Annotated in this window: 52 protein-coding genes and 1 pseudogene (2 of these 53 running past the window's edge); 16 read left to right on the forward strand and 37 right to left on the reverse strand. The window is 51.4% G+C overall.

Translation table 11 applies throughout. The annotated features are described in order from the left end of the window. Positions 1 to 763, reverse strand: the 5' portion of a protein-coding gene (locus AC0YN4_RS21740; RefSeq protein WP_475836772.1) for an AAA family ATPase. The gene continues 284 nt to the left of window position 1, outside the view; only the first 763 of its 1,047 coding nucleotides appear in the window; its start codon is at positions 761 to 763; its stop codon lies beyond the left edge, outside the window. Between the two features lie 180 nt (positions 764 to 943). Here AC0YN4_RS21740 and AC0YN4_RS21745 point away from each other — a divergent pair, with 180 nt between their 5' ends. Next, on the forward strand, positions 944 to 1,504 hold the full coding sequence (locus AC0YN4_RS21745; protein WP_475836773.1) for a GNAT family N-acetyltransferase: 561 nt from the start codon (positions 944 to 946) through the stop codon (positions 1,502 to 1,504). A gap of 265 nt (positions 1,505 to 1,769) precedes the next feature. Here the strand turns inward: AC0YN4_RS21745 and bcp are convergent, their stop codons facing one another. From bcp to AC0YN4_RS21765, 4 genes are read right to left on the reverse strand one after another with little or no spacing between them, the layout of a single operon-like run. Continuing rightward, the gene (bcp, locus tag AC0YN4_RS21750) at positions 1,770 to 2,252 is read right to left on the reverse strand and encodes a thioredoxin-dependent thiol peroxidase (protein ID WP_475836774.1); all 483 of its coding nucleotides are present in this window, start codon (positions 2,250 to 2,252) and stop codon (positions 1,770 to 1,772) included. Between the two features lie 20 nt (positions 2,253 to 2,272). Beyond that, a complete protein-coding gene (locus tag AC0YN4_RS21755) occupies positions 2,273 to 3,064 on the reverse strand; it encodes an ABC transporter permease (RefSeq protein ID WP_475782572.1) in 792 nt (263 codons plus the stop codon). A gap of 4 nt (positions 3,065 to 3,068) precedes the next feature. Continuing rightward, the gene (locus AC0YN4_RS21760) at positions 3,069 to 3,863 is read right to left on the reverse strand and encodes an ABC transporter permease (protein ID WP_091224106.1); all 795 of its coding nucleotides are present in this window, start codon (positions 3,861 to 3,863) and stop codon (positions 3,069 to 3,071) included. Continuing rightward, a complete protein-coding gene (locus tag AC0YN4_RS21765; RefSeq protein WP_475836775.1) occupies positions 3,860 to 4,978 on the reverse strand; it encodes an ABC transporter ATP-binding protein in 1,119 nt (372 codons plus the stop codon). Before AC0YN4_RS21765 ends, AC0YN4_RS21760 begins: the two co-directional genes overlap by 4 nt. 260 nt (positions 4,979 to 5,238) lie before the next feature. Here AC0YN4_RS21765 and AC0YN4_RS21770 point away from each other — a divergent pair, with 260 nt between their 5' ends. Both AC0YN4_RS21770 and AC0YN4_RS21775 read left to right on the forward strand, forming a co-directional pair. Then, positions 5,239 to 6,315 carry an LCP family protein gene (locus AC0YN4_RS21770; protein WP_475782574.1) on the forward strand — a complete coding sequence of 359 codons (1,077 nt, stop codon included), beginning with the start codon at positions 5,239 to 5,241 and terminating at the stop codon, positions 6,313 to 6,315. A 166-nt stretch (positions 6,316 to 6,481) separates the two neighbouring features. Then, complete coding sequence (locus AC0YN4_RS21775; RefSeq protein WP_475836776.1) at positions 6,482 to 7,798, forward strand: glutamate-1-semialdehyde 2,1-aminomutase; 1,317 nt, start codon at positions 6,482 to 6,484, stop codon at positions 7,796 to 7,798. 300 nt (positions 7,799 to 8,098) lie between these two features. On the opposite strand, the gene AC0YN4_RS21780 is transcribed toward AC0YN4_RS21775, so the two are convergent. From AC0YN4_RS21780 to AC0YN4_RS21790, 3 genes are all read right to left on the reverse strand, one after another. After that, positions 8,099 to 8,794, reverse strand: coding sequence for a DUF5808 domain-containing protein (locus AC0YN4_RS21780; protein ID WP_475836777.1), 696 nt, complete (start codon positions 8,792 to 8,794; stop codon positions 8,099 to 8,101). Next, entirely contained in the window at positions 8,791 to 9,201 is a 411-nt protein-coding gene (locus AC0YN4_RS21785; protein WP_475782577.1) for a GntR family transcriptional regulator, read from the reverse strand. The genes AC0YN4_RS21780 and AC0YN4_RS21785 overlap by 4 nt, the downstream gene beginning before the upstream one ends. Before the next feature lie 99 nt (positions 9,202 to 9,300). Further along, complete coding sequence (locus tag AC0YN4_RS21790) at positions 9,301 to 10,143, reverse strand: inositol monophosphatase family protein (RefSeq protein WP_475836778.1); 843 nt, start codon at positions 10,141 to 10,143, stop codon at positions 9,301 to 9,303. Positions 10,144 to 10,333: 190 nt separating this feature from the next. Here AC0YN4_RS21790 and AC0YN4_RS21795 point away from each other — a divergent pair. Continuing rightward, positions 10,334 to 10,468 (forward strand): annotated as a pseudogene (locus AC0YN4_RS21795) (anti-repressor SinI family protein); the annotation flags it as partial. A gap of 1,058 nt (positions 10,469 to 11,526) precedes the next feature. On the opposite strand, the gene fabI reads toward AC0YN4_RS21795, so the two are convergent. The 5 genes from fabI to AC0YN4_RS21820 form a co-directional block, all read right to left on the reverse strand. Continuing rightward, a complete protein-coding gene (gene fabI, locus AC0YN4_RS21800; RefSeq protein ID WP_090978824.1) occupies positions 11,527 to 12,297 on the reverse strand; it encodes an enoyl-ACP reductase FabI in 771 nt (256 codons plus the stop codon). 144 nt (positions 12,298 to 12,441) lie between these two features. Continuing rightward, positions 12,442 to 13,443 (reverse strand): UV DNA damage repair endonuclease UvsE, encoded by a 1,002-nt coding sequence (gene uvsE, locus AC0YN4_RS21805; protein WP_475836779.1) that lies wholly within the window; start codon positions 13,441 to 13,443, stop codon positions 12,442 to 12,444. Next, positions 13,440 to 13,757 (reverse strand): hypothetical protein, encoded by a 318-nt coding sequence (locus tag AC0YN4_RS21810; protein ID WP_475782587.1) that lies wholly within the window; start codon positions 13,755 to 13,757, stop codon positions 13,440 to 13,442. Before AC0YN4_RS21810 ends, uvsE begins: the two co-directional genes overlap by 4 nt. Positions 13,758 to 14,234: 477 nt before the next feature. Then, positions 14,235 to 15,431 carry a D-alanine--D-alanine ligase gene (locus AC0YN4_RS21815; protein ID WP_475782588.1) on the reverse strand — a complete coding sequence of 399 codons (1,197 nt, stop codon included), beginning with the start codon at positions 15,429 to 15,431 and terminating at the stop codon, positions 14,235 to 14,237. 70 nt (positions 15,432 to 15,501) lie between these two features. Next, positions 15,502 to 16,704, reverse strand: coding sequence for an amidase domain-containing protein (locus AC0YN4_RS21820; protein WP_475782589.1), 1,203 nt, complete (start codon positions 16,702 to 16,704; stop codon positions 15,502 to 15,504). A 304-nt stretch (positions 16,705 to 17,008) separates the two neighbouring features. Between AC0YN4_RS21820 and acnA the strand changes: the two genes are divergently transcribed. Continuing rightward, entirely contained in the window at positions 17,009 to 19,729 is a 2,721-nt protein-coding gene (gene acnA, locus AC0YN4_RS21825) for an aconitate hydratase AcnA (RefSeq protein WP_475782590.1), read from the forward strand. 67 nt (positions 19,730 to 19,796) lie between these two features. On the opposite strand, the gene AC0YN4_RS21830 is transcribed toward acnA, so the two are convergent. The 3 genes from AC0YN4_RS21830 to AC0YN4_RS21840 form a co-directional block, all read right to left on the reverse strand. Beyond that, entirely contained in the window at positions 19,797 to 20,888 is a 1,092-nt protein-coding gene (locus tag AC0YN4_RS21830) for a glycosyltransferase family 4 protein (protein ID WP_475836780.1), read from the reverse strand. Beyond that, on the reverse strand, positions 20,885 to 22,111 hold the full coding sequence (locus AC0YN4_RS21835) for a glycosyltransferase family 2 protein (RefSeq protein ID WP_475836781.1): 1,227 nt from the start codon (positions 22,109 to 22,111) through the stop codon (positions 20,885 to 20,887). Before AC0YN4_RS21835 ends, AC0YN4_RS21830 begins: the two co-directional genes overlap by 4 nt. A gap of 156 nt (positions 22,112 to 22,267) precedes the next feature. Further along, positions 22,268 to 22,636, reverse strand: a complete 369-nt coding sequence (locus tag AC0YN4_RS21840) for a hypothetical protein (protein ID WP_475782593.1) — start codon at positions 22,634 to 22,636, stop codon at positions 22,268 to 22,270. A 178-nt stretch (positions 22,637 to 22,814) separates the two neighbouring features. Between AC0YN4_RS21840 and AC0YN4_RS21845 the strand changes: the two genes are divergently transcribed. Continuing rightward, complete coding sequence (locus tag AC0YN4_RS21845; protein WP_475782594.1) at positions 22,815 to 24,059, forward strand: exo-alpha-sialidase; 1,245 nt, start codon at positions 22,815 to 22,817, stop codon at positions 24,057 to 24,059. 62 nt (positions 24,060 to 24,121) lie between these two features. On the opposite strand, the gene AC0YN4_RS21850 is transcribed toward AC0YN4_RS21845, so the two are convergent. Beyond that, positions 24,122 to 24,868, reverse strand: coding sequence for an IclR family transcriptional regulator (locus AC0YN4_RS21850; protein WP_475836782.1), 747 nt, complete (start codon positions 24,866 to 24,868; stop codon positions 24,122 to 24,124). A gap of 260 nt (positions 24,869 to 25,128) precedes the next feature. On the opposite strand from AC0YN4_RS21850, the gene AC0YN4_RS21855 reads away from it, so the two are divergent. Continuing rightward, complete coding sequence (locus AC0YN4_RS21855; protein ID WP_475836783.1) at positions 25,129 to 26,196, forward strand: alpha/beta hydrolase; 1,068 nt, start codon at positions 25,129 to 25,131, stop codon at positions 26,194 to 26,196. A 68-nt stretch (positions 26,197 to 26,264) separates the two neighbouring features. Here the strand turns inward: AC0YN4_RS21855 and folE are convergent, their stop codons facing one another. From folE to rfbC, 10 genes are all read right to left on the reverse strand, one after another. Then, positions 26,265 to 26,858, reverse strand: coding sequence for a GTP cyclohydrolase I FolE (gene folE / locus AC0YN4_RS21860; protein WP_475782597.1), 594 nt, complete (start codon positions 26,856 to 26,858; stop codon positions 26,265 to 26,267). Positions 26,859 to 26,901: 43 nt separating this feature from the next. Continuing rightward, a complete protein-coding gene (locus AC0YN4_RS21865; protein WP_475782923.1) occupies positions 26,902 to 27,141 on the reverse strand; it encodes a YneF family protein in 240 nt (79 codons plus the stop codon). Between the two features lie 200 nt (positions 27,142 to 27,341). After that, positions 27,342 to 28,376 carry an HD-GYP domain-containing protein gene (locus tag AC0YN4_RS21870; RefSeq protein ID WP_475782598.1) on the reverse strand — a complete coding sequence of 345 codons (1,035 nt, stop codon included), beginning with the start codon at positions 28,374 to 28,376 and terminating at the stop codon, positions 27,342 to 27,344. Positions 28,377 to 28,400: 24 nt separating this feature from the next. Further along, positions 28,401 to 29,549: a tRNA epoxyqueuosine(34) reductase QueG gene (queG, locus tag AC0YN4_RS21875; protein WP_475782924.1), complete on the reverse strand. Its 1,149-nt coding sequence runs from the start codon at positions 29,547 to 29,549 to the stop codon at positions 28,401 to 28,403. 34 nt (positions 29,550 to 29,583) lie between these two features. Then, positions 29,584 to 30,261, reverse strand: a complete 678-nt coding sequence (gene lepB, locus AC0YN4_RS21880; protein ID WP_475782599.1) for a signal peptidase I — start codon at positions 30,259 to 30,261, stop codon at positions 29,584 to 29,586. 5 nt (positions 30,262 to 30,266) lie between these two features. Next, positions 30,267 to 30,818: a DUF402 domain-containing protein gene (locus AC0YN4_RS21885; protein WP_475782600.1), complete on the reverse strand. Its 552-nt coding sequence runs from the start codon at positions 30,816 to 30,818 to the stop codon at positions 30,267 to 30,269. Between the two features lie 129 nt (positions 30,819 to 30,947). Continuing rightward, entirely contained in the window at positions 30,948 to 31,370 is a 423-nt protein-coding gene (locus AC0YN4_RS21890; protein ID WP_090978788.1) for a GNAT family N-acetyltransferase, read from the reverse strand. Positions 31,371 to 31,639: 269 nt separating this feature from the next. Further along, positions 31,640 to 32,512 (reverse strand): dTDP-4-dehydrorhamnose reductase, encoded by an 873-nt coding sequence (gene rfbD / locus AC0YN4_RS21895; protein ID WP_475836784.1) that lies wholly within the window; start codon positions 32,510 to 32,512, stop codon positions 31,640 to 31,642. After that, positions 32,509 to 33,501, reverse strand: a complete 993-nt coding sequence (gene rfbB / locus AC0YN4_RS21900; RefSeq protein WP_475782602.1) for a dTDP-glucose 4,6-dehydratase — start codon at positions 33,499 to 33,501, stop codon at positions 32,509 to 32,511. Before rfbB ends, rfbD begins: the two co-directional genes overlap by 4 nt. Positions 33,502 to 33,509: 8 nt before the next feature. After that, positions 33,510 to 34,067: a dTDP-4-dehydrorhamnose 3,5-epimerase gene (gene rfbC / locus AC0YN4_RS21905; RefSeq protein ID WP_475782603.1), complete on the reverse strand. Its 558-nt coding sequence runs from the start codon at positions 34,065 to 34,067 to the stop codon at positions 33,510 to 33,512. Between the two features lie 293 nt (positions 34,068 to 34,360). Here rfbC and AC0YN4_RS21910 point away from each other — a divergent pair, with 293 nt between their 5' ends. Both AC0YN4_RS21910 and AC0YN4_RS21915 read left to right on the forward strand, forming a co-directional pair. Further along, complete coding sequence (locus AC0YN4_RS21910) at positions 34,361 to 34,972, forward strand: superoxide dismutase (RefSeq protein WP_475782604.1); 612 nt, start codon at positions 34,361 to 34,363, stop codon at positions 34,970 to 34,972. A 191-nt stretch (positions 34,973 to 35,163) separates the two neighbouring features. Continuing rightward, positions 35,164 to 37,386, forward strand: a complete 2,223-nt coding sequence (locus AC0YN4_RS21915) for a methyl-accepting chemotaxis protein (protein ID WP_475836785.1) — start codon at positions 35,164 to 35,166, stop codon at positions 37,384 to 37,386. Between the two features lie 186 nt (positions 37,387 to 37,572). On the opposite strand, the gene AC0YN4_RS21920 is transcribed toward AC0YN4_RS21915, so the two are convergent. Beyond that, entirely contained in the window at positions 37,573 to 38,409 is an 837-nt protein-coding gene (locus AC0YN4_RS21920; RefSeq protein ID WP_475836786.1) for an alpha/beta fold hydrolase, read from the reverse strand. 157 nt (positions 38,410 to 38,566) lie between these two features. Between AC0YN4_RS21920 and AC0YN4_RS21925 the strand changes: the two genes are divergently transcribed. Beyond that, positions 38,567 to 39,508 (forward strand): hypothetical protein, encoded by a 942-nt coding sequence (locus AC0YN4_RS21925; RefSeq protein ID WP_475836787.1) that lies wholly within the window; start codon positions 38,567 to 38,569, stop codon positions 39,506 to 39,508. Positions 39,509 to 39,931: 423 nt separating this feature from the next. On the opposite strand, the gene AC0YN4_RS21930 is transcribed toward AC0YN4_RS21925, so the two are convergent. The 3 genes from AC0YN4_RS21930 to AC0YN4_RS21940 all read right to left on the reverse strand — a co-directional run bounded on the left by AC0YN4_RS21930 (position 39,932) and on the right by AC0YN4_RS21940 (position 43,591). Then, entirely contained in the window at positions 39,932 to 41,611 is a 1,680-nt protein-coding gene (locus tag AC0YN4_RS21930; RefSeq protein ID WP_475836788.1) for a ribulokinase, read from the reverse strand. An 82-nt stretch (positions 41,612 to 41,693) separates the two neighbouring features. After that, positions 41,694 to 42,389, reverse strand: a complete 696-nt coding sequence (gene araD / locus AC0YN4_RS21935) for an L-ribulose-5-phosphate 4-epimerase (protein WP_475782609.1) — start codon at positions 42,387 to 42,389, stop codon at positions 41,694 to 41,696. A 71-nt stretch (positions 42,390 to 42,460) separates the two neighbouring features. Further along, the gene (locus AC0YN4_RS21940) at positions 42,461 to 43,591 is read right to left on the reverse strand and encodes a substrate-binding domain-containing protein (RefSeq protein WP_475782610.1); all 1,131 of its coding nucleotides are present in this window, start codon (positions 43,589 to 43,591) and stop codon (positions 42,461 to 42,463) included. Positions 43,592 to 43,795: 204 nt separating this feature from the next. Here AC0YN4_RS21940 and AC0YN4_RS21945 point away from each other — a divergent pair, with 204 nt between their 5' ends. Next, entirely contained in the window at positions 43,796 to 44,179 is a 384-nt protein-coding gene (locus AC0YN4_RS21945; protein WP_475782611.1) for a DUF6220 domain-containing protein, read from the forward strand. A 50-nt stretch (positions 44,180 to 44,229) separates the two neighbouring features. Here the strand turns inward: AC0YN4_RS21945 and AC0YN4_RS21950 are convergent, their stop codons facing one another. Together AC0YN4_RS21950 and AC0YN4_RS21955 are read right to left on the reverse strand one after the other, a co-directional pair. Beyond that, positions 44,230 to 45,411 (reverse strand): ATP-binding protein, encoded by a 1,182-nt coding sequence (locus AC0YN4_RS21950; RefSeq protein WP_475836789.1) that lies wholly within the window; start codon positions 45,409 to 45,411, stop codon positions 44,230 to 44,232. A gap of 217 nt (positions 45,412 to 45,628) precedes the next feature. Next, complete coding sequence (locus tag AC0YN4_RS21955; protein ID WP_475782613.1) at positions 45,629 to 45,820, reverse strand: hypothetical protein; 192 nt, start codon at positions 45,818 to 45,820, stop codon at positions 45,629 to 45,631. A gap of 92 nt (positions 45,821 to 45,912) precedes the next feature. On the opposite strand from AC0YN4_RS21955, the gene AC0YN4_RS21960 reads away from it, so the two are divergent. The 3 genes from AC0YN4_RS21960 to AC0YN4_RS21970 are packed head-to-tail and all read left to right on the forward strand — an operon-like array spanning position 45,913 to position 49,793. Then, complete coding sequence (locus AC0YN4_RS21960; RefSeq protein WP_475836790.1) at positions 45,913 to 48,228, forward strand: sensor histidine kinase; 2,316 nt, start codon at positions 45,913 to 45,915, stop codon at positions 48,226 to 48,228. Beyond that, positions 48,225 to 48,857, forward strand: coding sequence for a response regulator transcription factor (locus AC0YN4_RS21965; protein WP_475782615.1), 633 nt, complete (start codon positions 48,225 to 48,227; stop codon positions 48,855 to 48,857). The genes AC0YN4_RS21960 and AC0YN4_RS21965 overlap by 4 nt, the downstream gene beginning before the upstream one ends. Positions 48,858 to 48,875: 18 nt before the next feature. Continuing rightward, positions 48,876 to 49,793 carry a polyprenyl synthetase family protein gene (locus AC0YN4_RS21970; protein WP_475782616.1) on the forward strand — a complete coding sequence of 306 codons (918 nt, stop codon included), beginning with the start codon at positions 48,876 to 48,878 and terminating at the stop codon, positions 49,791 to 49,793. 3 nt (positions 49,794 to 49,796) lie between these two features. On the opposite strand, the gene AC0YN4_RS21975 is transcribed toward AC0YN4_RS21970, so the two are convergent. The 3 genes from AC0YN4_RS21975 to AC0YN4_RS21985 form a co-directional block, all read right to left on the reverse strand. Next, positions 49,797 to 52,640: a response regulator gene (locus AC0YN4_RS21975; RefSeq protein ID WP_475836791.1), complete on the reverse strand. Its 2,844-nt coding sequence runs from the start codon at positions 52,638 to 52,640 to the stop codon at positions 49,797 to 49,799. Positions 52,641 to 52,853: 213 nt separating this feature from the next. Next, the gene (locus tag AC0YN4_RS21980) at positions 52,854 to 53,675 is read right to left on the reverse strand and encodes a hypothetical protein (protein WP_475836792.1); all 822 of its coding nucleotides are present in this window, start codon (positions 53,673 to 53,675) and stop codon (positions 52,854 to 52,856) included. Positions 53,676 to 53,758: 83 nt separating this feature from the next. Then, the gene (locus AC0YN4_RS21985; RefSeq protein ID WP_475782619.1) at positions 53,759 to 54,388 is read right to left on the reverse strand and encodes an NAD(P)-dependent oxidoreductase; all 630 of its coding nucleotides are present in this window, start codon (positions 54,386 to 54,388) and stop codon (positions 53,759 to 53,761) included. 137 nt (positions 54,389 to 54,525) lie between these two features. On the opposite strand from AC0YN4_RS21985, the gene trxB reads away from it, so the two are divergent. After that, positions 54,526 to 55,488, forward strand: a complete 963-nt coding sequence (gene trxB / locus AC0YN4_RS21990; RefSeq protein ID WP_475836793.1) for a thioredoxin-disulfide reductase — start codon at positions 54,526 to 54,528, stop codon at positions 55,486 to 55,488. 33 nt (positions 55,489 to 55,521) lie between these two features. After that, positions 55,522 to 55,980 carry a Dps family protein gene (locus AC0YN4_RS21995; RefSeq protein ID WP_475782621.1) on the forward strand — a complete coding sequence of 153 codons (459 nt, stop codon included), beginning with the start codon at positions 55,522 to 55,524 and terminating at the stop codon, positions 55,978 to 55,980. 424 nt (positions 55,981 to 56,404) lie between these two features. Here the strand turns inward: AC0YN4_RS21995 and AC0YN4_RS22000 are convergent, their stop codons facing one another. Beyond that, positions 56,405 to 57,671, reverse strand: the 3' portion of a protein-coding gene (locus tag AC0YN4_RS22000; RefSeq protein ID WP_475836794.1) for an ABC-F family ATP-binding cassette domain-containing protein. Its footprint extends 680 nt past the window's final position; 1,267 of the gene's 1,947 nt are visible here — the last part of the coding sequence; its start codon lies off the right edge, out of view; it ends in the stop codon at positions 56,405 to 56,407.

Raw genomic sequence — 57,671 nt, forward strand, 5'->3', positions numbered from 1 at the left:
GAACCGCATAAGCCATCAGCGCCGGATGCACATGGACGGACAGTGCATCCCGCTGCATCCGCAGCCATTCCTCCGGTATGATGACCGGACGCAGTGATTCCGGATGCAGGCGCTGCGCTGTTTTTCCCTCCAGCATTGCAATCTCATCCTCCGCTGCCGGGTAGCCGATCGACAGCCGCATCATAAACCGGTCAAGCTGCGCTTCAGGCAGTGGATACGTGCCGTCGTCACGCAGCGGATTTTGCGTCGCGAGCAGCATAAAAGGCTGCGGCAGCAGTCTCGTCTCCCCATCTGCCGACACGCTCCGCTCTTCCATCGCTTCAAGCAGCGCGGACTGCGTACGCGGGGGCGTCCGGTTAATTTCGTCCGCAAGCACGACATTGGCCATCAGCGGCCCCTGCCGGAATACGAGCTCGCCTCGTTTGCCATCCCAAATCATCCCGCCTACCACATCGGCAGGCTGCATATCTGAAGTAAACTGAATGCGGCGGAACTCGCCTCCCATTACGCGGGCTATGGCCCGTACGAGCAGTGTTTTGCCGACTCCCGGTACATCCTCAAGCAGCACATGCCCACCTGCAAGCAATGCGCTGAACACCTGCGTGACAACTTCTTTCTTGCCAAGCAGCACGCTATTCACTCTAGCCATCATGAGCTGCAGCGATTGCTGCGCTGCCTCCGACCATGCATCCTGCTGGATTTTACCCTCATGCTCCGCCACTCTGCTGCCATAAGGCTGCTCCGACATTTGTTTGGGTATCATTTGAGCTTCATCTCCTACTCTTTCAACCTATGAATTCCTCTAGTTGATAGTTTCGCCAGACTGCGCTCTCTTTACACCTTCCTCTCAGACACGTTTCTATTTACATGAATCAGGGCAGGCTGTAGGATAATTTTTACAGACGTGACGCTTCCCGTAAGATGATGTAATGGAGGGTTTGCCATGGATCCCATAATGATTGATTTCCCCAATGAATTTACTACGGTGCGCTTGTTCATTCGCATGCCTTTGCCCGGAGACGGCAAGGCCGTTCTGGAAGCTGTGAATGCCTCGATTAACGAGCTAAAGCCATGGATGAAATGGGCACAAGAGGAGCATTCGGAGTATGACGCTGAACGAGGAATTCGCGAGGCTCATGTGAAGTTTTTGCAGCGGGAAAATCTTCGCCTGCATGTGTTCCTACGAGATTGTGGAACGTTCATCGCATCGGCTAGCTTGCATGGCTTGGACTGGGATGTGCGCAAGTTCGAAATCGGTTATTGGATCGATAGTCGCTACAGCGGGCAGGGTTATATGATCGAAGCTGTTGAGGGGATCTGCAGCTTTGCCTTCGAGCAGCTGCAAGCCCGTCGATTGGAGATACGCTGTGATACGCTCAACACCAGGAGCATGCTGATTCCGCAGCGCCTCGGCTTTGAGCTGGAAGGGATTATGCGCAACGAGGACCTCTCCGCCGATGGCAGCGAGTGGCGGGACACGTGTATATTTGCAAAGATCAGATAAACCAGTAAAAGCTCAACCAGGCGATGCATTTACAACGATATTACGTGCCGAACCGTAGCAGCCTTAGTCAGATTCATCCCTACCGATATGCTAACGAACCGTACGGGCCTTATTGGGCCGGATTTCTCCCCTTCGAAAAGCTAACGAACCATTCGGTTCGTCAGCTCCGACTAGTGGCTATGTGCCAACATCCCGACATACAACAAGGGGTTGTCCAGCAAGCCAATCGGCTTCCGGACAACCCCCTCCTGCAACCCTACCTCACCTACAGCGCCTGCGCGGCTTCGAGCACCTCTTGCACATGCCCCTTCACGCGCAAATTGCGCCATTCCCGCACAAGCTTGCCTTTCTCATTGACGAGGAAGGTCGAGCGAACGAGTCCCATATACTCTCTGCCGTACAGCTTCTTCATCTGCCACACGCCATACAGCTCGCACACGCGATGCTCCGGGTCAGCCAGCAGCTCGTATGGCAGCTCGTATTTCTCCGCAAACCGTTCATGTGTCGCCACATCGTCGATGCTGATTCCAAGCACAACCGTATTACTATCGCCGAAGGCTGCATACGAATCCCGATAATCGCATGACTCCTGCGTACAAGCCGGCGTCATATCCTTCGGATAGAAGAACAAGACAACCTTCTTGCCCGCAAATTGACTTAAGCTGACCTCACGGCCCCCCAAGGCAGGCAGCGTAAAGTCGGGTGCTTTTTTCCCTACAAATGCTTTTGCTTTAATCGCTCTGGCCATCGAACCTTCTCCCCCACTACTTAAGATCCCGCACCCCGGTAGCGCTTCACGCCATGATTCCAGATCGTCAGGCCAATCGCGAATGCGACAATTCCCACAACCGGCGTAAGGAGCGCAAGCGACGATAATCCTTCATGATCCTTCTCTAGGAAATAAGAAGCCGGGATGACGCCGACGAATGCAAAAGGCAGCAGCCACGTCAGCAGGAATCGAATGATTTTGTTATAAATGTTAACCGGATAACGGCCATAGTTCGAAATGTTGTACATCAGCGGCAGTATACCCGTTGGCGCATCCGAATAGAATGAGATGGCCGTCAGCGATGTGAATATTCCTGCGTAGATCATCACCGACCCGATCGTAAACACAGCAAGCATGAGAATATCGGTAAACGAAAACGCGAGCCCCAAATCTCCCCAGCCAAGCACCATAATTATAAGGCCGACAAGCGAACCGAACAAGGACGCCGGATCGAGATTCTCGAGCAGCACCTGATATAGATTATAGGCTGGCCGCGTCAGTATACGGTCCATTTCCCCTTTGACAATATACCGTTCGCTGAAGTTCCAGATGTTGAAGACGGCACCGAAGATGCCGGCAGGCACCATGAAATAACCATAGACGAAAATCACTTCCGCCTCCGACCAGCCTCCAAGCGAAGGCGTATGTTGAAACACAATCAGGATAAAGATCAAATTGACACCTTGGAACAACAGGTCAGATAAGAGCTCGATCCAGAAGTCCATCCGGTAGGTTAGCTTTGTTTTGGCATAGTTCTTGATATATTCCACTGCGAGCGACCAATAAAACATGTCCTCAACCTCCCTGCACGAACAATCGGGACCGCGCCTGACGCCACACCCATGCGATGGGAATGATCAATACAACGAACCAGATCAATTGAATTCCGAATACTCGCAGCACATCATCGCCTGCCGTACGGCCGGTGAAGACGGAGCTTGGCAGGTAGGTGATCGCTTGGAAAGGCAGCCATTTCATCGTGACTGCAAGCCACCCCGGGAAGAAGGAAATCGGCACGATAACGCCGGAGAACAAGTCAACGACTACGCGCTTCATCCGCAGCATCCCCTCGTTATTCTCAACGAAGAAGGCAAACAAACCCACGAGCATATTGATTTGGGTATTGATTAAGAAACTGAACAGCAGCATGACCACATAGATGCCCCATACACCGGGATCCGTCGGCAGCTTCACGGGGAAGATGAGACAAACAATCGCAAGTCCCGGCCCCATGAACAGCAATAAGCGGAACAGCCCTTCACCAAAGCCCTGCATCAGCTTCACGAACAAATAGTTATAGGGTCGGATGAATTGAACCGCCACGCTGCCGTCACGGATTTCGTTTGCGATTTCACGATCAAGGTTATTGAAGTAGAAAGCCCTTGCCATCCAGGAAACCGCTACGTAGGTTGTCATTTGGGCCAGCGTGAAGCCGGCTAGCACCTTCTGTTCGCCGAAGATCGCTTCCCACAAGAAATAGTAAGCGCCAATATTGATGGTGTAGATGACGATACCGCTGTAGTAATTGACGCGATAGGCCAGCATCATGAGAAACCGAATTCGGATGAGATCTAGGTAGGCGCTGTTCATGATTGCGGCTCCTTCTCCCTATCCGAGGCAGCAGCAACCGGCACTTTGCCAGCCTCGTTGACGGCTTCAGCCGTTACCGAGCTTTGGCTCAGCTTCTCCGTCGCTTCCGTGGAAGCGGAGCCGGATTGATAAATCTCACGAACGATATCGTCCGTGTTCGTTTCCGTGATCTTAATATCGCGGATATCCGCCCTACTGCCAACTACGCGGGAAAGGGCATCCGACACATTGACTTCATGCGGCAGCCACATGGTTGCTGTCAGCTCGTTGTCGATCGTCCAGTGTACGCCTTCCAAACCTTCCGTCAGCTGCTTCAGCACATCATGCGGCGGCAGCTCGCCGAATTGGAATTGCAGCTCGCGCCCTTTGCTCCATCTCGACTTCAGCTCATCCAAGCTGCCGTCATAAATAATCCGGCCATCGTCAAGCATAATAACGCGTGAGCACAAGGCTTCAATATCTTGCAGGTCGTGAGTGGTAAGCAGAATGGTCGTGCCGTGCTCGCGGTTGATTTTTTTGAGAAACTCCCGAATTTCCGTTTTCACGACAATATCAAGTCCGATCGTAGGCTCATCGAGGAACACAATGGATGGGTTGTGCAGCAGCGAAGCAACAAGCTCACAGCGCATTCGTTGACCGAGGCTCAGCTTCCGTACAGGTCGGTTCAGCAGTTCGCCAAGGTGCAGCCGCTCCACGAGTTCATCAAGCCGCGCGCGGAATTCCGCTTCCGGTACACGGTACACTTTGCGAAGCAGCTGGAACGACTCGATGACGCCGATATCCCACCAGAGCTGACTGCGCTGACCGAAAACAACGCCGATTTCTCGCACAAACTTCTCCCGTTCCTTGTATGGAACGTAGCCGTTTACTTGCAGATGGCCGGATGTCGGCACAAGAATGCCTGTCAGCATCTTGATCGTCGTTGATTTGCCCGCCCCGTTCTCACCTATGTAACCGCAAATCTCCCCTTGGGGAATTTGAAAGGTGATGTCTTTGACAGCCGTTATATCGTTGAACTCCCGTTTAAACAGATCCTTCAGCGCACCGCCGAGCCCTTCACGGTTCTTCTGAACCTGGAACTGTTTTCGCAAATCCCTTACATCTATTGCCAGCATAGGATGCTAAGCTCCTCTCTTCTTCACCTTCGACATTTCCTGGGAAATATCTGGCTTTTTCGATTCTATCAGATAAAACTTGCTTCTCTACGACAAACCATTTTATAATTTTATGATATGTAATGCTATAGTGAATTTATCGGCACCGGACAATCAACCCTAAATTATAGCTATTCACTAGGACTCATTACCCCTGCTCCGCGTCGGCCTCGGATTCTCCATCCGTACACGGACCTATTACAAGGAGGAACAGATCTTTAATGTCACGCTCCCAGAAAAATAAGAAGAAGAAGCCCTGGAAATGGGCACTGTTTGGCGGACTGGTCGCAGTAGCTTTGGTGGTCGGATATTTCGTTTATCAAGGTGTCGGCGTCTACAACGGACTCGATGGCTTCAGCAAGCCTAAGGAAGAGTCCCGCTTCGGTCAATTTGAAGAGGTTGCCGAGGAGAAGCCTCCCGAATGGGAAGGCACTGAACGCGTCAACATTCTCATTATGGGCGGCGACAACCGCGGCTTGAAAAAAAGCGAAACTGCACGTTCCGACTCCATGATGGTCGTTTCGGTCGATCCGGTGACGAAGAAAGCGCATCTGTTCTCCGTGCTGCGTGATACGTATGTGGACATTGAAGGTCATGAAGATGGCCGGATTAATACGGCACTGGCGCTTGGCGGTCCTAACTTAGCCATGAAGACCATCGGCGGCTTGCTAGGTCTGGATATTCAATATTATGTGTATACGGACTTCGAAGGATTCAAATCTCTGATCGATGCGATCGGCGGCATTCAGAACTTCGAGGTTGAGAAGAATATGAACTACGTCGATAATGCCGACGGCAACCGGTATGACATTCATCTGAAGAAAGGCATTCAGGATCTGGATGGTACGACAGCGTTGCAATATGTTCGTTTCCGACACGATGCCATGAGTGATTTCACTCGTACAGAACGTCAACGCAAGCTGCTGAACGCGGTTGCGGATAAGATGAAGAACGGTTGGAACCTGCTCAAGATGAAGAAGATCGTGGACAGCATTCAGCCTTATGTAGAATCCAACATTGAAGTTTCCGACATGATCAAGCTCGCACAGCTTGGCGTTCAAACTCACATTGCGGGTCAAGCCCAAGTGCCTCCTATGGAGCTCATCGGCGACAAGAAAGTCGGCGGCGCGTCCGTGCTGTCCGTACGTGATGATAGCGAGCTGCTTCAGTTCGTACAAGACGAGCTGACGAAGGATACAGCGGCAACTCCGCCGGCAGTTGCGGGCAGCGGTAACGCGACCGAAAGCAATGGAACAAACGGCAGCTCGAACGGAAATACGGCAAACGGAAGCAAATAATGCTTTATGCAGGGAGGGTGAATGGACCGGTGGCGGTCTGTTCACCTTCTCTTTGGTTGTACTGCTGCAGATTCTGGGGTTACAATAAGATATTGTGTAGGTGGTACAAGCAGTATCCGTATCAGCTATCGTTCACGTACTCGTAAACCATTTAGGAGGTTTCACCATGTCCATTCAACGACCGCGCTCGGAACAGCTTTATGCCGAAGCGCTTGAGCATATTGTCGGCGGCGTCAACAGTCCATCCCGCTCGTTTAAAGCGGTAGGCGGCGGTGCGCCTGTCTTCATGAAACGCGCGCAAGGCGCGCATTTCTGGGATGTCGACGACAATCGTTATATCGATTATTTGTGTGCCTACGGTCCGATTATTACCGGTCATGCACATCCGCATATCACGGAGGCAATCACTACTGCGGCCACTAACGGCACGCTCTACGGAACGCCGACAGAGCTGGAGATCCGACTGGCTCGCATGCTGAAGGATGCCATCCCTTCCATGGATAAAGTGAGATTCGTCAACTCCGGTACAGAGGCCGTTATGACGACCATCCGCGTCGCACGTGCTTACACCAAACGGAGCAAAATCATCAAATTCGCCGGCTGCTATCATGGCCATTCTGACCTGGTGCTCGTAGCAGCGGGCTCCGGTCCTTCGACGCTCGGTATTCCAGACAGCGCCGGTGTACCGACAAGCATTGCCAGCGAAGTCATCACGGTGCCGTTCAATGATCTTGACGGACTACGCGTCGCGCTGGATACTTTCGGTAATGAGGTCGCAGCCGTTATGGTCGAGCCGATTGTCGGCAACTTCGGCATGGTGATGCCGAAGCCGGGTTTCCTTGAGGGGTTGTGCCAGATGACCCGTGATGCCGGTGCGCTTGTCATCTATGACGAAGTCATCAGCGCCTTCCGCTTCCACTACGGCAGTGCGCAAACCTACAGCGCATTCCCGGATCATGCAGCTATTGAGCCTGACCTAACGGCGCTTGGCAAAATCATCGGCGGGGGACTGCCGATCGGCGCCTACGGCGGCCGCAAGCATGTGATGGAGCAGGTCGCTCCGCTAGGACCTGCTTATCAGGCGGGTACGATGGCCGGCAATCCCGCGTCCATCTCCGCCGGGATCGCCTGCTTGGAAGTGCTGCAGCAGCCGGGCGCCTATGAGCGCATGGATGCGCAGGCAGCTGAGCTTGCCGCTGCGCTGCAAGTGTCGGCCGAGAAGCATGGCATCGCGCTTACGATAAACCGTATTCGCGGCTCGTTCTCCGCTCATTTTTGCGATCATCCCGTTACGAATTACGATGAAGCGCAGGATACGGACGGCGAGAAGTTCGCTGAATTCTTCCGCCTCATGCTCGATCAAGGCATCTGCCTCGCACCGTCCAAGTATGAAGCGTGGTTCCTGACTACCGCCCATACGAGCGAAGATATTGCAGCGACGATCGCTGCGGCTGAGCAAGCTTTTGCCGCGATGGCGAAGTAAATGAATAAGGCTGAATAGGAGTGGGACTCCTGTTCAGCCTTATTTTTGTAGTAGTGGTGATTTAGTTACCCGCAAATTCTAACGAACCGTACGGGCCTTATTTGGTCAATGAGCAGTGTTTTGAAATTCTAACGAACCCCACAGGCGCTATTCGGCCAACACTCGAGTATTTCAGCGAATATTGACTCAATAAGGCCCCTGTGGTTCGTGGAACCTTTTTCTCTCAAATAAGGCCTCCACGGTTCGTTAGAATAGCGAAGGTTGGCTTTCAGTTGCTGGCGCGGGGCAGCCATGACCCCACTACTCCATCAGCGCAATCACGCCGGCTATGAGAAACGGAATCGCGAACAACGTCGCGATAACCAGCCACCCCATCGGCCTCCCGAAATTCAATGTCCAACCAACGCCATATTTCTTAGGCACAAATATGGACGGATCCTGAGGATTATAATAAATACCGCCTGCCATCCAGCGCCCCTCTTCACCCAGATCACCTTCCACGTGCTGCGTTAGTCGCAACCTCCGGATATACATGATCAGAAAAGCCAAGCCGCCAATAATGAGCACAAACAAAGCTATGGTGCCAATGAGAAGAAGCGGCCTCGACCAGCCGTACAATGTAGTTGCTTGTACATAACTGAAATACAAGACGAGCAAGAGCGATAACCCATATAGAAAAACGCTGTTCGCATACCGAAAGTGAAAGCTTTTCTCATTCGTCATCTCTGTCCCTGCTTGCTGCGTGGCATGCTTAACAACGTAGTCAGCCCCCATCATGATGGCGAGTAGAAACAGCTGCACGACGTTAAACATGAACACCGGACCGAAACCCTTCGCAGCGTAGCGATCGGGTTGAAAAGTAATATTGTAGTGCACAGCTAGCTTATTGGGAATCTGATCCCACAGCAACACTGCGGATATGGCCGATACCGCAATTAGTGCCAGTTGCAGCAAATACCAGCCGGGCGCAACCGACTGTTTGTGATTCGTCTTCATTCCAGTGAATCTCCCATCCTCGTCAAATCACTTCGATAAATGTTCAGGCAAGCTTTGCTGAATTCAGCTTCTGTCATCCCTCTGGCCCGACCTTCCGCCGCCAATGCGCGCAGCTGCTTCGAAAGCCGATCCTTGTAGCCGTCCGTTACGCGCGGCATTTCGCCAAGTGCAGGTATGAGTACGCCTAATTTGCCATCATAACGCTCTTGCAGAAACCCTTCCGATAACAGCGTATGATAGGCTTTATGAACAATCGTTGATTTTATCCTCAGATCCGAAGCAAGCCGCCTTGCCGAAGGCAAGGTTTTGCCAGGCTTCAGTGCTCCGGAGGCAATGCCCGCTATAATTTGATGCGCAATTTGCTCCTGAAGCGGCACGTCTCCGTGCACATCGAGCTCGATAAACATCCTGCCCGCCTCCCCTCATGAAAGCTTCTTACGCTATCATATGCAAAAGAACGCCTCTTCTCCCGTCATACTTGACGGTTGCAGAGACGTTCTCTTCACTTAGCTGCCTGATTCCGCTTGCTGGAGCGCTTGCACAAACTCGTCATGAATATGTCCGTTCGAAGCGGCCACATGGCGTACGCCTAAATCATATGGACTGCCTTTTACATCGGTTACCCGTCCGCCGGATTCTGTAATCAGCAGCGTGCCTGCCGCTAGATCCCATGAATTCAGACCGTATTCCCAGAAGCCGCTAAGCCGTCCGGATGCAACATAAGCCATATGCAGCGCAGCCGATCCGCCGGAACGAATATTACGAACTTGCGGTACCAGCGCTTGAAGCCCCTTCATATTGAGTGGAAGCGCATACTCTTGATCCGCCGGGAAGCCTGTCGCGATTAAGCTCTCACGCAGTGTGTCCTCCGCAGAAACACCCATACGGCGACCGCGCACATAAGCGCCTTTGCCCTTCTCGGCTACGAACAATTCGTCTCGTATCGGATCATACACCACGCCGACGATAATTTCTCCCTTATGCGCAAGCGCAATCGATACCGAGAAGAACGGGAAGCTATGTACGAAGTTCGTCGTCCCGTCCAGTGGATCTACGATCCATAGATACTCAGCATCTCTAACACTTTGCAGTGCCTTGGTCGATGCTTCCGGTCCCGGCTGTACGCCTTCCTCACCCAGAAAAGAATGCTGAGGGAAATGCGTCATAATTAGATTGCGAATCATTGCCTCCGCGCCTTTGTCCACTTCCGTGACTAAGTCTTGCGCGGAATATTTAAGCGAAAGGCTTGTATGGTTACCAAGCTTCGTCTTTATCCATTCTCCGGCTTTCGCTGCACAATTAATCGCAACAGCGGTAAAGCTCTTCCCTCCGATAACCTGTTCACTCATGGTTAAACCACGCTACTTTCCTATGAGTTCATAAATGTTTATGTACAATACGTTTTACGCTGGGCAAAGTTTCGGCTAAACCCACGACAATCCTTTCAAAAGCTTACCATTTTCCAGTAGCCTGCACAAATGCAAAAAAACTGACTGTCACGTCAGCTTTCGACGTAGCCAGCCAGTTTTTCTGTGTCCGGAGCAGCAATTAGACCCAGATTGGCAACTACTCCTTAAAGAAGCCATGGCTTCAGGGATCAGCAAGAGCCAATTCAAAGAGTTTCTAGAGTTTCAGAAATTCCATTTCTTTGGCTTCCTCTTTTGCAGGATATAACATAACCAATTGAACCCTCCAGCATGTCATTTGTTTTAACGACGACAAGAAACCTTAGGTCTAATTACCTAACTCCAGAACTTTCTTCTAACAACATGATACAAGTTGTATACAAAAAAAGGCTGTCGAATGGTGCTTTTTGCGATAAAAATTTATCTTCTCCTATAAATCCGCATTTTCGCTACTTATTCACCGAGTACACAAAACTTAGCATGTCGAAAAAACTCGACTAACAGGGATTAAATGTTAATTATTCCCTCTTATTCCACACTAAGTTTAAAATTCGTTGAAAACTCTTAGTATCGAAACCCACAAAAAAAAGACGACCCCGGCTTAGAAGCCACAAACTCGACTTCTCACCGATAATCGCCCCTCTATTCATCCTGCTGACTTAACCCCGACAAACAGATAGCTTTCATGTATTCGGTTCTGCCAAAAACATGTTCAATCCTCTATAGAAACAAAAACACCTCGTAATGCCACCAAAGGGCAACACGAGGCATTGACGTTTTATTCAAATCAGCCATTTGCCTGTGTCTTAGAATCGATCCTACTATTGCATTTCTCCATACACTGCTTCACTTTCTCAATGGTCTCACCTTGAACTTGGGCTTGAAGCAATATGACGATCCAATCCATTTCTCTAGCTTCATCTTTTGCAGCGTATAACATAACCGTTCGACCCTCCAGCATGTCATTTATATTCACTACGGCAAGGAAGGTAGGTCTAATTGCCCAATATCCAAACCTTCTTCCTATCACAATAATACAAATTTCACACAAAAAAGGCTGTCGAACTATGTTTTGCGCAAAAATATTTTATAATGCCCTATAAAACCTCATATTTACCGCATTTCCATGGGAAAAACGTGACTTTCTATGTCGGTAAAGCGCGAAAATCAGGAATAATATGTTAATAATTACCTCCTGTCCCACACTTAGTTATCACTCCCTGAAATACATTTTGTATCGCAATCCACACAAAAAAGACGACCCTGGAGTAGAAGCCTACTTGCTCGGCTTCACTCAAGAATCGCCTATATCCTCACGAGCCTACGTTATACTCCGACAATATTGTATCCATTATCCACATAAATGATCTCGCCTGTAATCCCGCGCGACAGATGACTGAGCAGGAACATCGCCGTATCGCCGACTTCCGCAGCTTCGGTCGTTTTGCGAAGCGGGGATTTCTCTTCCACTTGGCGCAGGATCGAGTTGAAATCCTTGATGCCTTTGGCAGCCAGTGTCCGGATCGGACCCGCCGACACAGCATTAACGCGAATATTATGCGGTCCCAGATCTGCAGCGAGATAGCGAACCGAAGCTTCCAAAGCCGCCTTCGCCACGCCCATGACATTGTAATTGCGAAGCGCACGCTCGGCACCGAGGTACGTCATCGTCATGATGCTGCCGCCTTCTGTCATCAGCGGATAGACGCGCTGCGCAACAGCTGCAAGCGAGTAAGCGCTAATATCGTGCGCCAGAGCGAAGCCGGCACGCGAAGTGTCGACGAACATGCCGTCAAGCTCTTCTGTCTTCGCAAATGCGATACTGTGAACAAGTCCGTGCAGCACGCCGAACGATTCTTTCAACTGAACCGCAAGCGACTCGATTTCTTCATCCACCGTGACATTGCACTGGAGGAATAAGGAGCCCGGAATCGTCTCCGCCAGCTTGCGTACCCGTTCCTCTACGCGCTCATTCTCGTATGTAAAAGCTAGGCGAGCCCCCTGTGCAGCAAGCGACTGGGCAATCGCCCAGGCAATACTGCGGTCATTCGCCACACCCATAACAAGCACATTTTTCCCTGCTAATAATCCATTCATCGTTTCACAATCCTCTCGAGAATATTTGTGAGCCCATGATGATTGACCAGGGTGTGATTGCACCTTAGGAATCCCCAGAAATGATAGCGCTTCCTTAACCAAAAATAACCTAAGGGACTGAAAAGATCAAGCTTTTCCTGTCCCTTAGGTTATCTCAATACTTCCTCCGTTGATGACGCGAATGCCGGCCCCTTCAGCTTCCAGCTGGCGCATATCTGCCATGAGCTGCAGCAATGCCGCATCTTTCTGCTTGGCTTCAATCATGACGTCCAGCTGATCGACCGAGCCCGCCGTTTCCCGCAGAAACCGCAGCAACGGACCTACGTCGACATTGTCGGCATGGCCGCGCGGATCGCGCTCGCTCTTCGGGCTGGATACATGCAGCTTCGGCGGCAGTACCAAAGGCTGTCCGTCCGGCCCCGTCCATGTCCGCAGAATGCGCGGCCATAGCTCGCCGTACAGCGTACTGACCGTTTCGCCCCCGTCATTAACCGCATGATGATGGATATCCAGCACCATCGGCGTCCCAACCGCTTCCGCTGCGCCGAGCGTTTCGCGCACAGTGAACGTCTTGTCGTCATTCTCAAGTGTGATCCGATTGCGAATTCGGTTATCCAACTGACCGAACTGCTGCACGAAACGCTCAGCAGACGCAGGCTTGTCCCCATACGCACCGCCGACATGGATGTTGCACTTGGCTGACTCATCAAGCCCCATATGCTCCAGCATCCGGACATGGTACTCCAGATCCTCCTTGGACTTCGCCAGCACCTCTGGCCTTGGCGTACTGAATACGCAGAAGTGGTCAGGATGAAACGAAAGCCGCATCCCCTTCTCCTTCGCATACTGCCCAATCTCGGCAAAAGCTTGCTCCAGCGGCGGATACGGATCCCAATCCTTCAGCGCATCATGGGTAGCAAGCGGAATAATCTTGGAGGTCATCCGATAAACAAACACGTCATGACCCACGCAGTGCCGCATTAAGCGAAGCGTTGTGCGGAGATTATCCTCCGCAATCCGCTCCAGTCTGCGAAGTGCAGCCTCACGATCATCCAGCTTGGAAAATGTCGCATACGTCATCGTCCTCGAGGGCGAAGCATTCTCCAACAATACGCTCATGGCAACGAAGCCGAAGCGAACGATCATGCCTGATCCCCGAAGAACATTTCATAAGCCAGCGCCGTCTGCACGCGCGCTTCTTCCTCCGTCAGCTTACGAACAAGGTCCATTTCCACTTCGGTTACTTCCTCGCCTTGAAAATTAATTTCTGCAATAGAAACGCGGATTTTCACGATTGCAATCGCCTCGTTCTCCGGCGTGTAAGCAATCACCTTCTGACCGGTAGGGTATACCCGGAAGCCGCTCTTTACCATTTTGCCGCGGCCGTATTCCAGCAGCTCGTACAGCTCTTGCTTGGATTTGAATTTGCATACGGAGTTAAACTCGGTTTGGAATCCCATGAACAAACCTCCAGTAATCGTTAGTAATAGGTATGTAAACTTTTCCAAAAACCTTAATGCTGCGCACCCCCTCTCGGACACAGCATGTCCGACGACGGCCGTCTAGTTGGATCGCACGCGGAGGAAATGTTGCACTATATGCAACACTTTTGCGCATTTAGCTAACTAGGCTTGGAAATTTTGCATCAATTGCAACATTTTTTCTGAGAAATGCGCTTCTAGCCTCAAATGTCCGCAACATGTTGCACTTTATGCAACATTTACCCTTTATCAGCTAAAAACGAGCTAAAATGTTGCACAATATGCAACATTCCCGCCGCGGGGGCCGCCATGCGAACCGGCCGCACGCTGGGAGCCGCGCCCCCCGCGCGAACCGGCGACGCGCGAACCGCCGCCGCGCCAAAGCGGCGCACAGCACGCCGGCCGATACGCGGCCTCGCTCGCTCGAACCTACAAAAAAACGGGGAAAACCAGCCCTTAAGCCGGCGTTCCTCCGCTATAATCGATCAGCTGCTTTTCTGCGTGACGCTCGATCGCAAGCGCGATCAATGTATCGAGAAGTTCCGTATACGGAACGCCGCTTTCCTTCCACATCAGTGGATACATGCTGTACGGCGTGAAGCCGGGCATCGTATTCACTTCATTGATGAACAGCTGGCCATCTTCCTTGCGCATGAAGAAGTCGACACGCGACAAACCGGAGCCGTCAATCGCAAGGAACGCGCGAAGCGCCATTTCTCGAACGGAATCCGAGACTTCTGCCGGGATGTTGGCCGGAATATGCATCATCGATTTGCCATCGATGTATTTCGCCTTATAGTCGTAGAACTCGCTCGAAGATGTAATTTCGCCGACAACAGAAGTACGCGGCTCATCGTTGCCAAGCACGCTTACTTCGATTTCACGCGCGTCCACGAACTCCTCGACGATGACTTTACGGTCAAATCGAAGCGCATAATCCACAGCCGCGATGAGCTCTTCACGGTTGCGCGCTTTGGAGATCCCAACGCTCGAGCCAAGGTTCGCCGGTTTCACGAAGCAAGGATAGCCAAGTGCGGTTTCAATTTCCATGATATAAAAGTCGTCCGAATCCTTCTGCCACTGCGTGCGGTTGAAGTAGCGGAACACGCACTGGGGTAAGCCTTCTTGCGCGAAAACTTTCTTCATCGTGATTTTGTCCATGCCGACTGCCGAAGCCAGAACGCCTGCCCCAACATACGGGATGTTCGCCATCTCGAATAAGCCTTGAATCGTGCCGTCTTCACCGAATGTACCGTGCAGCAGCGGGAATACGACGTCAATTTGACCATCATCAGCCGCTTCGACCGCATCCACCTGTTGACCCACGGAAGAGATCGTCACAGCTCCGGGTACCGAAGAGATGTCAATAGACGCATCTTGAAGCTCCGACAATTGTCCTCCGAATACCGGCATTAACGCTCCGGTACCGATAATCGCATCGCTGCCGGCCAGCCGCAGCTGCTCCAGACCGCTTGGCGCAGCCAGCAGCGTATCCCCTGCGCGCCACTCGCCGTCTTTACCAATATAGAAAGGTTTAATTTCGTATTTGCTGTAATCAAAAGCTTTCATGACCGCAAGAGCGGTTTGTAGAGAGACCTCGTGCTCGCCTGAGCGTCCTCCGTAAACAAGTCCTACGCGCACTTTCTCCCCCATGATTCATCCTCCGGTTATGTTAAAATTCCCATACGTATGGGTTGTCATACTCACCTGGGTTAATGCGCAGCTAAAACTCATCCGCAATATGAAAAAAACGGTATTTCGTCTGCTCCGTCCATGCATAGGAATCCTGATAATCCCAATAACGATGACGGCTTGCAACCGTGTTGGCATTCACAAGCGGCATGCCCGCTGCATCGAATGCAGTGACAACCGTACTGTGCTGGAAGCGATTATCGCCGCTCCAGTCATACGTGATTACATCGCCAAGGGCAAGCTGATCGGCGGAATCGACAACAGTCGCTCGCAACGCCGAGCTGTTAGAAGACGACAACAAAGTCTTCAGTGCATTGGATACAGCCCAGCTGTAGCTCCAATTTTCTCGGCCGCCGCTGAAGCCGCGGTACCACCAGCCGGAATCCCTTTTACCAGTATAGTTCATCGGTGCGCTGCCTGCAAAGAGACATTGGGACACGTAATTCGTGCAATTCACCTCAAAATTCTCGTACCCGGGATTAGCTTCGTTCCACCAACGATCCGCATAAGCAGCCGCCAAATCCCTCCTATATCTGACACCTGCACGAGTATGTTTGAAAAACGGCAAAACATCATAATTTATATAGGGTATGGATTGCTGCTGACTGCCGGAAGAAGCTTCCCTCTCCTGCATCAGCTCGGCGGCAAGGATGGCATCGGACGAGCTGTAGCGCGGCCGCCGCTCCGAGACAATCGGCTCGATTCGGGAGATGAAGTAATCATCTTCCTCGGCGCTCAGCCACAGCCGTTCGCGATCACAGCGTTCCTCCTGATACGTGCGTCCATTATGATCCATGGTTCGTTTGATGCGCAGCTCAATAAGCACCACCACTTCCGATCGCGAGCTGGACTCGCTGATTCGGATAAGCTCGGCGCTCGTCTCGCTGCGCGAAGGAAGAACGCCGCGAAGCAGCTCCTGCTCACGCAGACGGTCCAGCCGCTGTGTAAACCGGTGCAAGTGGTCCTCATCTCGGATGATCTCTTCGAACGGCGGCGCATAGCGATCGATTTCGGCTTGATTGTACAGCTTTACGTAGCGATGGACAGCAGCTTTCCAGCCTTGAAGCTGTGTCTGCTGCGAGGACGTTGGCGACTCCGACTTAGGCTCGCGGCTGCGGCTCGGCTTGCCGCTGCTTCCCGGTTCCGCTCCCAGTAGAGTCGCCCGGCTCTGCACCGTACTTTTTTTCGGTGCTGAAGGTTTATTGGTTCCGACCCATATTCGCGTTCGCGGCACGCTGGTTCCCCTCCTTGTTTCTGGCATAAGGACAGCACGGAACCGAACACCAGTTGGGTGTATAAGCGACTCGTGCGTGACAATAGCCGTATTTTTCCTTGGACCGATAAAGTTGGTTCATTATATGTGCAGGCGGGCGAATTCATGTAAAAACGGGCGAAACATCTTCCCCGGAAGGTGATATTTGCACTTTCTAAATCGAATAAAAAACGCTATACTTAGGGTATCAAATGTTTTTTGAAATTGTGTTTCACACAGTGAAACCACAAAATGATTATGGATGCCAAGGAGGCGCGAATTGCAAATGACACATCAAAACGAATACTCCGTTCGCGAATCGCTTGAAGTCGGCGGTAAGCCCTTTGCTTACTACCGCTTGGGCGGTCTGGAAGAGCAAGGCCTGGGACAAATCTCGAAGCTCCCTTTCTCCATCAAGGTGCTTCTTGAAGCAGCTGTCCGTCAATTCGACGGTCGCGCAATTACGAAAGAACATGTCAAGCAGCTTGCAACTTGGGCTGATGGCCGCGAAGACAAAGAAATTCCATTCATCCCTGCACGTATCGTACTGCAGGACTTCACCGGCGTACCGGTTGTAGTCGATCTGGCAGCAATGCGCGATACCGTGAAGAAATCAGGCGGCGACCCTAAACAAATCAACCCGCTCGTTCCGGTTGACCTTGTAATCGACCACTCGATTATGGTGGATGCATTCGGTACACCTGAAGCACTTGAGTACAACACAGACATCGAATTCAAACGTAACGGAGAGCGTTACCGTTTCCTTCGTTGGGCGCAAACGGCATTCGAGAACTTCCGCGCAGTACCACCGGGAACAGGTATCGTTCACCAAGTTAACCTCGAGTACTTGGCTTCCGTTGCAGCAACGAAATCCATCGACGGCGAAACTGTCGTTTACCCGGATTCCCTTGTAGGTACGGATTCCCATACAACGATGATCAACGGTCTTGGCGTAGTCGGCTGGGGCGTTGGCGGTATCGAAGCAGAAGCAGGTATGCTTGGCCAACCGCTTTACTTCGTTACACCGGAAGTTATCGGCTTCCGCCTTACAGGCAGCTTGGCAGAAGGCTCAACAGCGACTGACCTTGCACTGACGGTTACACAAATCCTTCGTAAGAAAGGCGTAGTTGGCAAATTCGTCGAGTTCTTCGGCCCTGGTTTGTCCAACATCAGCCTTGCTGACCGTGCAACAGTTGCTAACATGGCTCCTGAGTATGGCGCTACGGTCGGGTTCTTCCCTGTTGACAGCGAAACAATCAACTTCCTGCGCGCTACCGGCCGTGAAGAAGAGCAAATTGCACTCGTAGAAGCTTATTACAAAGCACAAGACATGTTCCGTACAGACGATACGCCGGAGCCGACTTTCTCCGATATCGTAGAGCTTGACTTGTCCACAATCGTACCTTCCCTTGCAGGTCCTAAGCGTCCGCAAGACCGCGTTGAGCTGACGAACATGAAAGAAGAGTTCAACAGCATCATTCGCACGCCGATCGACAAAGGCGGCTACGGTCTGAGCGACAACAAGATCGAAGAATTCGTAGAAGTGAAACACACGAACGGCCAAGTTAGCAAAATGGGTACCGGCGCAGTTGTAATCGCAGCTATCACAAGCTGTACGAATACGTCCAACCCAAGCGTAATGCTCGGCGCTGCACTCGTAGCTAAGAAAGCTGTTGAGCGCGGTTTGAAGAAACCGGCTTACGTGAAGAGCTCCCTAACACCGGGTTCCCTGGTTGTTACCGAATACCTGAAGAGAGCGAACCTGCTTGAGTCCCTTGAAGCACTTGGCTTCCACGTTGCCGGCTATGGCTGCGCAACTTGTATCGGTAACTCCGGTCCGCTTCCGGATGAAGTAAGCAAAGCAATTGCGGATAACGATATGACGGTTGCGGCTGTTCTTTCCGGTAACCGTAACTTTGAAGGCCGCGTTCACGCGCAAGTGAAAGCCAACTACCTGGCATCTCCGCCGCTGGTTGTCGCTTACGCGCTTGCAGGTACAGTGAACATCGACCTGTCCTCCGATCCAATCGGTTATGACAGCAAGAACGAGCCTGTATACTTGAAAGACATCTGGCCAACATCCAAAGAAATCGCGGATACAATTGCTGCGGCAATGGGTCCTGACATGTTCCGCGACAAATACGCTAACGTATTTACGCAGAACGAGCGTTGGAACGCAATCGATGTACCGACAGGTGAAAGCTATGAGTGGGATGACAAATCCACTTATATCCAGAATCCGCCGTTCTTCGAAGGCCTTGGCGCTGACATCGGCGACATCGCGGACATCAAAAGTTCGAGCGTACTCGCGCTTCTTGGCGATTCCGTTACGACTGACCATATTTCGCCGGCTGGTAACATCAAGGCTGACAGCCCTGCAGGCGAATACCTGATGAAACACGGCGTGGACAGAGTCGACTTCAACTCCTACGGTTCCCGTCGTGGTAACCATGAAGTTATGATGCGCGGCACATTCGCCAACATTCGTATTCGTAACCAAGTGGCTCCAGGTACAGAGGGCGGCGTAACGACTTACCTGCCAACTGAAGAAGTTATGTCGATCTACGATGCTTCCATGCTGTACCAAAAGAACAACAAGAACCTTGTCGTTATCGCTGGCAAAGAGTACGGAACAGGCAGCTCCCGTGACTGGGCGGCAAAAGGTACGTTCCTGCTCGGCGTAAAAGCCGTTATCGCAGAAAGCTTCGAGCGTATTCACCGCTCCAACTTGGTAGGCATGGGCGTACTGCCACTGCAATTCCAAGCAGGAACAAGCTGGAAGACGCTGAACATTACAGGCCGCGAAACATTCGATATCGTGGGACTTAGCAACGATGTTCAACCAAGCCAAACGGTTCAAGTCGTCGCTACTCGCGAAGACGGAACCACGTTCGAATTCCCGGCTATCGTTCGTCTTGATTCCATGGTTGATGTCGATTACTACCGGAACAGCGGTATTCTTCAAACCGTTCTCCGCCAAATGATCGCAGCAAACAACAACAACTAATTGCAACGCAAACAATTAAGCGGGTCCGCTCCTCATGGAGCGGACCCGCTTTTTCTGTTTATCTATATCAGACATGCCCAGACTTGGGTTTTAACTTCGATAAGCTCCTAAGCATGTTCATAAAGTTAGTGGTGTATTTCTCGGAAGAGAAATGCTGTTTAATATGCTTCTCGGCATTCTTGCGAATGTTGTTGCGAAGTGAAGTGTCCTTCATTAGTGATTCGCCTTGAATCACGGCTTGATTGACGTTGCCGCGCGCATACAGCTTCCCTGTTACATCATGAATCAGAAATCTCCGGATACCATCAGAATCCGTTGTCAGCACCGGACAACGGCAGAGCATCGCTTCCGCTACCGCATAGCCGAAGCCTTCCAGAATGGAGGTCGAGCAGAGAAATCCCCCCGAATCCCCAATGACCGAGAAATAGTCTGCAATTTGCTCATGCGGAATGTTCGAATAGGCAATGAGTTTATGCTGCAATTGCAGGCCGTTAACCCATCTGTCATAATGCTCCTTCTCCACCGGTTCGCCCAGTGTCGTATCGCCAAAGATCCACAGATAGCCTTCAGGATGTTTTTGCAGCATGCGGGATCCAATGAGAAGAAACTCCCGCCAGTTCTTATTGGCCTCAATTCGGCCGACCCAGCCAATGATCGGAAACGACTTCGGCGGATACGAGCTGTAGCCGAACCCCTCCGTATCCAGCGGATCGTCAAAGCAGAAATGAGGGATTCCTTGCAGATGCGCCGCCATCAGCTCCTGCAGATGACTCGTCTGCGGGTACAGCACGCCGTCTGCCGCCTGCAGCACGCGTGCCGATATATCGGTGAGCACCGCGCTCGCGGTTTGCAGCGTTCCCAAGCCCTGAATTTCAAAGATAAGATGTCCTTTAAAACCGGCTTTCTTGATGGTCAGCAGCATCATCACATCTGTACATACGACAATGGCATCGTAGTTTTGCCTTTGGATCAGCTTGGCGATGGAAGCCTCATCATTCATCACGAAAGTAGGAATGTCTTTAATGTTTTTGAGTCCCTGGCCATCCAAGGAATAGAGCAAGTGGCATTCCACGTCCATTTTCTTAAAGGCCTGACAGCGAATCCGATTGAGTGTTTCCATCCCGCCGCTGGGATTAAAGAAGGTAAATAAAAGTTTCATCCCGGATCACTCATTTGAGCAAAATTAGCTTTCACATACTCAACCAGACTTTGCCTGCGGAACAGCTCGTCGTACATCCCGGCTTTAGCACATTCGGCACTGGAATGACGGTAACCAACGGCGCTGCCATCCTCGGTGTAGTAGTTGGACATGAGATCGGGAGCGGCTTTCTCCATCTCATTGTGCAGCACCGTAAGCTCCATTAAGTCATTAAAGAGACGCGGTCCAAGGATGTAGCTGTAAGGCGTTTGAATCATCTGAGTAGCGTGAAGCAGCGCCGTTGCCACGTTGGCATTCGGGAACCATTTGAAATCCGTCGTCGGATGGGAAATGAGCGACAGATCAGCCGTTACCCGCATGTCCGGAGAGAGATCCAGGATATAGCATGTATAGTTACTGAAGGTTTGCTCGTAGAGGTTCTCGATTCGCGCGATCGCCTCTGGACTAGACTCCTTCACCGGAAATAGTATCGTCATGTAGGGGGCAATCCCCCTGCGCATCCTGGCACGATGTCTGGCCAAATGATACGCGTACCGCCATATGCGGTGCTGGGCGGTCGATTGCAGCGTTGCTGATACACTAAACGTGGAGTTCACGCGATAATCGAGAAGCTCCACAGGAATATACTTGATTTTGCAATGCTCCGTAATACGCAGCCAGTAATCATAATCCTCTACCGGTACAAGCTCATAACCGTCAATCTGTTTGGCATAGATCGATTTATACATAAAGGAGACACCGATGAGAGAGGAATCCAGCAGCTTCTCAATGGGCTGCGATTGATATTGCCGCTGGACGGCGAGCAACTTCTCATCATAGATCGTATTCCCTTCGTTATCGACCGATTGGAATGAGCTATAGACAAGGCCCAGCTCCTGCGGTCCTTTCACTAAGGCGTTTCGAAGCGTCTCCAGAAATCTCGGATAGTAGATATTATCGCTGGACACCCACGTTAAATAGTCAATATTGGGCATGTCATGTAGATATTGAAAGCCGGTGTTCAGCGCTTTGGCGACTCCCTGATTATAAACATGGGAAACGATTTGCACTCGTTTATCTCCTTGAATGAGCATGCGGACGAGCGGCTCCATTTCGGGTGCCCCGTCAATGACAATAATTAGCTTGAACTGCTGGAACGTTTGCTTAAGCACGGATTCCAGCGCCGCTGCAAGGAACGCCGGTTTCTGCTTGTATAGTGGCATGACAACCCCTAAGTCGATCATACTGTCACTCCTTCCAATGCACCATCCTGTACTATTGTATTTATATGGCATCCGTTTGCTTGTGCGGCTATCCCTTGAGGCGTTAGCCTTTTCATAAAAAAAATGGGAGTTCAGCGCCATTCGCTAAACTCCCATCTCTAATCTTGGACCTTATTACTATGGTGTTGTCGAGAAAGCAGTAATTTCCTGCCAATCCATCGCGAGCATCTGTTGGCCATCAACAGGTAAACCGTAATTATCGACCCCGAAAGCCGTAAAGGCAACCTCTGAAAGTACCCCTGATGCATTTACCTGGATTTCATAGGCAATGTCGCCTGCAATATTAAACTCACGAGAATCGCTCGATTTGCCGGGCAGATTATAGCCGGTTAGATAGATCAGCGTAAGCGTATTCGTCGTTGGAGGTACAACATAGACCTCAATCAACACCAAAGCCGTCGTGCTAGTGATGTTCCGTGCGTTTATAACAACACCTGTAGCGGGCGTCGGTAAATCGTTATGAATCAATCCGGATGTAAACGGCATGTCCTCACCTCCTATATGTCAATTAATTACATTTTATTCCTTTCATAGCATGAATGATTGGGAAATAATCCACCTCCAATCACACATTTTCAATCATTTCGTGATACTTTAACAAGCAATATTCGACAAACTCCGTACAATACATTATGAAAATATTAATTTGTAAAGGAGGATAAATATGACCAATTTTAACTTTCAGGTCACGCCGTCAGGGAATCCTAAATTCGAACCGAGTGTAGCTGTCAACTTACTCATTCCGGGCATCATGCTTTCGGTTGCCGTCGACGAGTCCTCAGGTCCCCCTCTGATTGGTCTGTATCGTTCCTTAGACGGCGGATTCAGCTGGGCCAACAGCCTGCTTCCTTTGCCCCCGGGATTTAACGGCGCAGAAGCTCCTGTTGTGTCGTATGGATTCCCAAATATCTTTATTGTGACGGCTCACGTATTCCCTGGCGAAGAATATGGTACAACCGTCGTCTACAAGTCCCTCGACAATGGTGCGACATTCAGCGCACCCGTGATTGTCAACCCAGGCTTTGGGTCGTATATTAACAACGATGAAACAAACTGCACGGTTGATGCCTCGCAAGCGAGTCCTTTTATCGGGAATATGTATGTTACGTATAACCGCCAATTCAACGTTGATAATGGCGGTAACTCGGTTGCCTTCTTCAATCGATCCAGAGATAACGGCACCACCTGGGATCAGCCTTTGCTGCTTTCGAACGAAGCCGATCAAGTTGAACGGCCCGATATTACAGTGGATCTGGTCGGTGTTGTCGATGTCGCTTATGTCACAGTTGACCCCAGTTTCAACTTCATCGTTCGTCAGTCGACTGACGGCGGTGCTTCCTTTCCAAACGCTGTCATCGTCTCGAACGTCGTCCCTGTCCCTTCCCCTCTGCCCGTTGTCGGATATAACTTCCGCGTACTCACCTTTGCCAATATTTCAACGGATCGTTCGGTAGGACCCTTCACGAACCAGGCCTATGCCGTGTGGCAGGATAATCGGCTTGGTTATGCCGATATCTTTATGTCTAAGCGAGCACCCGACACGAACAACTGGACGATACCGGTCAGCATAACAGGCGCTCCGGCCAATTCGCAAAACTTCTTCCCAGCCATTGATGTCGATCCATTAACAGGGGTTGTCAATGTCATTTATTACAGCAACCAAATTAACGGCTTTGACCTCGACGTTTATGTGGCCCGGTCGATTAACGGCGGAGCTACTTTTACGAACACAAGGATCACCAACGTCTCGTTTAATCCGAATGCCAGCAGCCCTACACCGGTTCCGCTCATCGGCGATTATATCGACATTGTCAGCGTCCCCCCAGGCGGCTATATCGGCGTATGGATGGATACAACACCAGGAACGTTCTGTATCTTCGCAGGCTATTCAGATGTCATTATTCCATAGGTTATTCGTACAAAAAAGAGTCGAGCTCGAAGGCAAATGCCTTTAGCTCGACTCTTATTCGTTTATTTCAACATGACGCCAAGCCGGCGCGCCGCCTCAATAACAGCAGGCGCTTGGCTGCGCATGATTTCCGTCGTCAGCCGATTCGCCGGACCGGACACGGACAATGCCGCGACCAGCTTGCCCGTGCGAGAGAAGACCGGCGCAGCAACCGCTGCCGCACCCTGCTCGCGCTCTTCCACGCTCATCGCGTAACCGAGCTTCTGCCACTCCGCCATCTGCTCCCGATACTGGTGCCGGTCGAAGGCTGCCGGCCACGAGGCGTCAGCAAGCAGCTCTTCGCGTTTGACAGGCTCCTCGAAGGCGATAAGCACTTTGCTTGATGCCCCGACATACAGCGGCAATCTTGCTCCAATCGGAGCCACCCTGCGTATGGCCTGGATGCTCTGGACCGCTTGAATGCGAATCCGCTCATTGCCGTCACGCAGATACAGGCTGACGGTTTCCCCCAGCATATCGCGCAGTCGCTCCATCTCCGGCAGCCCGATAACAGCAGGGTCATCCGCGCCTGACATATTCGCCGACAGTTCCCAGATGCGAAGCCCAAGCTTATAGCGATCCGATGCCGCATCGCGGGCTACGAAGCCTCGTTCCTCAAGCGTGGCGAGCATGCGATGCACGGTGCTTTTATGCAGCCCTACGTTATCGGCAAGCTCCGTCATCGCCCACTCCTTCTTCACCGTAAAGCAAAGCAATATATCCAGTGCTCGTTCGACAGCACGAACCGTTGATTTTCCATCCTCAGCCATAGTAAGTTGGCTCCTCGCTATAGTTTCACTCAGTGAAACTTGGTTACAGTCAGTATAACGTAAGGATGGCGGCTCGGTAAAGCTTTGCCCCCAGAATTGACTTATTTTACAGCCATGTTACAGGACGTTAACATTACGTCGACACGCATTGACAGGCCACGGCAGCGCGCCATACGATAGGAATATAGAACTAGTTAAGCGCTTTCATTATTCTACTGGCAATCGTTATCATAATTACTCTTCTTAAGGGGGCATCCACCATGAGCACAACGACACTGAGTCCTGCACTTCCCGCAGCCGGCGGCTTTACGCCCGGACTGCTCCCCCCGCTGCTCCCTTCGCCGCAAGTACCCGAACGGGCTCATGCCGGAACACGCACACGCCGCAAACATGCTGCACTTGCTGTACTGTCAGCCATGGCAGCCTTGCTGCTGTTCACTGCGCTCGCCTTCCACGGCTATGTCGCATGGGTAATCGCACATCCTTATGTACCTGCGTTATACTCGAACCCGAAGATTGCTCAAGGGCTGGATTACAGCGATGTCTCCTTCCCAAGCAAGAGCGGCCGCACGACCGTACACGGCTGGTATATCCCCGCAGTAGGAGCGGCAACACATTCCGACAGAACGGTTGTTTTCAGCCACGGCTATGGCGCGAACCGTGAGGAAACTTGGGTGCCTATGTACGAGCTGGCGGCACTCCTGAATCGGCTGCACTATAATGTATTCATGTTTGATTACGGCTACGCCTCCTCCGGCCAGCGTTCTCCGGCTACAGGCGGTAAGGAGGAATCGCAGCAATTGCTGGCGGCGGTCAATTATGCGCGGTCGCAAGGCGCTGACGAGGTAGTTGTCTGGGGCTTCTCGATGGGAGCCGGCACCGCGCTGCAGGCAGCGCTGCAGACAGATTCGACGGACAGCATCGATGCGATGATTCTCGACAGTACGTTTCTCCCAAGCTCTGATTCCTTATACAATAACGTACGCCAATATATGGATTTACCTAAATACCCATCCATCCCGATTATCGAATGGATGCTCCCGTTCTTCACCGGTGTAAAGTTTAATCAGCTGCCTGTGGAGCAGGTACTACAAACGACCTATACTATGCCGCTCTTCATTATGCATGGCACCGCAGATGCGATAGCACCGGTGGCCACCGCAGAGCAGGTGTCTGCAAGCCAGTACAATTCCCTCTCTCGGGAGTGGATCGTGGAAGGCGGTATGCATGAGATGCTCTACCGTACCCATCCGAAAGAATATATTCAGCGCGCTGCGCTGTTCCTTAGTCAAGTCGATGCCGCTCGCAAATCCACAGCAGCCGCTTAAAACAAAAGGCTCTTTCTTGTTCAGACCGCTGATGACCGGCAGCCTGCAAGAAAGAGCCTTTATAGTTATTATTGCTTAAGCAGCGAGAGAAACTCCGAACGGAGCGCCGCGCTTGTGCGGAAGTCACCGCGGACTGCCGACGTTACCGTCTTGCTGCCCGACTTCTTCACGCCGCGCGCGCACATGCACAAATGCTCGCCTTCGACGACTACCATAATGCCATGGGGCTGAAGCACTTCATCCATAATATCCGCGATTTGCGAAGTAATGCGCTCTTGCACTTGAAGACGGCGTGTCACCGCATCAACCAGACGCGCAAACTTGCTCAAACCTGCGATCTTGCCGCTTGGAATATACCCGATATGCGCTTTGCCGAAGAACGGAGCCATGTGATGCTCGCACTGGCTGTAGTACACAATGTCACGTACGATAACCAGCTCTTCATGCTGCTCGTCAAACGTAACACCCAGCACTTCGCGCGGATCAACCTCATAGCCTGCGAAAATTTCCTCATACATACGCGTTACGCGTGCCGGTGTTTCCAGCAAACCTTCGCGCTCCACATCTTCTCCGATGAGCTTCAATATTTCACGAACATGATGCTCTATCTGTTCCCGATTCGATGAAACGGCTGCATTGACGTAATCTTTCTTGCCCGCCATATCTGCAACGTCTCCTTTCCTGTGAACCAATCGCCCTTGCCTATTATTTCCGTCCGCCCGGCCGATTGTTCCCCTTCGTAAATTGCTGGTTCTTCATCATTTGCTGTGCTTTAGACATTTGTTGGTTATTCATATTGTAGCCCATTTGCTTTGCCATCTTTTTCAGCATTTCCGGATCGTTTTGCATCTTCTCCAGCTGCTTGCGCAAGTAGTATACGCCCGCGAAAAAGCCGCCAACAGCGCCGACTATGAGCGTAATGATCGAAATAATGACCGTCCACATTGTCATCTCACCTTGTCCTTATCTGTAAGTATATTGCAACTTATAATAGCATGTAGGACCATGCGTTCGCAAACAATCTGTAAAGGAAAGTAGGACCCCAGCTTGCAGAAGGGATCCTCCTATGTCCGAACGCTATAACTGCGCATGGCGGGCACTGTGTTGGAGCAAATTGGCACGAACGTTCATTAGAGAATCCCAGCTTAACCCAGCACCTGTTCAATAAACACCGTCGTATGCTTCGCCATATCAATCTCGCGGCTCTCCACGCTGTCATTCGACTCACGTTGAAGGACCCGTACGATTGGCCGCCCCGGCAGTCCGCGGTGCTGTCCAACGACAATGCCCGTCTCCTTCGTCGTAAGCCTGACCGACACACCGTTCGGGTAAATCGAAACAATCCGCATGAAATGAACAAGAATCTCGTGATCCAGGCGCGTTCCCGACATCGCCATCATCCGCTCACAGGCTTCATGCGGAAGCAGTCTTCCACTGCCTTCACCTCCGCTTGTGAGCAGGTTATCGAAAGTGTTAGCCACCGCCACAATGCGGGAATACAAGTGAATTTGATCCCCGATCAGTCCGCGCGGTTCGCCTGTCCCATCCACATGCTCATGATGCTGAAAGGCAACATGAGCGATAAGAAGGCTGAACTCGCGTTTGGCCTTCAGCAGCTCGAAACCTCTCCACGTATGGCGCTTAGGCTCGTCATTCTCCCCATCCGCCTCAAGGTCCGGCTTCCCGAGATCATGCAGCAGCGCACCGATTGCCAGCTCCTTCAGCTGCACTTGATTCAGCTGCAAGCTGACACCGAGCAGAGATGAGATCATGCAGACATTCATCGCATGAATATACTCCGCATTATCACGCGTTCGGATGTCGTTCAATTGAACGAGCACATCCTTATTGCGGATCACATCGAAGAGCAAATCTTCAATGGTTAGACTGATTGAGCGAGAGTTGAAATCCTTGCCGGAGCGAATCGAGTCCATCGTCTCGGACATCTGCTTAATGATGCCGACCTTCGTTTCCTCCGACAGAATCTCTTCTTGCTCCTCCATCTCCTGAATGCCGGCATCTTTAATATAGACATTGGTGACGCCAATGCGTCTTAAGGTGCTGATCATGAAGACCGTCAGCTGCACATTCGAGGAAAGCAGCACCGCCCCGTTGACGGCGTAGATCGTCTTGCCAAGAATATCGCCTGGTTCAACCGCTTCGATATCGACATATTTCATGATGTCTACCTCTTCCCCATATCTTTACGTCGAAGCTGTCATACTCATGAGCGCGTCCTTAATCGCTTTCTGTACCGTTTCATCCTGCTCGCGCAGCGCAGCCGATTGGAGCACTTCCACCGCGACCTCGCCGCCGATGCGGCCAAGCGACCATGCGGCAGTTGCTCGCAGCTCAAACCGCGCATCCGTGCGCAGCACATCCGCAAGCGCAGGAACCGCGCTTGCATCCTTGAAGTTGCCAAGCGCGATAACTGCGTTGCGCTGAATCGGTTTCCTCCCGCGCCAAGACGAGGAGCTGTTGCCGTACTGTTCCTTGAACGCCCGATTCCCTATTGTGAGCAGCGGTACCAGAAGCGGCTTTACTTTGTCGTGATCAGGAATAAGCTCCGGATGGTGAGTGGCATTCTTACCCTTATTCTCGGGACAAACGACCTGACAGGTATCGCAGCCATAGAGCCGATTGCCGATCTTGCGCATCAACTCATCGGTCACGACGCCTTTGGTCTGCGTGACGAAGGAGATACAGCGCTGTGAATTCAGCTGTCCCGGTGCCACAAGCGCGTCCGTCGGACAGGCATCGATACAAGCTGTGCAGCTGCCGCAGCTCTCCGTGACAGGCGCATCCGGCGGAAGTGGCAAATTCGTAATCATCTCGCCGAGGTACACATAAGAGCCCCACTCCGGCGTAATAATCGAGCAGTTGCTGCCAATCCAGCCGATCCCGGCCCGCTCCGCTACTGCACGATCTGAGAGCGCTCCCGTGTCCACCATGCTTAAGAAGCGTCCTTCAGGCACGCGTTCCAGCAGCCAAGCTTCCAGCCGCCGCAGCCGCTCGCGCAGGACGCCGTGATAGTCATCGCCCCAAGAGGATCTCGAGAACAAACCGCGCCTTGCTCCCGGCTCGGACTTCGGCGGATCCACAAGCTTAGATGGATAAGCGATTGCAATCGCAATAATGGACTTCGGATCTTCGAAGAGCAGCGAAGGCTCCGTCCGTTTATCAAGGTCCGGCTCTTCGAAGCCGGACTCATAGCCAAGCTCCCGATGCCGCACCAGCCGCTGCTTCAGCTCCGTGAACGGCTCCGCGGAAGCGATTCCGATTTTGTCGATGCCAAGACTCGCCGCAGCGTCCTTCATCTCGGCTTTTAACTGTTGCCAGTTGATCTTGTTCATGCTGCTCCCGTCCAACTCGGAGTCTCCTTTAAACCTACAAATGGTTCAATTTACTGATCGGCCACAGAATGAAATCTGCACGGCCAAGAATCATATCGCGCGGTACAGCCTGAAACGACCGGCTGTCGCGACTCGCCTTATTGTGGCGGTTATCACCCATCACAAAATAATGATCGGCAGTAACCGTTTCCGGTCCATAATCCGAATCTTCAATTTCCGTGTCTGTATAAGACTCAACTACGAGCTTGCCATTGCGATACAGCTGACCCTCGCGTATTTCAATCGAGTCGCCCGGCATCCCAATAATTCGTTTAACCAAGTATTCTTTATGCTCCACACCGTTTGAAGGGTCCTTCAGAATGACCACATCGCCTTGCTTAGGTGCGCCCATTAAGTATGTAGCCTTATTCACAAACAGCCATTCCTTCTCATACAAGGTCGGCTCCATGGACTGCCCTTTGACCGTAGAGAGGTTAAACACGAATACATTCAAGCAAAGCACGATCACAGCGGCAATCGCCAGCGTAATGAACCAGCTGCGCAATTCAGCAACCCAAGGGGACAGCGGCTTCGACTCCTTGCGAGAAGCGGAAGAGGATGAAGCCCTTGCTGCCTTTGCTTTCACCTTGACCTTCGGGGAGCCTGACCGTTTGCGCGGCCCGAACTCCGCCTGCTGCGAAGACTCCGTATCCGAACCGGGATTGACGTTCATAGCTGCTACACCTCGCCCATATGTTTGTTCCACGCCTCAAAATAACCGAGAATAAGGTCATCATTGAAAGGGGCTTGTCCGTTCTCGATCCGCTTCAGCAGCGCACCTAGCCCCTCCATTACTTTTCGGTTAACTTCTTCCGAATAGTGATAGGCAATCTTATGGAGCTCATATTCTTCTTGATCGACGACTTGCGCTTTCCCTCCGCGGGGCACGATAACATCGAGGTCGTAATCGATGTAGGTAAGAACATCATGTTTGAAGAAGAGTGGGGAGGCTACATTGCAATAGTAGCGAACGCCGTGATCCTCGAGCAGGCCAACCACATTGAACCATTCGCCGGGGATAAAGAAGGATACTGCAGGCACTCGGCTGATCCACTGCTTGCCGTCTGCCTCTTGAATCGGCGTCTGTCTGTTGATGAACACATGCATCGATTCCGCCGCATGCTCGCTTGCCAGCAGCTCTGTCGGAACCTGCCAATTCTCCAGCCACATCCGGTGCAAATGGCCGTTGTTCTTGAAACTCTTGATAACACAAGGACGGTACGTAGTCATAAGCGTAATACTCCTAGTGAGGTACTTTCTTACTATAAGAAAAGCATATCTGTACGCCAAAATCAATGACGCACTAGATATGCTTGTCCATAATTGCTTATTTATAAGTGCCTCAAGCCGATTTGTTGCTTAACCGGCAACAATACTTAGTTTCTGAAAGGAACGGAAAAAGTCCGTTGCCGCATAACCCAATGATTCATAAAGCGAAAGAATCGGCTCGTTATGTTCGTCAGCCGTCACCATAATTTTCGTTACATTCCGCTGCTCGAATCGTCCGCGAAGGGAGCGAATCAGCTCTTTACCCAATCCTTGACGTTGGTAATTCGGATGTACGGCAATACGGTAATAATACCCTCTGCCCTTGTCTATCGTCCCGATAATGATACCTGCGATTTCTTCGTCAACTGCAGCGACGAGTACTAGCTCGCTGTCCCATGACAGCTGGCGGCCGAAAGCCTCCATCGTTTGTTCATAGCATTCTTCTGACAGCACAGTCTCCAGCAGTTCCGTAACGGGCCGATAATCAGCTAATTGGAAGGATCGAACGTCCATAACTTTAAGCTCCTCTTCAAACGCAGTATGGAAATAACGGCATTGCTAGGGAAGAAATGAACTTCGTTTCATGCAGACAACGACAGCCCTTCTTCTTTAGGTAAATTTAATAATACGACAAATTCGCTCGAATTCCTTCTAAAATCTTTAAAAAACCTTAAAAAATATAATAAATCTACATTATTCTATTGAAAACGCTTTAAATTAAGCGTTTTCATAACATTAACCCTATCAATCCATTCAAAAAAGTGCCGCATGGGCACTTTTCCTCACGAATGCTTCATATAATGCGCTAATGCTTCCCGCCATGGTCTTAGGTCTTGCAAGCCGGCCCCCCGGATTGCGGAGTGACTCATGACGGAATATGCCGGTCTCGCTGCAGGTCTCGGGAATTCCGCTGTTGTACAAGGTTCAATCGTGAAAGTCGAATCAGCCATGCCCTTGTTCTGTACGATCGCCTGTGCAAATTCAAACCACGAGCAGCTTCCGGTATTGGATGCATGATAGACGCCATAGTTGTCGGTCTGGACAAGCTCGATCAGAAATAACGCCAGATCAAGCGTATACGTAGGTGAGCCGATTTGATCATGGACGACCTTCAATCGATCTCGTTCACTCGCCAGCTTGAGAATGGTCCGGACAAAATTGCTGCCGTATTTCCCATACACCCATGACGTGCGAACGATGTAATAGCGATGAAGCAGCGCTACAACTTCCTGCTCGCCGGCGAGCTTTGATTGCCCATAGACCGTCTGCGGATTAGTCGGCTCCTCAATCTCGTAGGGTACACTCCCACTGCCATCGAACACATAGTCTGTGCTGATATAGCAAAGCTTGGCGCCGCATGCCATCGCGGCCATTGCAATATTACGCGTGCCCAGGGCATTGATTCGATACGCTTCATCCGCGTCGGATTCCGCCTTGTCCACCGCAGTGTAGGCTGCGCAATGGATAATGACATCCGGGCGATAGGCGTTCACGACATCGGCACACTGCTCGGCGTTTGTAATATCAAGGTTATCTCGTCCGTACCCAAGGATGTGTATTTCCGGCCGGACATTCAGTTGTACGAGCTCTTGTCCCAATTGACCGTTAGCGCCTGTAACGAGAATCTTCAGTTGTTCCTGCTTGGCAGCTGTCATGAGCGACCTCCCAAGTAAGCGCCCGATTGAATGTGTTCGATCCAGGCTTGATTGTCCAGATACCACCGGATCGTGGATTTGATGCCTGATTGATAATCGTATTTGGGGGTCCACCCAAGCTCCTTACGGATCTTGTCCGCATCGATAGCATATCGGCGATCATGCCCTAAACGATCTTGGACGAATGTAAGAAGTGATTCCGGTTTGCCTAGCTCCGATAGGATCGTAGAAACCACTTGAAGATTGCTGCGTTCATTGTTTCCGCCCACGTTGTACACCTCACCGGGACGCCCCGCGTGCAGCACGCGGTCAATGGCACTGCAATGATCCTCGACATACAGCCAATCCCGCACATTGAGGCCATCACCGTAGACAGGCAAAGGCTGGTCGGCGAGCGCTCTTTGAATCATGAGCGGGATAAGCTTTTCCGGAAACTGATAAGGCCCGTAGTTGTTGGAGCACCTCGTAATATTCACGTTCATGCCGTACGTTTCATGATAGGCACGGACAAGCAGGTCACTCCCCGCTTTACTGGCTGAGTATGGACTGTTAGGCGCAAGCGGCGTAGACTCTGTGAATAGACCTGTGTCGCCAAGCGTCCCGTACACCTCGTCGGTGGATACATGCACGAACTTAGCCACATCGTATTGTTTGGCCAAATCCAGCAGCGTCTGTGTGCCGAGCACATTCGTTCTGATGAAAATATCCGGCTGCGCGATGCTGCGGTCCACATGGGATTCAGCGGCAAAATGAATGACGGCGTCAACACCTTCTTGTGCAAAAATGAGTTCCATGGCAGCGCGATCCGCGATGTCGGCTTGCGCAAACCGGTAGTTTGGGTGATTCGCAATCGACGTTAAATTCGCCGGATTGCCTGCGTAGGTCAGAGCATCGACGTTAATGAAGGTGTAGCTGGGATAGTTTGCGATCATGTACTGAAGATAATTGCTGCCGATAAATCCGGACCCGCCGGTTACAATCAGTTTCACAGGCTCACTCACCCTCCATAATAGAAATTTTTCTCCGCAGTGGACAGAGGGGGATGACCCCGATCCTTATCCGACAATATCGGATTCGCCAGCGGCCAATCAATGGCAAGCAGCGGGTCATTCCATGCAATGCCGCGATCATGCTCCGGTGAATACAGCGCATCCACTTTATATTGCACCTCGCAGTTCGGGACAAGCGTACAGAACCCATGGGCGAAGCCCTGTGGAACGAGAAGCTGTCTTTTGTTCGATGCGCTCAGAATGAACCCCTGCCAATGGCCGTATGTCGGCGACCCTGCACGTATATCCAAGACGACATCGTAAATCGCTCCCGCCGTAACGCGGACGAGCTTCGTTTGGGCTTTCGGATTCAATTGATAATGCAGTCCGCGAAGCACACCTGCTTCCGTAGACATGGAATGATTATCTTGCACGAAGATATGGGGAATGCCTTGCTTCACGAATAACTCCTGATTGTAGCTCTCTGTAAAAAAACCACGATGATCGCCATGTACCGCTGCTTCTATCAATTTGACATCTTTCAACCTTGTTTCGAATATTCTCATCGTTACCCCTCGTTTGAACGACATTACCCTCGGACTATATCAAGAAGTTCTACTATCTATAGATATATACAAAATCAGATGGCATTGCCCTTAGGCGTCCGTGGTTTTTCATGAAAATAGACAGCTTTATTTCATTTTCCATGAATTGCAAGGTCTGAATTTGATCATGCTAGAAGGTGTTCCAAGGGAGTTGTCAGCAGGTCGTACTTTACAAACATTTATGTTGATTTATTGCCCGAGAACGAGCATAATGGAAATGAAAAACGATACATATTATAGGAGGTTTTTGATTAATGGCACACCAATTGCCCGCTTTGCCTTATGCAAACAATGCGCTTGAGCCGCATATCGATGAAACAACGATGATGATTCACCACGACCGTCATCATAACGCTTATGTAACTAACCTTAACGCTGCACTGGAGTCCGCTCCTGAGCTTGCAAGCAAATCCATCGAGGATTTGATCGCTGATCTGAACAGCGTACCGGAAGCTATCCGCACTGCTGTTCGCAACAACGGCGGCGGCCACGCTAACCACTCCCTGTTCTGGGAAACAATCGGACCAGACGCCGGCGGCGCACCAACAGGCGCTATCGCTGATGCTATCGCAAGCGAACTGGGCGGCTTCGATCAATTCAAAGCTGACTTCGCGAAAGCGGCAACTACTCGTTTCGGCAGCGGCTGGGCTTGGCTTGCACTTAGCCAAGACGGCAAGCTGAAAGTATACAGCCTTCCGAACCAAGACAGCCCGATCATGGAAGGCGACACGCCTCTTCTTGGTCTGGACGTTTGGGAGCATGCTTACTACCTGAACTACCAAAACAAACGCCCTGACTACATTGCAGCGTTCTGGAACGTTGTAAATTGGTCCGAAGTTGGCAAACGTTACGACGCAGCGAAATAAGTTTTCGCTCGCATTCGAAGACCTTCGTGCTCTATGCACGGAGGTCTTTTTGCTGTTACTTCGTTAAACTGTGTCCAATTACCTAACATTAGTTTGCTTTTTTTAAAGAAAATCTATATTTTTAGACAATTCGAACTAATTACATGTTATAATTCCTCCCATATAGCTCAGTAGAGAGATGGGGATACCTAATGTTTAATTGGCTGGGATTTCGCAAAGGACTGCCTTTATGGTGGTCGTACAAGCTGAATGCAGGGTTGAAAGAAGATGTAGCGGATATTTTCGAAGGCATCGCCGATACGCGTATGGATATCCTCACCGCATGGACGACGGAATATTGGGATCATCTGGACCGATTGCACCACCAGCTGTCCTTCCGTCAGCCCGGAGCGGCAGAAGACGAAGCTTGGGACCCCTCTGCCTTGGAGCGCTTATTCGCAGGAACTCGGGCACGCGCATCGGATTTCTCCGAAATCTTCATGCTGGACGAAGATGGTCGCGTCGCTTTCTCAACAGAAGGTCGTCATACCGGCGAGCATTATGGAACGAACAGTCTGCTTGAACCGGGTCTGGCATACTCGAAAGGTGGCGCGCCTGGCGGCCGCAACTGCTTATTCGGTCCCTATGCTGATCCTAGGACGCTGAAGATTGGGCCGAGCTCGTCTTCTTTTCACGATAAGATGACCCTTCTGTTTATTTCTCCAATTATACATGGCGGCAAGTGGAAAGGCGCACTCTGCGGCCGTGTTCCCAATGATGTCATCGGTGACCTCATCCAACGGGAATCCGGGCATGTGTATCCCGACTCCGGGGATAACTATTTGTTCATGGCGCGTCCCGGCTTGAATACTCATATCGCACCGGGAACTGCTTTATCGCGAAGCAGATTCGAAGACCGCACGTTTACGCATGGCGAGAATTTGATGGACGGTGTAACCACGGATTGGGGCATCGTTTCCGTTAAGGAACACACGGAGCTGGAGCTCGTATTCACGGATCCCGCTACAGGACAGCTGCACCTCGGCGTGGCGAACACGATTCGGAACGGCAGCAACTTGTTCGTGGAGTTCCCCGGTTATTCGGATTATCGGCACATCCCCGTTATCGGCAAGGGCGTAACTTTCCAGCTTCCCCATTGTCCGGATGTGTGGGGAATGATGTGCGAAGGTGATTTAGAGGAAGTGTACCGCATTCGGAGCATTCGCTTCACCCAGTTCCGGCATGCCTTGGGCTGGTTGGCTGGTCTGGGCGCGCTTGGAACTATTCTCGCGTACTATTTGTTCACGAATGCCCTGCCAGTTGCCGGTGCCATTCTTGTCGGTCTCTTTAATCTAGTATTCGGACTGGCTATGGTGTGGTCCTTGGATCGTAAAGGCAACTTGGTGACTTCCCTCCAGATGCGTAGGCTGAACCAGTTTATCCGCATTAATGCCGAGGGGAAAGGCGACCTTACTCAGCGGCTCGATACGAGCTTGTTTCCGGCTAACGAAACCCGCGAGCTTGCCAAATGGATTAACAACATGATCGACTCTCTTGAAGGCGTCATGCTGCAGGTGAAGCTCGCCTCCGGCGATGTGTTGACCAACCAACGTGCGCTGCTTGAAACGACCGGAGCAACTGCGAGCACAACCGAGCGTGTCAGCGGCCGGATCGGGGATATGATTCTCAGCATTCGGAATCAGCTGAAGGATATCGACATCGCCAAGGATGTGGCCGGCGAGATGCGCGAGACGCTGCGACAGCTTGAAGATAAGGCCTCTGCCAACATCACTGTGGCACAAGGGGAGCTGCTCCGGATTGGCGATAAAATGGAGCAGATAGCCGGTCGCGTAACGGAAACGAACCGGTCGATCGAATCGTTCATGCAAACAACGAATGAAATTCGCAATGTCCTCGGTGTTATTGAGGAAATCTCGGCGCAAACGCATCTGCTTGCGTTGAATGCTTCTATTGAAGCGGCTCGAGTCGGCGAGCAAGGCAGAGGTTTCGCCGTCGTTGCAGGCGAAATCAGGAAGCTGGCCGCCCTCACCAAGAAGTCGACGGAAGAAGTTCACAGCATCGTTCAAGATATCTATCTCCATGCCAAGGACGCTACTACTACGATGGCTCAAGGCACGCAAGTCGTGTCTGAAGGAACGGCACTCGTCGCGGCTGCTTCGGAGCTGCTCAGCAGCACCCAGGAAGATGATTCGCTGAAATCGCAAATTATCGACGAGGTCGTCGTGATTATGGAGAAAATCGCGACGGTCAGCAAGCAGAACCGCCGCATTTCGACGGAGGTTGAGGGTAATGTGCAGGAGCTGCTTGGCGACTTCGTCAACGTCCGCCATACCTCCAATCATGTTGAAGCCATTACCGCGTTCCTGCAGCAGCTGGTTGGACAGTTCCAGTTGAGCGAAGCTCGCAAGCGGTAGTGGAAGATGAGTGAAGTTCGCGAGCGGTAGCTGAATCGCGAGCCGCAATTGAAATTGAGCGAAGTTCGCGAACGGCAGCTGAAATTGAGCGAAGTTCGCGAGCGGCAATTGAATACGTTGAGCGGCTGGCTTAGCCCCTCCGATTGCAGGTGTTGCGATTGGCGGGGCTTTCTGGTTGTTTCAGCATCAATCGTAGATCGGGGTGTGGGGGCCGAGTTTACCTGTGAGTACACTCAGCAGTTCTCGGTTAAATTTCTCTCTCTCGTCGTAGAACAGCCCGTGCCCGCTTCCCTCGAAGGGGATGAATCTGGAGTTCCGGATGCCTTTATGCTGCAGTTCGCCGAGTGCGAACGGAACGATGCGGTCTTGCTTGCCGTGCAGGATGGTGGTCGGCACATGGACATGAGCCAAGTCTGCGCGAAGATCCTCGTCTCGCAGCGCCTTCATCCCTCCGATGGCACCATAAGGAGAAGCATCGAATCCAAGGCCGTTGAACCACGTGCGAAAGGGGTCGCTGATAGGTTTATGGAAGAATAGCTGGCCAAAGCCGTCAATCGTCTTTGGCCTGTCGGTCATGAGCCCGACAATCGTGGTGTCGAATTCGGAGGCCGGTTGGCCATAAGGGTAGCCGGGGCGCCGGGTCATCAACAGCGCAGCGGCAGCGGCGAGGACAAGCCCGCACATTCCGCGGGCTGCGTGCCGTGTGATGTAGCTGATGGTGATCGCACCGCCCATGGAGAAGCCGACAAGCGTCGCGTTCTGGATGCCGAGTGATTCCACCACCATGCGAATGTCGTCCGACATTCGGTTGTAATTGTACCCATGCCAAGGGGCATCCGACTTGCCGAAGCCCCGCATATCAATGCTGATGCAGCGAAAACCGTATTTCGGCACTACATTCAGCTGGTACTCCCACATTCGGCGGTCGACCGGCCAGCCGTGCACGAATACGACAGGTCTGCCGTATCCGACATCTTCGACGTACACTTTTACACCGCGCTCTACCTCCACATAGAACCCCATCAATCAGCCACCTTTCTCCCATCTCTATATGTATACCGAGAGGCGGGCGTATAGTATTGAAACCTGCCAAACTCAAACACCAGATAGGCGATAGCCGCATACACTGAACCGAGACAATTACCTATCCACGCTTATGGAAAAGGAGTTTGATTGCTACATGAATACCTACACGTATATTCCTGGTGCGCCTGCAGGCTACTCCAGTAAATATTCGGATTGTGGCTGCGGCGGACCACGCGCGTTTCCCGGCGGCGGGGGCGGCATGCTTCCCGGTGGCGGCATGTTCCCCGGCGGCGGCGGGGGCGGCATGTTCCCTGGCGGCGGCGGCTTCCCTGGTGGCGGCGGGGGTGGCGGCTTCCCTGGCGGCGGCGGCTTCCCTGGCGGCGGCGGCTTCCCTGGCGGTGGCGGGGGCGGCGGCTTCCCTGGCGGCGGCGGAGGCGGCGGCTTCCCTGGCGGCGGGGGCGGCGGCGGCTTCCCTGGCGGCGGGGGCGGCGGCGGCTTCCCTGGCGGCGGGGGCGGCGGCTTCCCTGGCGGTGGCGGGGGCGGATTTCCGCCTGGGCCTGGGCCTGGACCAGGGCCTTTCCCACCTCCACCATTCCCTGGACCGGGGCCTTTCCCACCTCCACCGTTCCCTGGACCGGGACCATTCCCGATTCCAATTCCGATCCCTATTCCGATTCCGGGACCGGGGCCTTTCCCAGGACCGGGTCAGCGGTTTGTGCGAGTTGTTATTAACGGCGGAACGTTCTTCCCTTGGGTAACACAGGTGTATAACGTAAGACACTTCCCGGGGATGACCATTGCACAGGCGCTCGCAGGCACAGGTGTTGTTCGTTTTGGCAATAACGGCCGAATCATATCCGTCAATGGCGTTGCTACCGTTGGCAGCGTCGACACCATACTGCGTCTCAACGGTCGCCGTATTCCGGAGTCACTGCTGTACCTGCCGGTTCAATTCAACGACACCGTCGGACTTGAGCTCACCGTATCCCCATTTGGCGGCCCGCGTAGTGATGATGAGCATTTCGGTCTTCACCCCGACCAAATCGAGAATAACTACGAACAACTCCAGCGCTTGGAGGAAAACAACCAAGGCTAACCGACACAACAAAACCCGCCCGCAGTCAGTAACTGCGGGCGGGTTTTTGTAGTCTAGGAGCTGGCCGCTTCGCAGCTCTCCTAACGGTTGAACCATTAAGGCCGACTACTACTTTCTCTTACCATTTCCCAACTGATATGCCGCTTTCGTTGTCGCTAACGCTACATATTTGATCCCTTCTCGCACCCCCGCTGTAAGCGGCTATTCCGCTTACAGTTACCGAATCTGGGCTAGTGTCAGCACAGGCGGAGTCAGATAGGTTAGTTTGACTGCTGAGAGTCGCATTTCCCGACTCTCAGCCTCTTTTCGGCGCAGTCTCGGTAGTGAGAGCGGCACAACCCCACCACCACCTCCTCCTCCTCCAAACACAAAACAAAAAAGCGGATGCGCAGCCTCCCCGGCTGCTCCATCCGCTCTTATAATTTAGTGCGTGCTGCTCGCTTCTTCTTTGATCGCTTTCAGGCGCTTCATGACGTCGTTCGCGCCGCGGCCGTAGTAGTCGTGCAGCAGGTTATACTCGGCGTACAGCTTCTCGTAGACGGCAACGTTCGCCGGGATCGGCTTGAACGTTTCCTCGCGAACGCGGGCCATTGCTGCCGCTGCGTCAACGACGCTGTCGTAGCCGCCTTTGCTCGCTCCGGCCGCGACTGCGCCGAACATCGCCGCGCCGAGCGCTGGCGTTTGCTTCGAAGCCGCGATCTTAATCTCGCGGTTGGTGACGTCTGCGTAGATTTGCATCAGCAGACGGTTCTTCTGCGGCAAGCCGCCGCAGGCGTACAGCTCGTGCACTTCCACGCCGTTGCTGTGGAAAGCATCGATGATTTTGCGCGTGCCGAATGCGGTTGCTTCCAGCAAAGCACGGTAAATTTCCTGCGGCTTCGTCAGCAGCGTGAGCCCGACCAGCATGCCGGTCAAGTTCGTGTCGACAAGCACGGAGCGGTTGCCGTTCCACCAGTCGAGCGCAAGCACGCCGGATTCGCCGACATTCAGCTCGGCTGCCGCCTTCTCCAGCCATTCGTGGACGCTGATTCCTTCCCCTCGGGACGCATCAACGACATAGGCCGGAACCGCCTCATCCACATACCAGGCAAAAATATCGCCAACCGCCGATTGCCCCGCCTCATAGCCAAAATAACCCGGAATGATGCCGTCTTCCACTACGCCGCACATGCCTTCCACTTGCTTCTCTTCCGATCCAAGCAGCATGTGGCAAATCGACGTGCCCATCGCCATGACAAGCTTGCCCGGTGTTACCACGCCAACCGCCGGAACGGCCGCATGTGCATCAACGTTTCCGACTGCAATAGCAGTGCCGGCAGCAAGCCCCATACGTGAAGCCATCTCAGCGGTAAGCTCGCCGGCCTTCGTACCGAGCGGAAGAACATCGCCGCGCAGCTTCGTTTCCGCCAAATCCTCGAGCCGCTCGTCAAGCGCTTTCAAGAAGGCGCGATTCGGATAGCCGTCTTGCTTATGCCAAACCGCTTTGTAGCCGGCCGTGCAGCTGTTGCGCACAATGTTGCCCGTCATTTGACCCACGACCCAGTCGGTCGCCTCAACGAATTGATCGGCTGTTTCATAGATATCCGGTGCTTCATTCAAGATTTGCCATACTTTCGCGAGCATCCACTCCGAGGAGATTTTGCCGCCGTAGCGAGGCAGGAACGCTTCTCCGCGTGCCGCTGCAATTTCATTAATGCGGTTCGCCTCATCCTGAGCTGCATGGTGCTTCCACAGCTTCACCCAGCTATGCGGGTTCTCCTTGTAAGCCGGATCGAAGCATAGCGGCTGGCCCGCTTCATTAATCGGCAGCATCGTGCACGCGGTGAAATCAATCCCCAGTCCGATTATATCGGCAGCATCAATACCGGATTCACGCACAACCGCGGGCACGGATTGCTCCAATACCTCAATGTAGTCGGCCGGGTGCTGCAGCGCCCAATCATGCTCCAATTTCAATCCGGTTTCTGGCAAACGCTCATCAATTACGTTGTGACGATAAGGCGTGACATGCTCGGCAATCTCGGCTCCATCGGACAATCGAACAAGCACCGCGCGGCCAGACTCCGTACCATAGTCAACACCAATTGCATATTTAAAATTCATGATTAGGCCTCCTAGAATAGTGTACACTGCGACTTCCGACGATAAAGTTGACGACGACTACCTAAGCCATACTCCCGACTTACTACTTCTGCCCGTAATACGCATTCTTGCCATGCTTCCGCAAGTAATGACGATCGAGCAGATGCTGATCCATCGGCTGGACCTGCGGGTTCAGCTGGAACGTATGCAGCGCCATCTTGGCCGCTTCCTCTACGACAACGGCGTTATGGACCGCATTATGCGCGTCCTTCCCCCAGCAGAAAGGCGCATGGCTGTACACAAGTGCTGCCGGTACCTGAACCGGATCGATGCCACCCTTCACGAAGGTCTCTATGATGACATTGCCCGTTTCAAGCTCGTAAGCCCCATCAATTTCAGCCTCCGTCATCGGACGCGTACAAGGGATTTCTCCGTAGAAATAATCCGCATGCGTCGTGCCCAGTGCCGGAATCGCGCGTCCCGCTTGTGCCCAGCTCGTAGCCCATGGCGAGTGGGTATGCACAATGCCGCCAATGCCTTCGAACGCCTTATATAACGCCACATGCGTCGGCGTATCTGAGGAGGGACGAAGATTGCCCTCCACAACATGGCCTTCCAAATCCACCAGAACAATCTGCTCGGCACGCAGCTCCTCATACGGCACTCCGCTCGGCTTAATGGCAACCAATCCGCTTTCGCGGTCAATGCCGCTCACATTTCCCCAAGTGAACGTCACAAGTCCGTAGCGGGGCAGCTCCATGTTCGCTTCCCAAACCGCTTGCTTCAATGCTTCCAACATACGCCTTCAAACTCCCCTCACCAGGTCAATAGTAAGCCCATTATAACTTGTACGTACAAGTGTGTCACGACTTAATTTAGAGCCTGTACCGGAACAGGGCCGGTAGATTCACGAATAATCAGCTTTGGTTCATAGATCACATCGGCGATACGTTCCTGGCCGCCGCGCTGCTCGATCATAGACATCAATAGCGCTACAGCATCCTCACCCATCTTCGTCTTGGGATGCTCGAACGTCGTAAGCTTCACTTCCGTTGCTGTCGCAAGCGTGGCATCATCGAAGCCGATCATGGACAAATCGCTTGGGATACTTAGCCCGCTGCGTCGAATGACATCCAGCAGCCTCACGGCCAGCTCGTCGTTATAGCACACAATAGCCGTGGGACGCTCCGACGGGTCATGCAGCAGCAGCTCGGCCAGCATTGCAGCAGGCTTAACTAACTTCTCCTCAGTCGTATAACGGATGATATACTCAGGCTGAAGGGTAAGCTTCCTCTCCCTGAGCCCGCGCATAAAGCCCCGCATTCGGTGTACACCTTGGAAGTCGTCCGTCTTAAAAAATCCCGCAATGCGCTGATGCCCAAGTTTCACAAGATGCTCCACCGCGCGGAAGCCGCCAAGCTCATCATCCACCTTCAAGCAGACCGCATCCAGATCGCTGTATCGCTCATTCAGCATGACATAAGGGATATTCCGTGCCTCCAGCGCGAGAAAATAATCCAAATTCGGATTGCCCTCCGCACTCTTGGTAGGCTCAATGATCAGACCCCCAAGCTGCTGCTGAAGCAGCATAGACTCCAGATTCTCCCGCTCTCGCGTCTTCTCATTCTCGGTGCTGGAGAGCAGCAATCGGGCTCCCTGCTTCCGCAGCTCGGATTCCACGCCGCGCACGATCGTGGGGAAAATATAATCCGAAATATGCGTCGTCATCATCCCAATCGTCAGCTTCTGCTGAGGCTCGGTACGCGACTGGCCCCTCTCCGCATCCGAAACAAAAGTTCCTTTACCCTGAGCACGGTATAGCCAGCCCTCGGCCTCCAAATCGCCAAGCGCTTGACGAACGGTCTGCCGGCTGAAGCCGAACCGCGATGCGATTTCATTCTCAGATGGAAGCTTATCATGGGGCTTAAACTGAGCCATTGCGATCCATGAGACAATTTCCTCTTTGAGCTGTATGTATTTGGGTGGAAGCTGTTCCTTCATGGCCAAGCACCTCTATTTTCTGTTGTTTCCGCCAACTTGTATGGTTGTAGTATAGCATGCACGCAACTTGTACGTACATACAAGAAGGATGAGGACCATCGCTAGCTCCATGTGAACCAAAAACTAGACTACCGCACAATTTACAAACACGATCAGACAGCAGTAAAATGATAGCAGCACGGCCATTTTGAGAGGAGGGTTTGCATGCCCGAAGGCAATCGTTATTTGCGCTTGACGATCTTTTTGCTTGCGGTATTATTTGCAGCTTGTATTGTCATTCAAGTGTACATAGCCGGAATGGCTACTTTTATCGATGGCACGCATTGGTCCGATCATAAGAATTTCGTCCATATTATTGAACCGGTGCCGCTGGCAATATTCGTCCTGTCCTTCTTCGGCCGCGTGCGCGGAGCCGTTCGCTGGATTGGACTAGCCATGCTCGTTCTCGTTATGGCCCAGTATGCAACCGCTCATTTGAGCGAGAAGCTCCCGTACTTCTCCGCTACTCATCCTGTCATCGCCTTGATTCTGCTTTGGTTGTCCGTTTCCACGGTGAAGCGATCTTATCTGATTTGGCGCCGTACATGATAGCAAACAAAACCCGCATGTTCCGTTTAATGGACATGCGGGTTTATTATTTAAGCATCGCAAATAGCAGGCAAGCTGATCTTGACGACAGTTCCTCGATTCAGCTCACTCGTAATTTCAATCTCACCATGATGTTCATGAATGATTTTGAAGCTGGTCATTAATCCAAGTCCAATACCTTGTTCTTTCGTCCCATAGTAGGGCTGTCCCAAATATTGAATTCGTTCAGGTTCAATGCCGCGTCCCGTATCCGCTACCCGGATGATGACACGATTGCCTGTATCCACACAAGTCACTTTCACCACGCCGCCATCCGGCATGGCATCGATACCATTTTTGACAACATTGATAATGGCTCGTTTGAGCAGCTGCTCGTCGCAATAAAGATAAGAGTTCCCCGGCCCTTCAACTTCCACCTCGATGGTAACTCCGTTCTGCAACGCTTCGGTCGCTAGCGTGGACTGTACCTGCCTGATAATATTATGCGGCTCGCGTTTCACAAACTGCACAGAAGGATAGGGCCTCGACAGCAAAATAAATTCTTTGGTGAGCGCCTCAATCTGGTTCAGCTCCTCCGTCATAATTTCGATATAGGATCGAAACTCAGAGCGCATGCCCATCAACTGCAGAAACCCTTTCACCGTTGTAAGCGGGCTCCGGATTTCATGCGCTAATCCAGCCGCCAGCTGCTGAGAGACATGCAATTTGCTGAAATGGTGTTTAAGTTCCTCTGTGCGAAGCTCATCCGCAATCCGTTTAAGCTCCAACTCGTCCATAACTACTTGGGCAAGTTTTTCAAGGATACCGACGTCTTCAACTGAAATATGCCGCGGCTTGTAATCCAGTACACAAAGTACGCCTAGATGCTGCCCATCACGACTGGTTAGCGGCACTCCCGCATAGAAGTGAATACCGCTATGTCCGTCGATAAAAGACTCCGTACTTGCACAATTATCAAGACATACATCCACTACAATATAAGGCTGACTACAATAGACAGCTGCACCACATAGACCGGAATCTCTTTCAATCTCCCGAAGATCAGTGCCATAACTCGATTTCACCCAAATTCGGTCTTCATCAATGAACATAATCATGCATATCGGGATGCCCAGCAGTTGTGCTGCCAGACTCGTAATTCTATTAAAAGCATCTACCGGTGTGTTGCCCTGGATCGGATAGGGTCGAAAAGCCTTTAAACGTGCATATTCGTTCTCGGATGAATTGGGCATGGATGCCTGCCTTTCAAGTCGTAGAATGCCGAATTTTTTCCATTAATATACTATTTATCATAATGTTAGTTCCGAATAAGTTCATCACATAATGGTTGCGCGATCACGCAATTAATTTTGCGCACTAATGAAAAAAGAATTGCACGTTCAGCATGACACTGAATATGCAATCCTTAGTTAGTTTGGTAAAATAATGGTTAAGTATAGAATGAGAGACTTATAACCAGTAATCTGCCGGCTTAACAACTTCAGATCTCATCGTACCGCTGAAGGCTCCGTTTACTGCAGCTGTTTCTTGCATCGTAAGTCCCTGCTTGCTAAGAAACGTGCTGACCGTCTCGCGCAAATCAACCTTTTTCATCTTGTAAACCGTGTTGTGAAGCTGGGAGCTTAACTGAATCGCTAGCATGGTGAACAACTCCTTATGTCGAATTTTGTCTTACAAACCTATTATAGCAAACTTTACTATCATATGGGAGAATTTGCGTGCGAAATAACTTCATGATCAAGCTTTGTGTTTTCACATTCGTCTTGCTGCAGTTGTGGTGTTCATTTATTACGTTTACGAACCCTTATACAGGCATTAATCTTGCCTATACACCCGACCAGCAATGGGTAATCTCGAAATTGGATCTTGAAGGGGCAAGCAGTCAGCTGGATGTAAGCGTTGGGGATATTATTATAGAGGTAGATGGGATGAATCCCAATGATTTTCATACCGTCAAGACCTGGCATGTCATCGAACAGGCGCATCAGATCTTACTCTCAAGAGCAGGACATGAGCATATAGTCCAAATAGAGATGACCAGACTCTCCGCTTTCACGATAATTCCATTCCTCGAGGGAATTTTTTGTCAATTTATGGCACTTTTTCTCCTTGTTAGAATGAGACATTCGTTATCGGCAAGACTCCTGCTGTTGTTCTTCTTAACTACAGCGATTATCTATATGAGTTTAGGCGCATCCATTAGAGGCGATGCCGTCGGCAAACTGCTGATAGCCAGTTTTATAGTAATTCTGCCTCTCGTTTTCTATCACTTTTTAGGTGACTTTTTCAGAGAAAAGGGAGAGATCCGATTACGGACAGGGTTCTTAAAGGCACTCTATGCGATAACAGCATTAGCCGCCGTTGTTCGTCTATATGTTTACTTCATTAACACGCGGTTCGCTTACACGTTGATTCACTTTGAGAATCCGGTCACCTTGTTGCTATTTATCGCCGGATTTCTATTCAACATGTACATCTTAACGGCACTTTACTTTAAGTTTCGCAAGCAGCAATCACCTACCTCCACCGTCGTGAAGACCGCATGGTGGTCAATGCTTGTCTCGTTCTCTCCTGTTATTGGTTTAACTTTTCTTCCTCAACTATTGACCGGTTCGCGGTTATTAGATGGTATCTATACCAGCTGGGCTATTTTATTGTTCCCCATTACATTGGCGTACCTCCTCATGTCCGATCAGGTTCATGATATCGCGCTGGTACTGCGCCGATTTCTATTTACCGGGCTCATTGCCGCTCTACCGGTCACCATGTTTACGGGAATCTATATGCTGTTCTTCCACAATTCGGTGGATATGAAGCAACTATTATTCATTCTCTTCGGAACACTTTCACTTGTAGCCGCGATGCTGTATGCTGCAGAATATTTAATGACGCGGTTCGAACCGTTTCTATTTCCTAGGAAATTCATCCTGCAGTCCGCACTTATGAATATCTCACGTCAACTCGGCAGCATCTCCAGCTTCCGCGAATTGAAGGAATTGTTCCTCGTCGATATCGTCAAGACGCTTCAGGTGACGGGAGGGGCGATCGTGTTCCAATATAATGGCGAAACGGAGATTATTCATGAAGGGGATTTGGATGCGGAGGATATCAAACGGCTGCTGGTATCGCAATCCCTTACCGGCAATCCGGACTACACGTGTTTGAAGATGAACAATCACGAGGATTATACCAGCTATTTGATCATGTCTCGGAAGAAAACGAATATGCGCCTTGGCAAAGAAGAGCTGCACTGGCTTGGATTAATTGCGAACTATCTGGAAATCAGCTTGGAGAATCTTCATCTGATCAATAAGCTGAAGGGCAGGCTGCAGGAGCTGGCCGCAAGGCTTCCCGATGAGAGCTCCGCCAAAGACATTCAATGGTTTCGCAAAATCATGTTCGATCTTCAAGAAGAAGAACGCAACCGCATATCCGCTGATCTTCACGATACAACGATGCAGGACCTCTTCTTCCTGAAACGAAGGCTGCTCCAGCTTGGCGAGAAGCTCGAACGAAGCCCAGAGAACCAGGAGCAGTTAAATAATACGGTTAATTTCGTAGACATGATTAATGCCAGCCTGCGTCAAAGCTGCTTTGATTTGAATCCGTATTTGCTGAGCGAAATCGGACTTGTGCAGACGGTAAGAACGTATCTCGATAAGGAAGCGTACACCGTGCCTTTCGCGCTTACCTTCAACGCAGAGCAGGTCCAATTTATTGAAACGAAGGATTTGCAGGTGCAGCGTCATATCTTTCGAATCGTTCAAGAGCTGCTCAACAATGCGAAGAAACATTCTGAAGCTTCTAAAGTCAGGTTCCGTTTCACCGAGTCCGATTCACAGTTTCATTTGAGTTATCAAGATGACGGGGTAGGTTTCCTGCATGAGGAACTTGCTCAAAGGCACATCGGGCAATCATCCGGCATTGGCATGGAACAGATTAGAAGCAGAGTACAGCATCTGGGCGGTAAACTGCAGATTGTTTCGATGAAAGGCAACGGCGTGAACATCAAGATTACCTTACAGAATGAAAAGGAGATTTCGGCATGAACGAAAGGGTCAAAACACTCATAGTAGACGATCACCCACTCTTCGCCAGCGCCACCAAAGCATTGCTCGAGCAAATCGAGGGCATTGAAGTCATCGGTATTGTCAGCAGTGCCGCGCAATGCCTTCAGCAAGTATCCTTGCTGAAGCCCGGACTCGTATTCTTGGATTATCATCTGCCCGATCAGCACGGCACTGAGGTAGCCGCGCAAATTAAAAGCCAGTTTCCGGATACGCATATCGTTATTTTCTCCGGTATTGAGCTTACTGACATCTACAACAAGCTCATCGATATCAAAGTTAGCGGAGTGCTCTCGAAGGAATCCAGCGAACGCACGATTAAGAATATGGTGAATTGCATTTTGGACAACCATACGATGATGCCGCTTGCCCTCTATCAACAATGTCAGCTGAACGGAACGCTTGCAAGCAAAGCAGCACTCTTGGAAGAAGAAGAAATACTCATGATGAATTTGCTTGTCAAAGGCTCCACCTTGGATCAGATCGCAGCCCGCATCCATATGAGCAAACGTACCGTCGATAATTATTTGCGCAAAATCTACGATAAATTAGGCGTGCGGACGAGAACGGAAGCGATTGAGTCTTTTATTAAAAGCAGCTATTATTCCTAAACAACGGAGCGTGCAGCTATGGAGTCGACAATCAAAGAGCATATGTACCGTATCGTGGATGACTATATAGATTCGGAGGATTTGAACGGTCTGCTGAAATCGTTTATTGACGACAAAGCAGAAGAAACGAGTGTTTGGTCGCAGATTACCATTCTGACGCACCGGATGCTAGGCGGCGATGATGCAGGAATAGACCGGCTCGCAGCAGCAGGGGAGCTGATGATTCTCAGTCTGGATATGATGGATGATCTGCAGGATCAAGACCAACCCGGCAAGCCCTGGATGCAATGTCCGCAAGGGTATGTCTTGAATGCCATTCTGGCTATGCAGATGGGATTCATCGGAGAGCTGGGCAAGCAGCAGCTAGCACCGCAAGCCTTCACTGAAGCAAGTCGAACCGTCGCAAGAGCAGTGAACGGACAGCAGAAGGATTTAAACCACTCCGCAGAAAGTGCGGAAGCGTACTTAACGATGGTGCAGGAGAAGTCCGGCTCGATCTTCCGTCTGGCCTGCTGCATCGGCTATGCTCCTCTTGCCGTCGATGAGGAAACAACATCGCAGCTTATGGATCTCGCTGACTGCATCGGCCTCATTCATCAAATTCAGAATGATTGTAGAGATGTGCTGCGCCTCGATGTGAAGAACGATTTGCTCGGCAAGAAACGCACGCTTCCCTTGCTCTATTTGTTGACCATCGAGGATCACGACTTCGCTCCTATCCAGGATTATTACAAGGGCAATGTATCTACCGACTTCATCCTGAGCAATAAGAATGAAATCATGCAGCTCATTCAAGATTCGGGATGCTTGGAATATGCCCGCGTCATTCAGTACATTTGCCTGCAACAAGCAGAGGAGCTGTTCGACCGTCTGCCGCTCAGCTCCCCGTGGAAAGATCAGTTCAAGACCCTTACGTTTGGATCATTCGTCTCGTAACGCTTACCCGCTTACTGCTCTATGGCCATAGGCGCTAATAATCGCTTGATGTTTCTCATCAGCCTGCTGCATGAGGAGACTGAATGCCTCCCGGTCTCCTCGCAGCAGCGCCATTTGGCCCTTCTCCATAATGGCCGCTAACGAGTTGGCGCCAATATCTAAGGCCACCCCTTTGAGCGTATGGACAAGCCGCTTCGCTGAGCTCAGGTCCCCATCGTGAACGGCTTGAACAATCTGCTCAATCGCATCCGAGTGATTGCTTATGAATAGTGCGAGTATCCGATTATAAAGTGTCGCATTTCCTCCAAGCCTCGTGATAACACCTTCGGAATCCAGCTTTTCAATCGATGCTTGCTCCTTGTTCTGACAGAACCGCAGCAGTACATTATAGAGATCTACGGGGTCAAACGGCTTCGTGAGATATCCGTTCATGCCAATCGACAGCACCTGATCCTCTACGCCCTTCATTACATCGGCGGTCATGGCAATGATCGGAACCGCTTGTCCCGCATCCTGCGCTCTTTCCTGTGCTCGGATTGCTTTGGCCGCCTCATAACCGTCCATTATCGGCATTTGCAGATCCATCAGAATGGCGTCATAGGCCTTAATCCCCGCGAGTTTAACAGCTTCTTCCCCATTGTGAGCAACATCAACATGGCGGACCACCTCACGAAGCAGCTCTTTGGCGACCAACTGATTAATTTCATTATCCTCTACCAGCAAGATTACAGCATCCTTCAGATCTGTAGGCTGAATCGGCTTCATCCCGCCATCCGGCAGGTTGTAGACACCATCTCGGTGAAGCAGCTCACCCAGTTCGTTATACAATTGAGACTGGCTGATCGGATACAGCAGCGCCTTCGAGATGAACGGTAATTGCCCCGCTTCTTCATACTCCGCTTCATGATAAGCGTTAATGAACAGGACAGACGGGCTTTTGCCATCGAAATCCCGGATAATCTCTTCAGCAAGCTTAGTCGCGGGTAACCCTCTCAGCTCCCAATCTATGAGAATAAGATCATAGGCATGGCCTGCCAGCAGCAGCGTCCTTGTCTCATCGGCATCCGAGCTTGTTTGGACTTTGAATTCCAGCTGCCCCAACTGCTGCTCAAGCACAGAACGCATTTCGTTATTCTCACAAACGAGTAACAGGCGAGGAATCTTCTTGCCGTAAACTTGTCTCTCATGGCTTTGTTTATCTGAAGTTAACGCCGATTGGAATGGCAGCGTGACAGTGAACAGGCTGCCTGCACCGAGCTTGCTTTCAACCGCGATACTTCCGCCCATCGTTTCGGTAAGCTTCTTGCTAATGACTAAACCAAGGCCTGTACCGCCGAATTTGCGCGTAGTTGTCATATCAGCCTGTGTAAACTCGAAGAACAGCTTGCTAAGCTGCTCCTCGCTCATGCCAATTCCGGTATCGCGGATTCCAAAGGACAGCGTAGTCGTCTGCTCCTCCTGCGAAACCAGATTTACGGCGATGGAAAGCTCGCCTTTAGGCGTGAATTTGACCGCATTATTCGTAATGTTCAGCAGCACCTGCTGCAAGCGGAACGGGTCGCCTATCAGCATCTGAGGAACATCATGACGGATGTCAAAATGGAACCTCAAGCCGGACTCATTCGCCTTGTAGCTGATGAGATTCGAAATATTGCGGAGCACCTCGTACAGGTCAAACCGCGTCGATTCCAAGATGATCTTATTGGCCTCGATTTTGGACAGATCAAGCACATCGTTGACCAAATTCAGCAGGCTCTTGGCAGCTGTAATGGACTTATCCACGTATTCCAGCTGTTTCGGATTCAAATTGGATTGCTGCAGAATATAATTGAGTCCGATAATCGCATTAATCGGCGTGCGGATTTCGTGACTCATATGAGCCAGAAATTGACTCTTCGCTTTGTTCGATTCATCCGCTGCCTTGCGCTTCATGATATCGCTAATGTCTACGGCGCTTCCGATGACATCAACGACCGCACCGTGATTCTTGATGGGATGCAGCGTAACGAGAATGCCGATACCATTTATTGTCGTTTCGTAGGATACCTTCTCCCCTTGCCAGGCCTTCTCATACTGGACTTGAAGAAATGCTGCAAAGTCTTCCGAGAATATGCGGACATCCTCTATCTTTTTCCCAATAAAATCAATCGGTTTCGCCCCCACTTGCTTCAAGAGCTGCCCTTCGATCAAGCTGTATATAAATTGACCGTTCTTCTTCTGGAAGCGAAACGTAAAGCCAGGCTGCATGCGAAGCAAATAGCTCATGTCACGTTCGGCCTGGAGCATTTTGGTCTTATAGCGATGATTGCGGATCAGATAGTACAGGAAGCAGGCGATTAATTGGGAGTAAATCATTTGAATGAGGATGTACAGCAGGATGGTTTTGAATGTCAACTGGCCGGCCAAACATAAGGCGCCATAGTAATAGATTAATAGAAACAGAGCGCCGATAGGCCACCTGACCCAATACGAGCGGATTCGGAAGAACAGATAACCCGTCCCGTATGCAGCCGTTATGCCAATAGCCATTTGTACCCAATTAATAGAGCCTTCTTTAATAAATCTTCCGATGTACACGACGAGCAGCTCTGCAAACGCCCCCGCCGGACCCCCGAAGAAGGCAGCCATCATGAGCGCGATTCCCCGCAAGTTCAAAGGCACTTCCGTACCTTGAATCAGTACGCCGAAGAACATCAGAATGACACCTAATAATCCGAATACGCCGCCTATGTACAAACGTTTAACTAACGTCGGCTTATCCTGATTCTCCTCTCGGATGAAGAACGGGGAGACAAAGAAAAGAAACACGCTGAGTATTGCAAAATTCAGGATTAAATCTTTAGGCACACCGTCACCGTCCAAGGGGCTTTTTATACTAATTTACAACATAAATCGACAATGCAATAGCCCTTGGACATAAATAAATTCGTTAATTGGAGCTGGCCATTTCTCCTTTATTTACTGACTCTAAATCTGACATGAAATGGAAAGTTTAACCCTAAATTGAATGGTAATATTAAACAGTAATGGATCTATTCCGCATGCCGAACGACGATATTCTCACGTACGAACCTGCAGCGTGTAGTTTACCGTAATGAGCCTGCCTTCTCTTGCGAATTGACCCCAAACTTTATAAATACCCGGAGCAGGGAAGATCGTATGAAAAACAGGTGCCGCCTCTTGGGATTTCGCATCATCAGGATGCACATGAATGTACTGCTCCGAATCGCCGCTAATAATGACGACATGCCCGGCAGCTCCCAGATAAGGTTCAAGGTTGTTTGCCGGCTTCTTCGTCTTGGCATCCGCAATATGGAAGGTTAGGTTCGTCTCCTTTCCTGCCGCCAATCGGTCATAAGTTAAAGTAATCAGCTCGTGCTCGGTAGACTTCGTGAGCGTCGTGTCCGGCAAGAGTGGCTTGGCCTCTGCTCTACCGCTTAGCATAATGGCTTGTCTCGATACGACTGAGTCGCCGCCCTCCGGCTGAAATTCCGCGAATAAACGGTACTCGCCCCCGAAAGGAAACGTCGTATCGATCGTAAACATACCTTCTCCGTCATATTCCGGATGGATATGGTTGAAATACGACAAATCCTTACTCACAACAATCAGGTGAAGCAGCTTTTCATGCATCACCGAGAACTGCGTAACGAGCTTCCCATCCGGGCCATGAGCCATAAATTGAATCCGCGTGTTCGACTTCGGTGTCGGTATCTCCGGATTTAATCGCCACATGCCTTGAATCGAGGAGCTCCCCCTCTCATGGTGCTCATGATGCCCACTGACAGGCGCGGAGTCTCCCTTCATGCTTGCCGCTCTGGAGCAAGCACTTATACTAAGCACGAGTAATGCCAAGCCAACTATTGACGCGTTTCTATTCAAGCTTTCCACCTCTTCAATAAATCATCCTATCCCCCTCTATATTCCACAAATTGGCATTATCCATACCCTCGGCAGCAGTAAGCTCAATAGGACAATGCTACAGATTGGTTCACATAAGTCATATCCTTGAGCGTCCTGAGTAGAAAATGAGCCACGTCGGCACGGGAAATACGCCCTTTCCCGCTTGGCACACCATGTCTGGCTTCAAGGTATTCTCCTCTAGGCCTTCCATTCACGAGCTGCAGCGGACGAACAATTGTCCATTGTAGTCCGCTTGATTGAAGCGCATCTGCCGCCTTCCTATGATTGGCAAGCACCTGTCGCAGCAGCAGCTGCACCAGAAATCCGGTCATTCCCGGAATCTCGTTATAGATCCCCGCTGATGCAACGAAACTGATCCGCCCCACATCATGCTTCTGCATGCCGGCGATAAGATTAGCCGTCATTTCTGAAAGGCTCTCTCCCCGGCCGAACCCCTTTGTACCGAGACAAGAAACGACACTATCATGACCTTCAATGGCTCTGCTTACAGCTTCACGATCCAGTGCGTTGCCCTGCACATACCGTAACTTCGTATCGCCTCTGCTCGGCAGGTCTATATTCAGCTTCTGCGGCGAACGAACGAATGCGGTTACGGCTTGCCCCTGCTCCAATGCTTGCCTGACTACCTCTTGCCCCGTCCTTCCGCTTGCACCAAAGACGATGATCCTCATCGCGCTTCGACCTCCCGCCTGCTGCATTTTACTATTGACTTTCGACCTTATTTATAATAATTTTAATTTAGTAATAATTATTATCTAGATTCAATTGCAATCGCTTTGGTGTATAGATGGGAAAGGAGCACTCATTCATGGAAAACATCGTTATCGTAGGCACAGGGCCAGCCGGCTTAACGGCAGCCATCTATCTCGCGCGTGCCGGTTACAGTCCGCTCGTACTTGAGGGACCGCAGCCGGGCGGCCAATTGACCACCACAACAGAGGTGGAGAACTTCCCGGGATTCCCCGAAGGCATACTTGGCTCCGAACTCATGGCGAACATGCGCACTCAAGCTGAGCGCTTCGGCGCACGTTTTGAGACAGGCTGGGTGCAGCATGCTGACTTATCTGAGCGTCCTTTCAAGCTGTCCTTGGATGGCGGACGTGAATGGATTGCAGATGCCATGATTATTTCGACAGGTGCTTCGGCAAAATATATGGGTATCCCTGGTGAACGTGACAATATTGGGCGAGGTGTGAGCACCTGTGCAACTTGTGACGGTTTCTTCTTCCGAGGCAAGAAGATCATTGTTGTTGGCGGCGGCGATTCCGCAATGGAGGAAGCAGGCTTCCTGACCAGGTTCGCGACTGAGGTTCGCCTCGTGCACCGCCGGGAGGAGCTTCGCGCATCCAAGATTATGCAGGACCGGGCACGTGCCAATGACAAAATCAAATGGAGCCTCGGCGTCACTCCTATCGCAGTCGAAGCAGACGAGCACCGTGTGAAGGGTCTTCGTGTCCGCGATAACGCCACTGGCGAAGAAACGCTCCTTGAAGCAGATGGTGTATTCGTAGCCATCGGCCATACGCCGAATACCGCTTTCCTCGGCGGTCTAGTGACGACCGATGAGCTCGGTTACGTCGCAGTAACACCGGGCACCTCGAAGACGAACATTGAAGGCGTCTATGCCTGCGGCGACGTACAAGATCACCGTTACCGTCAAGCGATCACGGCGGCAGGAAGCGGCTGCATGGCTGCACTGGATTGCGAACATGATCTGGAAGCATGGAACAGGGCAGCAGGGTTTGTGACTGACATGGCAGTAGAAGTGTAATACCTATATCCTATTATGAAGGAGTTGTTCAAGATGACGACTAAACAGACGACTAAACTACAAAGCATTCTAAACAAACAAATCGCAACGTGGAGCGTAATGTATATCAAGCTTCATAATTACCATTGGTACGTGAAGGGCAACCAGTTCTTCACCCTGCACGTGAAGTTCCAGGAGCTGTACGAAGAAGCCACGCTGCATGTGGATGAAATCGCGGAACGCTTGCTCGCGATTGGCGGCGAACCGATTGCGACTATGGCAGAGTATCTCAAGCAATCCAGCGTGAAAGAAGCGACAGGCAGCGAGTCCGCCGTGCAAATGGTCGACTCCGTCGTAGCCGATTTCACCTTGATAGCTTCCGAGCTCAAGGAAGGTATGGAAGAAGCGCAGTCCGCCGGCGACGAGACAACCGGAGACATGCTGCTTGCGATCCACAGCGGACTTGAGAAACACATTTGGATGCTCAAAGCGTTTAACGGGAAACAAGTTTAAGTCAGCGATAGGGCGATAAGACGATATGGCGATAACCGCGATATTGTCCATATCGACGATAGCCACTATATCCGACTGCCATTCGCCGGCCGGCCTCCGAATGTTGCATAAATAGCAACATTTGACCATAACAAACACTCTCTACGATCTGAATGTTGCATGGAATGCAACTTTTGAGTCTACTATGAGGCACCGAGGGCAATTTTCAATAAAAATGTTGCATGCAATGCAGCATTTCCATATATTCCGGGAAAATCACACCAAAATGTTGCATGCTATGCAACAATTCACTCTCGCATACTGTCTCGCCAATGCACTTGCAGCAGCAGGCTATCAACTATTATGCGTGAGGTTTACTTATACAAAAGACACCTATTGCAGTCGGGAGCTTCCCGCTGTAATAGGTGTCTTTTGCGTATATCATTTATTTCTTCTTATTCGCCGCAATTTGCTCGGCAAGCTCGTTCAAGTACGCCCATCGGTCCATCAGCTGCTCGAGCTTTGTTTCGAGCTCCTGCTGTTCCTTCAGCAGGTCTTGCAGCGTAGCCGAATCGCTGCTGGATACTTCCATCTTCGTTTGAACGGCCGTAAGCGCAGCTTCGGCTTTCTCGATATCCGTGTCGATGGATTCAAATTCCTTCTGTTCTTTGTAGGTCATTTTGGTCGGAAGAACAGGTTCATTGCTGGACGCGTCCGGAGTCGGAGCCGTTTCCGCCTTGCGCTCCACTGCTGTCGCGCCGCCTGAGCCGGCGTTCGTTCCGGAACGACTGCCGTACTGCGCCGCATACTGCTGATAATCCGAGAAGTTGCCCACATGCTGCTCGATGACGCCATCGCCCTCGAAAGCGAAGATACGCTCGGATGTACGATCTAGGAAATAACGGTCATGGGATACGGTGAACACGACACCCGGGAAGTCGTCCAAGTAATCCTCCAGCACCGTTAGTGTTGTAATGTCCAAATCATTCGTCGGCTCATCGAGCAGCAGCACGTTTGGCGCTTCCATCAGCACACGCAGCAGCTGCAATCTGCGCTTCTCTCCGCCGGAGAGCTTCGCAATTGGCGTCCACTGCTGCGCCGGCGGAAACAGAAACCGCTCCAGCATTTGCCCAGCGGTTATGTTCGTTCCGTCGCCGGTCGTGATACGCTCCGCACTCTCGCGGATGTAATCAATGACGCGCAGCGTCTCGTCCATTTCTTCCCGCTCTTGCGAGAAGACTCCAAGCTTCACCGTCGGTCCAAGTCGAACCTCGCCTGCATCCGGCGTAAGCTTGCCGGCGATCAGCTTCAGCAGCGTCGACTTGCCGAGCCCGTTACGACCGACGATGCCTACCCGATCCTCCGGTACCGCAATATAGCTGAAATCACGGATGACCGTCCGCCCTTCGAAGGCTTTGGTCAACCCTTCCAGCTCGATAATTTTCTTGCCGAGCCGCGTAGAAGCTACGGAAACCTCAAGCTTCCCGTTCGCTTTCTCCGGAGCTGCGGCATTCAGTGCTTCAAACCGCTGAATACGCGCCTGCTGCTTGGTCGTCCGCGCCTTTGCGCCTTTACGCATCCATGCGAGCTCATTGCGAAGCAAGTTCTTGCGCTTCGCTTCCGACGATGCCTCGCGCTCCTCGCGATCCAGCTTCAATTCAATAAATGCACTGTAGTTCGCCGTATAGAAATAGGCTTTCCCTTTGTCCAGC

It is taken from the genome of Paenibacillus sp. J22R3 (genome assembly GCF_056269305.1).

What these genes read in the sequence shown, in the direction of transcription:
- AC0YN4_RS21745 (WP_475836773.1), top strand. Translation starts at nt 944, where the DNA reads ATGGATCCCATAATGATTGATTTCCCCAATGAATTTACTACGGTGCGC.
- bcp (WP_475836774.1), bottom strand. Translation starts at nt 2,252, where the DNA reads ATGGCCAGAGCGATTAAAGCAAAAGCATTTGTAGGGAAAAAAGCACCC.
- AC0YN4_RS21755 (WP_475782572.1), bottom strand. Translation starts at nt 3,064, where the DNA reads ATGTTTTATTGGTCGCTCGCAGTGGAATATATCAAGAACTATGCCAAA.
- AC0YN4_RS21760 (WP_091224106.1), bottom strand. Translation starts at nt 3,863, where the DNA reads ATGAACAGCGCCTACCTAGATCTCATCCGAATTCGGTTTCTCATGATG.
- AC0YN4_RS21765 (WP_475836775.1), bottom strand. Translation starts at nt 4,978, where the DNA reads ATGCTGGCAATAGATGTAAGGGATTTGCGAAAACAGTTCCAGGTTCAG.
- AC0YN4_RS21770 (WP_475782574.1), top strand. Translation starts at nt 5,239, where the DNA reads ATGTCACGCTCCCAGAAAAATAAGAAGAAGAAGCCCTGGAAATGGGCA.
- AC0YN4_RS21775 (WP_475836776.1), top strand. Translation starts at nt 6,482, where the DNA reads ATGTCCATTCAACGACCGCGCTCGGAACAGCTTTATGCCGAAGCGCTT.
- AC0YN4_RS21780 (WP_475836777.1), bottom strand. Translation starts at nt 8,794, where the DNA reads ATGAAGACGAATCACAAACAGTCGGTTGCGCCCGGCTGGTATTTGCTG.
- AC0YN4_RS21785 (WP_475782577.1), bottom strand. Translation starts at nt 9,201, where the DNA reads ATGTTTATCGAGCTCGATGTGCACGGAGACGTGCCGCTTCAGGAGCAA.
- AC0YN4_RS21790 (WP_475836778.1), bottom strand. Translation starts at nt 10,143, where the DNA reads ATGAGTGAACAGGTTATCGGAGGGAAGAGCTTTACCGCTGTTGCGATT.
- fabI (WP_090978824.1), bottom strand. Translation starts at nt 12,297, where the DNA reads ATGAATGGATTATTAGCAGGGAAAAATGTGCTTGTTATGGGTGTGGCG.
- uvsE (WP_475836779.1), bottom strand. Translation starts at nt 13,443, where the DNA reads ATGATCGTTCGCTTCGGCTTCGTTGCCATGAGCGTATTGTTGGAGAAT.
- AC0YN4_RS21810 (WP_475782587.1), bottom strand. Translation starts at nt 13,757, where the DNA reads ATGGGATTCCAAACCGAGTTTAACTCCGTATGCAAATTCAAATCCAAG.
- AC0YN4_RS21815 (WP_475782588.1), bottom strand. Translation starts at nt 15,431, where the DNA reads ATGGGGGAGAAAGTGCGCGTAGGACTTGTTTACGGAGGACGCTCAGGC.
- acnA (WP_475782590.1), top strand. Translation starts at nt 17,009, where the DNA reads ATGACACATCAAAACGAATACTCCGTTCGCGAATCGCTTGAAGTCGGC.
- AC0YN4_RS21830 (WP_475836780.1), bottom strand. Translation starts at nt 20,888, where the DNA reads ATGAAACTTTTATTTACCTTCTTTAATCCCAGCGGCGGGATGGAAACA.
- AC0YN4_RS21835 (WP_475836781.1), bottom strand. Translation starts at nt 22,111, where the DNA reads ATGATCGACTTAGGGGTTGTCATGCCACTATACAAGCAGAAACCGGCG.
- AC0YN4_RS21840 (WP_475782593.1), bottom strand. Translation starts at nt 22,636, where the DNA reads ATGCCGTTTACATCCGGATTGATTCATAACGATTTACCGACGCCCGCT.
- AC0YN4_RS21845 (WP_475782594.1), top strand. Translation starts at nt 22,815, where the DNA reads ATGACCAATTTTAACTTTCAGGTCACGCCGTCAGGGAATCCTAAATTC.
- AC0YN4_RS21850 (WP_475836782.1), bottom strand. Translation starts at nt 24,868, where the DNA reads ATGGCTGAGGATGGAAAATCAACGGTTCGTGCTGTCGAACGAGCACTG.
- AC0YN4_RS21855 (WP_475836783.1), top strand. Translation starts at nt 25,129, where the DNA reads ATGAGCACAACGACACTGAGTCCTGCACTTCCCGCAGCCGGCGGCTTT.
- folE (WP_475782597.1), bottom strand. Translation starts at nt 26,858, where the DNA reads ATGGCGGGCAAGAAAGATTACGTCAATGCAGCCGTTTCATCGAATCGG.
- AC0YN4_RS21865 (WP_475782923.1), bottom strand. Translation starts at nt 27,141, where the DNA reads ATGTGGACGGTCATTATTTCGATCATTACGCTCATAGTCGGCGCTGTT.
- AC0YN4_RS21870 (WP_475782598.1), bottom strand. Translation starts at nt 28,376, where the DNA reads ATGAAATATGTCGATATCGAAGCGGTTGAACCAGGCGATATTCTTGGC.
- queG (WP_475782924.1), bottom strand. Translation starts at nt 29,549, where the DNA reads ATGAACAAGATCAACTGGCAACAGTTAAAAGCCGAGATGAAGGACGCT.
- lepB (WP_475782599.1), bottom strand. Translation starts at nt 30,261, where the DNA reads ATGAACGTCAATCCCGGTTCGGATACGGAGTCTTCGCAGCAGGCGGAG.
- AC0YN4_RS21885 (WP_475782600.1), bottom strand. Translation starts at nt 30,818, where the DNA reads ATGACTACGTACCGTCCTTGTGTTATCAAGAGTTTCAAGAACAACGGC.
- AC0YN4_RS21890 (WP_090978788.1), bottom strand. Translation starts at nt 31,370, where the DNA reads ATGGACGTTCGATCCTTCCAATTAGCTGATTATCGGCCCGTTACGGAA.
- rfbD (WP_475836784.1), bottom strand. Translation starts at nt 32,512, where the DNA reads ATGACAGCTGCCAAGCAGGAACAACTGAAGATTCTCGTTACAGGCGCT.
- rfbC (WP_475782603.1), bottom strand. Translation starts at nt 34,067, where the DNA reads ATGAGAATATTCGAAACAAGGTTGAAAGATGTCAAATTGATAGAAGCA.
- AC0YN4_RS21910 (WP_475782604.1), top strand. Translation starts at nt 34,361, where the DNA reads ATGGCACACCAATTGCCCGCTTTGCCTTATGCAAACAATGCGCTTGAG.
- AC0YN4_RS21915 (WP_475836785.1), top strand. Translation starts at nt 35,164, where the DNA reads ATGTTTAATTGGCTGGGATTTCGCAAAGGACTGCCTTTATGGTGGTCG.
- AC0YN4_RS21920 (WP_475836786.1), bottom strand. Translation starts at nt 38,409, where the DNA reads ATGGGGTTCTATGTGGAGGTAGAGCGCGGTGTAAAAGTGTACGTCGAA.
- AC0YN4_RS21925 (WP_475836787.1), top strand. Translation starts at nt 38,567, where the DNA reads ATGAATACCTACACGTATATTCCTGGTGCGCCTGCAGGCTACTCCAGT.
- AC0YN4_RS21930 (WP_475836788.1), bottom strand. Translation starts at nt 41,611, where the DNA reads ATGAATTTTAAATATGCAATTGGTGTTGACTATGGTACGGAGTCTGGC.
- araD (WP_475782609.1), bottom strand. Translation starts at nt 42,389, where the DNA reads ATGTTGGAAGCATTGAAGCAAGCGGTTTGGGAAGCGAACATGGAGCTG.
- AC0YN4_RS21940 (WP_475782610.1), bottom strand. Translation starts at nt 43,591, where the DNA reads ATGAAGGAACAGCTTCCACCCAAATACATACAGCTCAAAGAGGAAATT.
- AC0YN4_RS21945 (WP_475782611.1), top strand. Translation starts at nt 43,796, where the DNA reads ATGCCCGAAGGCAATCGTTATTTGCGCTTGACGATCTTTTTGCTTGCG.
- AC0YN4_RS21950 (WP_475836789.1), bottom strand. Translation starts at nt 45,411, where the DNA reads ATGCCCAATTCATCCGAGAACGAATATGCACGTTTAAAGGCTTTTCGA.
- AC0YN4_RS21955 (WP_475782613.1), bottom strand. Translation starts at nt 45,820, where the DNA reads ATGCTAGCGATTCAGTTAAGCTCCCAGCTTCACAACACGGTTTACAAG.
- AC0YN4_RS21960 (WP_475836790.1), top strand. Translation starts at nt 45,913, where the DNA reads ATGATCAAGCTTTGTGTTTTCACATTCGTCTTGCTGCAGTTGTGGTGT.
- AC0YN4_RS21965 (WP_475782615.1), top strand. Translation starts at nt 48,225, where the DNA reads ATGAACGAAAGGGTCAAAACACTCATAGTAGACGATCACCCACTCTTC.
- AC0YN4_RS21970 (WP_475782616.1), top strand. Translation starts at nt 48,876, where the DNA reads ATGGAGTCGACAATCAAAGAGCATATGTACCGTATCGTGGATGACTAT.
- AC0YN4_RS21985 (WP_475782619.1), bottom strand. Translation starts at nt 54,388, where the DNA reads ATGAGGATCATCGTCTTTGGTGCAAGCGGAAGGACGGGGCAAGAGGTA.
- trxB (WP_475836793.1), top strand. Translation starts at nt 54,526, where the DNA reads ATGGAAAACATCGTTATCGTAGGCACAGGGCCAGCCGGCTTAACGGCA.
- AC0YN4_RS21995 (WP_475782621.1), top strand. Translation starts at nt 55,522, where the DNA reads ATGACGACTAAACAGACGACTAAACTACAAAGCATTCTAAACAAACAA.